Consider the following 57,671-nt stretch of genomic DNA (forward strand, 5'->3'; position numbering starts at 1 on the left):
TCCTCCTGTCCATACCATTTCAACGAAGGATGCACCGGTATTCCGTCGTACTCTACAAGTTTCTTGCGAATAAGCTTTTTCATATTGCGGCCAAAAGCTGTGGAATCGTTAATTTCCTCAAATACCCATCTGGGCTGAAAGGCAATTGTAAAATGCGGAGTGTGCCGGCTGCGCCGCTGCTGATGGGCAGGGGTGCCGCAGAAGGCAAAGTACGGGTGTCCGTCAAAGCAAAATTCCCATGAGGGATGGGACGGATCTGTCGAAATATGCTCTGGCCAGGGGACCTTATCCACCTCGCTGACACGGTTCATTATCGACCAGAACAGCTGCTCATAATCTTCAATCGATGAAGAAGCAAGCTCCGCCGGAGTTTCGCACATAATGACCAGGGAGGCGTACTTTCCCGTATCGCGTGAGCATTCGCCATATTGCTGCAGCAACGAAGCAACATCTGTGATGGCTTGTTCGCTTCTGGGGTCGGCAGCAAAGCCAAAACGCAGCTGATTGGATAAGAAACCCTGTCTTCCGGGAATGCAGGGATAGGTTCCACCGGGGTCGGCAATCATGCCGGAGAATTGTGCAAAGGCATCCTGCTGCCACTGCGGCAGCTCGGCCAAATGCTCGTCAAGCCATGCTTTCGTCAACAACTGGGCCATTTCATTGAATCCCCCTTGCTAGTATAAGAACATCTTATGCCGCAAGGGAAAATGGGTGAAAGCCGTGGAAACAGGAGCGGAAGGCAATTGGAGCCGAAGCGTCATTCAGGGCTTAAGCCTTGTGGTTACTTCTTGAGTCTTCAGCCGAATAGCTGAATATATGCCTTATACCCGAAGTATGCGCCAAAACCAAGCAGGCAAACGGCAGCCGAAGCAGATATAAAGCGTAATGTCTTAGGGCCTGCAAAGCGGTGAAAGGAGCTGGCCAGGGTAGCCATCACCACATCCCATAGGAGGATGCCGGCGAAAATGCCAAGACTGTGGAGCAATATCGACAGCATCCCGGAGCTCTGCATGCTGCTGGCCAGGATAGAGCCGTAAATGCCCAGCCAAAACAGGATGTTGAGCGGATTCATAAGGGCCATCATAAAGCCGGAGCGGAATGAGTTGGCGCCAGACAGCGGCTGCCCGGATGGTGTTTCCGGCGGTACCTTCAAATTGTTCAAGGTCTCGATACCTGTGTAGATGAGAACAAAGCAGCCAAATGTCCAAAGAAAGGTTTTGACAAAGGGCGTGTCCAGAAAATGCGCCAGTCCGAAATAAATAAGCAGCATATAGACAACATCGGCACACATGGCGCCCAGTCCGACCAGCCACGCATGCATGAAGCCAAAACGCGCGCCGCGGTCAAGCTGGGCCGCATTGATCGGGCCGATTGGCGCAGATAGCGAGATGCCAAGCACCACGTAGGTCATGAAGGTATTCATCGACATCGCTCCTTGAATGAAGAATGAAGGTGTACAAGTCACTGTCATTGTATTCAAGGGGAATGCCTGTTAGAAGCCGTTACAGGATATCAACCGCTATTGGCGTACAATTATAGCCGTTGCAGGCACTCTCGGCACAAGGGCAGGCGGAGACGGCCACGATCAAATCCATTTCGGCACGAAGCTCAATATAATCGCCCGCTCTGGACAGCGGACGCTCGACACGGACAGCGCCGTCAGAATCAACAATTGTATTCATGAACAAATTAAACGGAATATGCTGAGCTGCAGCCGGAATGCCGAATTGGGCCAAAGCCTGATTCAGATTATGAAAGCAGCTCACGTGGTCTTTCTTGTTGTATAACACTTCATACATTTCGGGGCGGCAAGCAGGCAGCAGCAGATCATGTCTGCCTACCACATCACTCAGGATTGTAAAAAGAGGGCGGTATCGTGTGGAGTAAATGATATCGCCCGGCTTCAAATTTTTGCTGCGCACCGTATCCAGGGTTACACCGGGATCAAGCCGCTCTTTGGCGTCGTGAGCATTGAAGGCTACAAAGTCTGCCACCTGTTCACCTTCCACATCGGTAATGCGTACCGTCTGCCCTTTCATCAGCTTGAAGCTTAGCCCTTCAGTAGCCGGGATGTGCCAATGTTGACTGTTCATAAGGGTCCTCCTTACCAATCTAATCGTATAAATTAGTATGGTACAACATCGACAAGGCATACGCTGCCGGATATAAAGCAAACAGGGAAGGTTACGCCATCGCCTTTTGCTTCCATGCGCCCCGGGACGGAGGAAAATATCGACCGGGACTGATTCAGGAAGAGGGATCATGAACAGAAAAACAATGAATAACCCGGCAGCGGCAGATAAACCCTGCCCGGCTCTTTGAAGTGGAAAAATCAGGTTTGGGGAATCGGGGCAGAGCTGTCCTGGGCCACAGCGTATTTCAATGCTAATGAATGAGTTCCTGCGGCGCTTTTTGTTATCCGGATAGTGGCTATGCGAATATTTTACAATGGAAGAAAAAAGCATTATAGTTAAGCTGTTATTCACTGCCCGCATTATAACCCAAAATCCTGGAGGTGCTGCTTTTGTTACAGCCTATTGCCTCGCACCCGTATGTCAAGATTGAAAGGGGAATCAGTTCACATAGTCAGGATACGATAGTCCATGAGCGGGTTATTGATTTGTACGAGACCAAAATCACAACCTGCCACCGTGAATTCCCCATTGGCGAAGTCTACGATATGTCATTCCGCAGGTTAGGGAAGGAAGGCGGATTTTTGTACCTGCACACTAATCAGGGTGTGTTTCCCTATACGGTCAAAGATAATCCCGTCGCACTTATTCAGGCTTTCAAGCAGCTTATAGATAACATAAATTTCTGAGCAATAATGTGTGGCCGCCTTTCCGCATCATGTCCTCTTCGTTTCCACGGACGACACTCCATTCATCAATTTTCTTCTCCAGCCGTTATCAGGATAAACCGGCAAGTCTCAACCCATAATAATGGGCATACATTCGACGTGCCTGGAGAGAAGCTGCATGGAAACCTTTCTCATTATTTTCTGCTTATTGGCCCTTATCGGCTTGTCTAACATTCTGAACCGTATTATGCCCGCCATACCCGTACCGCTGTTTCAGGTTGCGCTGGGTGCCTTGTTCGCGGCTTTCCCGACAGGCATTTACCTGGATCTGGAGCCGGAACTGTTCTTTATCCTGTTCATTGCGCCTCTGCTCTATAATGACGGGATGAGAACTCCACGAGAGGAACTCTGGAAACTTAGAGGTTCAATACTAGCTCTGGCAGTCGGACTCGTCTTTGCAACGGTATTGCTCGGCGGTTATGGCATTCATGCGATGGCGCCCGCAATTCCGTTATCCGCGGCATTTGCCTTGGCAGCGATTCTCTCGCCTACCGATGCAGTAGCGGTCGGTGCACTCTCCGGCCGGATCAAGCTGCCGAAGGGGATTCTCCGTCTGTTGGAGGGGGAAGCGCTCATGAATGACGCTTCCGGGCTTGTTGCATTCAAGTTTGCTGTAGCTGCTACCCTTACCGGTGTATTCTCGCTGCCCAAAGCTGCGCTCAGCTTCATCGTAATTGCTGTCGGGGGGCTGTTGTGTGGAGTCGTTCTGTCTGTCTTGCGCATGATTCTGGTGAAGTCTGTGCTGCGCCGTCTGGGGATTGAAGATGTGACGATGCGGATGCTGATTCAGATTTTGACACCTTTTGCTCTTTATCTTGTTGCGGAGGAAATCGGCGTGTCCGGTATTCTTGCCGTAGTGGGCGGAGGCTTGTTTCATGCCTTCGCCCGGGACAGGATGGAACCGGCCATGACAAAGTTCCGGGTCGTATCGAGCAGTACATGGACAGTCCTATTATTTATACTGAACGGGCTGGTCTTTCTTATTATGGGATTGCAAATCCCGGGTGTTACCATGGCGGTGCTGAATGATCCGAAGCTGGACAACTTTCAGGCGATCGGCTATGTCGCAGTGATTACAATTGGACTGTATGGGCTGCGCTTTGTCTGGGTGCATCTGTTCAATACCTTTGTGCTGAAAATTAAACCCGGCCAATCCTCCTGGGAGACGTCCTTGCTGACCTCGCTGTCCGGGGTGCGCGGAGCAGTCACCTTGGCCGGTGCATTATCTATACCGCTCGTTTTACAGGATGGGACGCCGTTTCCCCAGCGTGATCTGATGATTTTCCTGTCGGCATGGGTCATACTGGCAACACTGCTAATCGCCAGCACTGCGCTTCCACTCTTTGTCCGAAGAGAGCGGAGTCATGGCGAGGAAGATATGCGATTGACAGAACGGACGGGACAGATCCGCCTGCTGGAGATGACCATTCAGGCACTCAAGGAAGAAATCAATGCCGAGAACCGGAAAGCCGTCCTGTCGGTCATTGCGGACTACCAGGGGAAGCTGCTTCAATTCCAGTCACAGCCTGAGGCAGCCGGGCGCTGTGTGTGGCAGGACTCCTATAAGCGTGTCCAACTGCTTGCACTGGAGACTGAAAGGCAGGAAATGGAGAGGCTGCTGAATGCCGGGGAGATTGAGCCTGAGGTAGCCCGTGCATTTGAGAAAGTACAAGCCCACACAGAGGTGCTCATTCTCGGCGGTCGCTTCCAATGGGTGGTCAAAACGCTGCAATTGGCGCTGAGGAAGCTATGGCGAAGACTGCTGGGCGCGAGTCCGAAGGAATGGGGAGAGCGCACGGCACATGCCTTGAAGAAATTAAAGGTCAAAACCTCCAAAGCAGCGATTATGAAGCTGAAGCCGCTCATCAACGAAGAGGAGCCTTGCGTTGTGCTGTCGGTAATTACGTTCTACCATAAGGCAATGGACCGTATCGAATGCAGCCTGACATCTTCCGAGCAGCAGGAGGAATTTGAGGACCGGAAACGGGATATGGAGTTCAAGGCGATCCAGATGCAGCGGGATGGGCTGCAAAAGCTCTATGCTGAGGGGGATGTGTCGCTGACAACGCTCAATAATCTTCGATATTTTGTGAATACGATGGAGGCTGCAATTACCGAGGAAGAGGAGCTTGAATAGCGGCAGAAGGCTGCAATTTTCACTTGCCTTAATAGAGTCCGAATTTTCCGAGAAGCTGTTTATACGTTTCCGTATCCACTGGCTCCTTGGTCATTTCACCATTCTTCCATACTGTGAAGCTGGATTCTGTCAATGTCATGCTGCCGTCCTTCGTGAGTTGTGTGACTAACGGTTTTTGGTTGAATTTGGAACCGGGATGCTCCGCAATAATTTGCTGAACCTTGTTCACTTCCCGAAGGTCGGGCAGGACCGACTTGGAATCAAAGGCGTAGCCCAGCTTCCAATCCGTATCCTTATGCTTCAGCTTCAATTCCAAAATATGATCCCCATGCTCCGTCCCGGCTTTCCGGACCCGGAACTCTCCATTATAAGAAAATACGGGTGTGCCCGAGAATGGAATTGGACGCAGTGCCAGATTGCCGCCAAAGCCTGTATCGACGAGATAGCAATCATCGTTGCGGGTAAGTATAATTGTCACATGGGTTCTGCCGGATAACGCAAAATGCTGTGAAGCATGGTCATATACGCTGCCCCGTGTAAGTTGCACATCAAAACCATTTTCCAGGAGAACAAAGTATAAGAGCGTATTGAGCTCATAGCATAGCCCGCCCTCCCGGCGAGCAATAATTTTGTTCATCAGGCTGGCCAGGGTTATTTCCCTGGTGCCGTGTGCAAGCAGACTGATATTTTCAAAAGGAATAGCCCATGCAGCAGCTTCGAGAACGTCGCTTAATTCGTCAAACGTTATGCTGCTGCCGGACCGGCCGATTCTGTGCAAAAATTGTGAAGTAAGGGCGTCCATTCGCATAACCTCCTATTGACATGACTTATCAAAATCATATTAAAAATGGGCAGTCCGCATGCTTCATTCAAGCACCCGAACTGCCCTTATTGTATGGAACGGTGAACCAATAAGCAATAGCCCCTTACAATTCTCCTTCAATTAATGAGAAGTGCTCAATTCAACCAGTAACGAATACCGGAAATGATCCGCAGTTACGATGCCCGGATGAATCGGATACTGAGGAGCCACATTCCGCCGCTGATAACGAGGAAATAGATCGGCATCGTCAAGAGCGAACCGTTATGCAGCACGCTCATGCCCCAGGTCGCCAGGCTGACCAGAATATAATAGCCCAGGCTGAATATCGCGCCTGCAGTACCGATCACATCCTGGAAGCCTGCAAGGGCAAGGCTTAGGCAGTTGGGCAGTGCCATGCCCGCTCCCATCAGCATGATGAAAACGGAAGCAAGGATGGTCAAGATACGGATCAGATCCGCTCCGGTTACCATACTGCTTGCGGCAGCTAACAACACAGCCCCTGAAGTCATGACAAGACAACCTGTATGGATGATTTTCTCCGGTGCATATACCGTTAATAGCCGCTTTGATGTCATAGCGCCAATAATCGAGGCCAATGCTACGATTATGCCAAGAAAACCGTAAATCCCCGGCGTAATCTGAAAGTATTCCATAAATATAAAAGGCGCTTCGGCATAATAGCTGAACAAAATACCGTTGATTCCGCCGATCAGCACTCCAAATACGAGTACGCGCGGCATTGAAGCCATTCTTTGAATGACAGGCCCAATAGCCGTCTTTTTTCGTGAAGAGACAGTTGTAGTTTCCGGCAGTCTCAAAAAAGCATACAAAAACAGCAAAATACCCATGACGACCAGTGTAAAGAACACGGCACGGAAGCCCAGTGCCTGATCCACCCAACCGCCAATGAGCGGCCCTACGGCAGGTGTAAATGCAATGACCGCGGAGATCTGGGCGAACATGGCATGACGCTTACTGCCGGTTACACTTTCCCGGAGTATAGTCTGGGTAATTACGGAACCGGTCGCCGCGCCGAAGGCTTGGATGAAGCGGCTGGCAAGCAGCAGCAGGATCGATTCGGAATAGAAGCACATCAAGCTTCCGATTCCATAGACGACAAGACCACATAGCATGGCAGGCCTGCGCCCGGTAAGATCAGACAGCCAACCCCAGCAGAATACACCCAGGGCGAATCCAACGAAATAAATGCTTAACGTTAATTGTACGGAGCTGTTTGAAGCCCCGAGCGCATGTGCGATATCAGGCAAGGACGGTGTGTAGATCGTCTCGCTGATTTGTGGAAATGCGACCAGAACGATCATCAACAACAAAGATGGTACTGCAAGTTTTTTCATATATAGTAGCCCTCCTACAAGCTATATCCTTGGTTTGTCACAACAAGAATAAGAGCCTAGCTAGGGAAACGGGGGCATCATGATAGCAATACGACCATAAATCATCATGTTACGGTTACCTTTCGAGATTTCATAATAAGTAGGAGGGATTACATCCGATACCAGCAGCATGCTGTCAATATTACGATGAAAGCAGTGCTCTCGGCAGGCGAACATATCCGGCTAAGACTACCATGTCCGGGTCATTATAGTCAAGAATCTCCGGGACAAAGAATAAAAATTCGGAAACGAAGCCATATTCCTATGATGAGGATACATACTGAATAGAAGATCGGAGACTCTATCGTGAATGACATCGAACTGCACGGAAATCTGCTGTATGAACCGGAGAGTCATCGCTGGTCGGGGACCGGTACCGGCTGGTGGCTGGAGCGAACGAAGGGCAATTCGGCCCAAATTACGTTTGAGGAGCCGGTCGCTTTTGACCCGAAAGGCCTCTTGAAGGGCTACAGTTTGTCCATTAGCACCATTAACGGAAACGGGGAATTCAAAGCTTCAGATGTGAACGACTCCGGGTTTCTGGTTCATTGGACAGGCGATCTCTCAGCATCTTGCATGGCATCCTTTATGGTAAAGGGCAGCAAGCAGTCCTTTGTGCCGAATGACCGTGCATTGAGCAATGAAGAAAGCATAGCAGATATTTATGCGGCAGGACTGCTATTTGATTATGAGGCCAAATATGGAGTGGTCACCGTTATGGGATCAGCCAGCATTTCCTCAACAGAACGCATCAGTATGAGCAAGGACGTTGTGCATCAGCATGCCCACAACTGCAAGTCGCAGCTTGACGAAGTATCGGGATCCCTTCAAAAAGAGCTGTTGAATGATCAGTTGGTAAAAATCGGGCATCGGCTTTCCCGCCATGACAGGATCGAAGAGCGAAGCACAAAATATTGGAATTCTGCCAAGAAATTCGGCGAGCTTTGGGGACAGTATTCTGTAAGCGAACAAGAGCGGGCTTTGGGAGGATGCTATGTTCCGATTTGTACCGGGGGAGGGCCGGGACTGATGCGTGCCGTGGCCGAAGGGGCGAGGGCGCAAAATGCCCATGTTATCGGGATCGACTGCCAATTCGGACTGGACAAGTTCTTCGATATGTCCGACAGCTACGCCATCTTTTCAAACCAGAGACTCAGGATGAACAACTTCTCGATCCGGGAAGGTGTGCTGATCAACTATTCCCACGTTATTCTTTTTTGGCCAGGCGGCTTCGGAACAACGTGGGAAGTATTTGAAACCTTGTCCAAGCTGTCCACAGGCCATTTGCGGCGACGCCGAACCAAAGCGATTTTTGTCCACTCCGAGTTTTGGAAGCCCATCTTAAAAGCCATCGATCATATGCGTGAATATGGCACAATTAACAGCTATGGGGACCGGATAAAAATTCCCGGCATAGATGATCAATATCCCGATGACGCCTATATTGCGGAAGTCGTGGATACACCGGAGGAAGCGTTTCAGAAGACCCGGGCCTTCGTGGAGGAGCTGTATCGCAAAAATCAGCTAACGCTGCGGGGCTAGACAGATTACCGCGGTACGAATACAGGCGAGCTGCACAAGGCTCAGGCCTTGGCATGGCCATTGCAGACTGGATACGAAAGCAGCAAGCGATATCACCTGTTGACATCGCTTGTTGTCGTCTCAGAAGCTGGTTTGCTGCATATTACGCAAGCAGGATGCTCATATTAATAAAAATGACCCAGCCAAAAAAAGGAATGAAACCGATATGGCGCCCAACCAACAACCGGATAATGTTGCCGGTATGCTCAATGAGAATTTGAATGAGAATCTAAAGCAATTTCAAGCTGTTTTTAAAAATTGTGCAGACATTCATTACCGTCAATTCGAGCTGAAAACCGGACAGCAAGGAGTGCTGATCTACTTAAGCGGAATGGTGGATACCGATGCCATCGATCTGGATATGACGAGGCAGCTCATCGAGTCCTGTATGACAGAAAATTCCACGAGTGCAGAAGATTCCGCAAGGCTGACGGAAAATCTGCAACATACAATTCAGTCAAAGCTGGGATTTACTTCACAAGTGAACTGGAACGATGATTTTTACTCTTCGGTTGAACAAATATTATCCGGTGACTATGCCTTGCTGCTGGATGGTATGGCGCAAGTTCTGACTATCAATGCGAAAGGCCTGGAAACAAGGGCTATTGAAGAACCGGCTACCGAGGCTGTAATCCGCGGACCGAGGGACGGCTTTCAAGAAAGCATAAGTACAAATATGAGTCTCATTCGCCGAAGATTAATGACCGCCCAGCTTAAAATGGAAATGGTGACAATCGGGCGTTTAACCAAAACTGAAATTGCAATTACTTATCTGGAGGGTAATGCAGGCGAGGATTTAATTGCCGAAGTGAAAAAAAGAATCGGACGTATCCAGATTGATGCGATTCTGGAAAGCTGCAATATCGAAGAATTAATCGAGGACAATTCTTTGTCTCCATTTCCACAAGTGATGGTGACTGAACGACCGGACAAGGTGGTCGGCAATTTGCTGGAGGGCAGGGTTGGGATCATTATCGACAACACCCCGTTTGTCATTGTGGTGCCTGGTACTTTCTTTCAAATGCTGCAATCTCCGGAAGACTATTATCAAAGGTATATAATTGCTTCGGCGATCCGTCTTTTGCGCTTGTTGTCGGTTGTTTCTTCGCTGCTCCTGCCTTCATTATATATTGCTTTAACGACTTATCATCATGAAATGATACCTACAATGCTGCTTATCAGTATTGCTTCATCCCGGGAAACCGTTCCTTTCCCCGCAGTTGTGGAAGCACTGGTCATGGAAGTCGCATTCGAAGGTTTGCGGGAAGCGGGGGTGCGTTTGCCCCGTCCGGTCGGACAAGCGGTGAGCATCGTAGGGGCATTGGTAATTGGTCAGGCTGCTGTAGCGGCAGGCATTGTGTCTTCCCCTCTTGTCATCGTGATTTCAATGACGGGGATTGCATCTTTCTTATTTCCAAGCTTCCAGCTAGGGCTGGCATTTCGTCTGCTAAGGTTCCCGATGATGATCGCAGCGGCTACGTTTGGCTTGTATGGCATCTTGATGCTGCTGTTGTTTATGCTGCTTCATATGCTGAGTCTCCAGTCATTTGGTACGCCTTATATGACACCGTTGGCGCCCTTCAGCCGGGGAGCGATTAAAGATGTGATTACGCGCGCCAACCGGAGGCTTATGCTGAAGCAAGGGCCGCATCCAAGCAAGGATCGTTCGTAATAAACGCTTCATAACGTCCTTTTTCGTCAGAGACAACCAAAAACTACAAGCACATAAGAGGTCTTGATGAGAAAACCACTAATCCTGTTACTCGCGCTGATCATATCCTTATTTCTAACCGGCTGCTGGAGCAGAGTCGAGTTAAATGATGTGGCTATTGTTACCGCGACGGCCTTGGACCGGGCCGAAAATAATAAGCTGCAAGTAAGTCTGCAGATTTTGAAGGTGAAAATGACCAAGGGCATAAGCGAAAAAGGAGGCGGAGGTGAAAATGCAACCCTTATTGTCTCTGAAAAAGGGGAAACGATTATGGAGGCTTATCAAGTCATCCAGAAAAAAATTCCCCGTATGGTGATCTTTTCGCATAATCGTGTCATTGTTGTGGGCGATCAGTTAGCCCGGGCAGGACTCTCACCGGTGCTTGATTTTTTTTCCCGGCATCGGGAAGCACGGGGGAACAGCTATTTGCTGGTGACTAAAGGGGAAGGGAAAGAAATTCTGAAGGCCCCCCCTAACTTTGAAATTTTTACGGCAGAGGAAATCAGGGAAGAAGAGAAGGCCCGGTACTTGGATAGTGTCACCTTCAGGGACTTCGTATTCCGGCTGCTGGAGAAAGGAATCGAACCCATATGCACACAGCTTCAAATCGTCCCTTTGTCCGGACAAAAAAATGATGCATCCGACAAGAAGGAGACAGGACTTGCTGTTGTTGGGGCAGGGATTTTCCACCACGACAAATTAATCGGATGGATGAAGCGGCAAGATTCCGAAGTATTGTTATGGCTAAAAAATCGAATGAAGAGATCGTCCATGACAGTTTCTATGCAGAACAAAGACGGCTCGACCGGCAAAGTTAGTGTTCAGCTCTCTAAAGCCAAGACCAGCATCAGACCCCGCATCCAAGGGGAGAAGATACAGTTTGATATTACGATGCATATGACGGGTGAATTATTTGAGAATACGACCAAGCTGAGTATCAAAGAGATTCAGAACCTGAATAAAATTCAGCAAGTTTTAGAGCAAGAGGTTAAGAAGAGGGTTACCTCGACCGTTAACAAGTTGAAGAAGCAATTTAAATCAGATGCTGTCGGTTTTGGCACAATTTTGCATCGGAAGTACAAAAAAGAATGGAATGAGACATACTCCAAGCGCTGGGATCAGGAGTTTCCAAAGATCGAAGTGACTACGGACGTTCAATTCAAGATTAACGGGACGGGACGAGTGAATGACTCTACGCTCTGGGAAGAGGAACAATTGGAAAAATAAAGCTGCAAAATTCATATAAGGAATAGGGATATACGATATGGATATCATTTCTAGGCACCAGCTGCTGGCCATTTCGATTATTTATCAAATTGGGACCACGATTATATTTGGTTTCGCCGCTGGCGCTGGCAAGGATTCCTGGCTGGCTGTTTTGATATCCACGATTCTGGGTACTACAGTTGTATCAATCTATGTCAGTATAACCGAGCTAAATCCGGGCCTGACCTACATCGAGTGCTATCCGAAGCAATTTGGCAAGTGGCTGGGTACGCCGCTGGCCTGGCTTCATCCTCTCTTGTTTATCTATATTGCCGGGAGGATTGTCGCAGATATCCATAGCCTCGTGCCCTCGACTATTTTGCCGGGTACGCCTCCATGGGCCATACTCATTGTATTCATGGTTGTGATCACATATGGATTGTTCCTGGGACTCCGGACAATGGGGAGGCTTGCAGAACTCATGCTGCCGATACTGGGCATCATATTTGCAGTCGAGGTTATATTAATTATCAGCTCCGGTGTTCTGGATGTTGATAATTTAAAGCCGATGCTTGATAAAGGATGGGACCGGATTTGGAAGGTCGTTTGGCCGCTTGGGATTATCCAGTCCTATGGGGAGTCTCTGGCACTGGCGTTAGTCTGGACTTCTGTGAAGCCGAAGGGAAAAGTTCCCAGAACGATGCTGCTCTCGACTGTGATGGCGGGCATTTTTATCGCATTTACCGATGCGATGGCAGTTTCAGCTTTTGGCGAAGAGATTTTCAAGCGGGCAACCTATCCGATGTATGCCTTGGTACAAGCCATATCGGTAGCGGATTTTATTACACAGCTTGATGCTACCGGGGTTCTCTATTTTTGCTTCATGGCTTTTTTGAAGACCTTTATCTATCTGTTTGCCACAGTCCGAAGCCTTCAAAAGCTGACGTACACGAAAAACTATCGCATATATATTTTGCCTGTTGTCATCATCGCTTTTGTGCTGGGTCTGACTATGGCACCGAATGTGATTGAGCATATTGCCGTCGTGGAGAAAGTAGTTCCGTACAGTCCGATTTATTTATCCTTGATGCTCTTTATCCCGATTATTCTAATGCTTGTATCCTGGATTCGCAAAAAAAATGCCAGCTAGCGAGGAGAGGGATTTCATGGCTAATTTTATATCTTTTTGGAAATCTCAGACAATGCTACAATATCCTTGGGCACAACCTGTAATTTTTATCGCCGCTGCACTTGCATTCTCGTTCATTAGCTGGTTCAGGAAGCCCCGTCCCGGGCAGCGGGAGGATTCAGAGGAATAGAGAAGTACACCAGAACATACATAATCATTATAAAAGGGAGGTTGTCTATGAAAAATGTGCTTAATTTTTTAGTGACCCTGCTTGTATTCTGGGCGGGAAATGAGTATTTTTCGCAGTATGTATCTGTGGCGGATACAAAAACTCTACTTATTGCTTCTGTTCTTATGTTTATCATCAGCTTCTTGTACGGCTTGGCACTGGTATTTTCCGTAATTCTCATTCCTTTGGGGATTGGCTGTTTGACGCTGCCTGCGCTCATGCTGGCGGCACTTGTGCTGACTCCGCTCAAGCTGTGGCTGCTTAACCAGTATTTGCCCGGGTTTGAAATCCACGGCTTCTGGACTTATGTGATTCTTACAATTGTATTGAGCATATTTACGGTGGAAGTGAAAAAGGACCGGCACTCACATGCATAGGGGAATCCTTAAACAGTGTAATGCTGCAGAGGGAGGGCTTCAGTATATCATCGAGTATGCCCCCAGATCAAAATCATTTGATCTGGGGGTTCGTTCTTTTATAAATTCTTTTGACGTCGCCGGTTATCTCCAAAATGTAATTTTATCAGTGCCTAAACGTACTGACTCATGTCCTGCTTCTTTGGCTTTTCCTAATGAAACAATCATTACTGGAGCATACCGCTCTTCATCCATGTCAAATGCTTTGGCTACCTGGTCAACTTCAAAGCCTGCCATCGGATTCGTATCATAACCGTGCGCACGGGCTACTAACATGAGCTGCATGGCAAAGAGACTGCTGTCAATTTTAGCAACTTCAACTTTTAATTCTTTTGATAGCGTAGGGAACATGGATAAAATTGCTCCGAGTTGACGATCCCTTACTTCAGCGGGCATTTTCCCTTGTTCAACAGCTGTATTATAAATTTCTTCAGCATATAAATAGCTCTCGGTATCACCAAAAATCAATAACATGGCTGATGATGTATCATTTTGCAATGTATTGAAGCGCACGAGAGGTCTCAGCTTTTCTTTTCCTTCCGGGGTATCCACCACAACTACACGCCAAGGCTGCATATTTGCAGAAGACGGAGCCAAGCTGGCTTCCGAAATCATCTGGCTTATTTCCTCTCTGGATATTTTAAAATTCTCATCATAGTTGCGGACAGAACGCCGTCCCTTGACGATATCGGCGAAATCATTATTTTGAGTATTGTTAAACATAAAACGGCTCCTTTTGATAACGTTAGATTTTTTTGACATTGTGCACGCCATTCGTTATCATAATCGTATTATGAACTATAAACTCAGGTTTATAGCAAGAGATAAAGAGGGCGTATTATGAAAATAAATGATGTTTCAAAATTAACTGGTTTGCCAATATCAACACTGAGATTCTATGAGCGTAAAAATCTGATTCCGGAAAATTTTGTTAAAAGGGATGAAAATAATTATCGTATTTATGCGGAAGAGATTGTGGATTTTCTAAATGATGTAAAAACGCTTTTATCTGTAAATTTTTCTATAGAAGAGCTAAGTTTGCTGGTCAGCCAACAACAATCATATGAGTTAAAGAAGAAAATTTTTGAATTGAAAATTAAAGAAATTGATGACATCCAGAATCAATTAAGTAAGTCGAAGAAATTCTTGAATGCAATCCTGGAAGGAAAAGCGAGTTTTCAAACGAAGTGCTAATTGGGTAGACAAAAGATGCGAAGAGAAAGTAAAAAAGTAAATTACAAAAGAACTATTTCCTTTTGTAATTTACTTTTGCACAAAACCCGTATTTTGTACATATGTCTATGACAAGCATTAATCCCTTATTGTCTATTGATTTGTATGGATTGTGTCTAACACCTTAGATTCAGAATAGAAAGTGTTCCATAAAGCGTTTGCCACACGTGGAATTGTAATCTTTCCCATAGCAACTATAATTTTGATTGATCTCTTTGAGCCAGCATTACCTAGAATCCTCTCAGACAGTATTGCAATCACCTCACGATCAGTATCACCTTCGCACACGATTAACAAATCTGCGGTAGTCGCATCGATAGCTTGAGTGGCCAATACCCCTATTGCACCTTCTTCGGCTGCCTTAAACCATCAGAATTCCGAAAAGAAGTGTTAGACTCACCTAAGTAATAGAAAACAGCGGCAGCTTGGACGAAAAAATAAAGTCCTAGACTGCCGCTGCTATGTTGAACGGTAACGTTACCCGTTAATTCAATTATTGATTATTCTATTGCCTTCATAACATCATTAGAATCACATACATACACACCAATATTACTCATTTCTTGGATACCCTTTTCGTACACTTGTGACATCGAATCTGCCACCATAACAACACGAAAATCACGTTCGCTTGCTTCATACATTGATGTTCGTGGGCAATTAGGAAAGTTACAGCCTGTAAATACAATAGTATCGATGTTACGCTCTATGAGGAAAGCTTCTAATTCAGTCTTATAAAAAGCACCCCAACGAGACTTATACATAACCCACTCGTTTTCTCCAACTGGCTGAAACTCCCCATTCATAAGCATTTCGGCATCCATAGGACTATAATTTAAAGAGCGGATTTCACTAACCAATTCAGCACCCTTCGAATACGGAGCAACAATCCCGGCGCCTTTCTCAACAAGTTCTTTTCTGCAAATATCGACGTTGGAGCCATCTTCTTTATATAAACGAATTACATGCACAATCGGGAGACCTTTATCACGATACTTCCCTAACAAGGACTTCATTTTCGGTAGCACTTCAAAAGTACCCTCGATTCGGGCAGGGGCGTTTGGCAAGGTAAAGTCATTTTGCGTATCTATGGTGACCAATACGGATGTGTTCCAATTTGGATTCGTATAACTCATGCTCAATCTCACCTCTCATAAATGGTAACACTCCACCAAATAAAGATAAAGATTTTTCCGAGAAAATTAACGCGCTTTTCTCACAAGCCAATTTGTTGAGCAAATCTGCCAGTTAGCTTAATGCTTTCTCCAGTCTAATACTTTATTTTTCAGTCTACAATTTTATTTTCACTTAACACTCCTAACGGTCTGTAACCTGTGCGCGGTTCGAGTTGTTCGAGGTTAAATAGCCTATTCAATAAGCGCTCGAAATCAAATCCCCGGCGCCTTCTATCGGCCCCATCAGAATTGGCATCTAAGTTAATGAGTTTTTCATACTCTTCTTTTATATAAACCAAATCTTTCTCCATTTTCTCCCCCTAAACCTGTCATAACCAAATCAATACATATAATATTAGTTTTCAGAATGAACGTCAGATGACGCCTCAATAAAGACATTTCTGCTTGAAGGGCCCCAATTTGCCCCCATATAACCTGTCATTCCTTCAAGATTAACAAAACAAGGAAGTACGGTATACAATACACCTGACACTGCATTAACCCTAAACGTGATATGAAATCTCATGTTTGAGTTATCGACTGGCGTGATCTGGGCCATATCCGGACGTATGGAGTTGGAAGACATAAGTGGTATGTAGAAAAATTATTATACATAACCACGTATGTGAAAACCCCAAATCATATGTTTGGGGTTTTCACATACGTGGTTAATTCGTTGAAACAATTAGTATCTTGCCTGCCAAATAGTGATACGATTTCCATCTGGGTCATATAACTCAAAATGCCAACCACATTCGCCTTCCTCAATAATTTCCTCAGTACGAACCCCCTGTTCGCTTAAATACATGTGATACCCTGTAATATCATCCGAAAAATAAGCAGTTCTAGGAAGTGCTTTACCGATCACCATGTTTTGAACTACGGGAGCGTCCGTCCTGAGCGATTGAAGGTCAGGTTGCAATATGGCATGCGTGTCAAACACAAGTTCTGTTTTAAAACCAAGCACTTCTTCATATTCATTTTTTAACCAGGTTTGATTTGGTGAGAAATTTCGTGTAGAGATAGGAAAACTCCCCTTCAAGTAGCGGTTTATTTATTAAACCTGTCTACTTGAAAGGAAGCATATCAAAATCGGTAGCCTGTTCCGTAATTTATAACAGCGGAGTTGCGAACTTTACCTCCGGAAAGCGTCTATCTGGTCCTCTTACTTATGTTCTATATTGGCGAGCACTCGCGCTACTGCGGCTAATGTCGCATGTACATCGGCTTCCGACGTGCGCCAGTTGACAACGCTGATTCGCATTGCACGCCGTCCTCTCCAAACTGTGCCGCTGAAAAATGCCGTTCCTTCCGTGTTGATAGCGGCAATCACAGATGTGGTCCGGGCGTCATGATCTGCTTCTGATGCATTGGGCTCTGGAGAAAGAAATCTAACCAGTGCTTGGTTCAGCGTGGGTGCGAAAATCAGTTCGGCTCCCTGTAACGCTGCGATACCGTTTGCAAGCGCGGCGGCATGGGCGCAACTCCGCTCAATGAGATCCGCCACGCCAGCTTTGCCAAGCTCACGCAATGCTGCATAAACTGCAAAGCCTCGTGCGCGTCGGGTCCAATCAGGCGTCCAGTTGATTTGATCGCGCGTTTCCTCGTCATGGGTCAGATAATTTGCGCTAATTCCCATTGCCGCGCGATGTGCATCGGAATCTGTTATTAAGGCAATTCCTATGTCCTTCGGTGTATTCAGCCACTTATGCGCATCTGTCGCCCATGAATGCGCAAGTTCGACTCCTGCCAGTTTGCTTTGATGTTGTCCACTTGCTCGCGCCCAAAGTCCAAACGCACCATCGATATGCACCCATGCCCCCGCTGCTCGTGCGATGGGGATGAGTTCGCTGAACGGATCGATTGCTGCTACGTTAAGATCCGCTGCGTCAAGAATAACAATCGTTGGGCTGTCAGAAGCTTTAAGCGCTGTGGACAACACATCTGCTGTGACACGAGCGTCTGCGTCGGTTGCGAGAGGCACCAAGGCAGCTGTTCCGATGCCGAGGAAGCGCAGTGCCCGTTCGATACTTCCATGGCGCTGTTCCGAGGCCAAAATACGTATTGCGGGAGCTCCAGTCAACCCGTTTAGCTCTACATTCCATCCCCTGTCCCGAAGGAGCGCATGCCGTGCTGCTGCGAGGCAGGTGAAGTGCGCCATCTGGCAGCCGGTGGTAAATGCAAATGATGCTGTGCTTGGCAGATCAAGCACCTCCTTAACCCATGCCCCGGCAACCTCTTCCACTACAGAAGAGGCTGGTCCGCAAGCATATAGAGCAGCGTTATTGTCCCAGGTGGAAGTGAGCCAATCAGCCGCAAGTGCAGAAGGCAGTGCGCCACCAATTACCCAAGCAAAAAAACGCCCCCCTGCGGAGCCCAAATGCCCTCCTTCGGTTGCAGCTACCAACTCGTCTATCACGCGTTCGGCGGGAATGCCATCATTGCTCAGGGGCAGGCCCAATCGACGCCGCAACGTAAATATGTCTGTAGTTGCGCTAACAGACTGCGTGTCCAGTCTGCTGAGAAAATCAACAGCGTGAATCTGGGTACGCTCAAGCAGAGAGCGGACATCCGACATTGCGGTTTCATTTTGAACACGAAAAGAACGTCCAGCAGCCGCATAATAGCCTCCCAACTCCGCAGTAACATCGATATTTATTATATCGTCCGGTTGAATGATCCGATCATCCGAAATTCCGGGGACAATTTCATTGTTAATACTAATACATGTGTTGCTAAAGAAATTATTAGTTTTCTTAGGTGAGGGTACCGCTCCATGCCCTTTCAGAAACTGTCCCCCAATATCATCCAGCTCTTTTATCGTAATTCCTACACGTGCGTGATGAATCATTTCATCAATCGTCAATGCAACGATTTTGCCAATTTTCTTCAGGCCATCAATATCGTTTTGATTTTTTTTTATCAAAAAAAAGCCTCCATTTCACGTATGATTTTTAGACAAATTTTATTTTAACACTACTATTCTTTTAAAATCTTGCTCATCAATTCGCATAACTCATCCTTACTTGTATTTCTTCAATAAATGTACATGGGCGAGAAAGGATTCGATCATCGTCATGCATAATGAGAGCCAACTATTATGTTACCGAAGTTCACTAATTCAAATTCGTATTTCTCCCATTATCCACTGAGTTTATCTATTTATTGGTCTTATTGATCGAACTAAATCATCGCTTTCCAAAGTTTTAAGTGTTCGTATTCTGTTACATAGAGTGATCTGTTTGTAATTTTGTTATCTTGCTGTTCAATTTCGAAATCCACACAGATGTACATCCATAGGGGTATACTAAAAACAGGAGGTGAGTCCACTTGTCCGATAATCAAGAAACAAATTTGGATCGCTGTTTGCAAGATGCAAGCCTTGAAAGTTCCATTCTCCCCCTCCCGGTCTCCGACGAACAATGGCAGGCGGTTTCGACTAACGATGCATCCTATGACGGAACCTTTTTTTATGCGGTGAGAACAACAGGTATTTTTTGTCGCCCTTCTTGCAAGTCAAGGCTGCCCAAAAGAGAAAACATTGGTTGCTTTGAACATGCCAATCAAGCAGTGGCCGCCCATTATCGTCCCTGCAAACGCTGCAATCCGACAGGACAGCGCTTGCCCGATGAGGAATGGATTGCACTGGTAACGGAATACGTTGACAACCACTATGGCGAGTCATTGACTTTGGAAACTCTTGCATACTTGAGTCATGGAACACCCTACCACTTGCATCGAACCTTTAAGAAGGTCACCGGATCGACACCGGTCGATTATATCCAGCACATTCGCATCGAACAAGCCAAACGGCTGTTGTCGACCTCCGATGACCCGGTATCACAGATCGGTGAATCGGTCGGATTGGCGAATACGCCCTACTTTATTACCTTGTTCAAAAAAAGGACGGGCCAAACCCCTGAAGTTTATCGTCGGCAGCAACAACATCAATAAGGAGGTCTCTTCCACATGACAACGAAAAACAGCAGCCCTATCTATTGGTCCCTGCTTATTTGCGAGGATTGGCACATTCATATCGCGGCAACGGATGACGGATTATGTTTTGTCGGTTCGCAAAATCATTCCTTTGAAGAATTGTTTACATGGGCGGCCAGTCGCCTGCCCGGGCGTGAGTTGGTACAGCATGATCAAAAACTTCAGCCTTATGCAGATGAACTCGCTGCCTATCTTCAAGGGCAACTTAATCAGTTCACGCTACCGATGACTTACAGCGGAACGCCTTTTCAGGAAGCGGTCTGGGAAGCATTGCGCGAAATTCCGTATGGACAGACCCGCTCGTATTCCGAGATTGCCGAGCACATTCAGAATCCGGCTGCGGTTCGGGCTGTTGGTTCTGCGATTGGAGCCAATCCCGTCCTCATTACAGTTCCCTGCCATCGGGTAATTAGCAAAAACGGTGCTTTGGCCGGCTATCGTGGCGGAGCGGAAATGAAAACCAGATTACTTGAACTGGAGCAACATGCATAAATGAGCAGAAAGGAGCAGTGCGACGTTGAACCTGCTGGAAACGGCTTTAACCGGTTTGAACTGGTCTGAGTTGCACCGGACACTTGATAAACAGGGCTTCGCCAAGCTCCCTCGCCTGCTGAGCGCGGATACTTGCCGCAAGCTTGTGCAAGAGTACGACAATGAGGATATTTATAGAAAGACCATTGATATGGCGCGTTATCGCTTTGGAATTGGAGAATATAAATATTATCAGGCTCCTCTTCCCGATGTTTTACAAGAGCTGCGCGAGGGGCTGTACCCGGAACTCGCCAAGGCGTGGGTACCGTTCATTCGGGAACCCGATACAGCATGGGCATTATCTTTCATGACGCCAAGTAGCGCTCGTACGATTGCGAGGGAGTGGTGATAGTGAAGATTGAATATACCAGCAAGATACCCAAATCCTTGCTGAATAAAGGCACCGGCTTTCTGTCCGGCTACAGCCATTCGTTAAATCCTTACACAGGTTGCAGCTTCGCCTGCTCCTATTGCTACGTGCGGCAAATGCCGGTGTCCACATTTCGCGGTGCCGAGTGGGGAACCTGGGTGGACGTCAAACAGGAAGCGGCAGCCCTTCTGAAAAAAGAATTGCTTCGCGCCAAAGCCAAGGGCCCAGTTACAATCTTCATGTCATCCAGCACAGATCCTTATCAACCCGTTGAATATAAGGAGCAAATAACCCGCTCCCTGCTGCAAGTGATGGTAGAGCATCCTCCCGATTTCCTGCTGGTTCAGACTCGAAGCCCGCTGGTCCGCCGGGATATCGATCTGCTGCAGGCTCTGGGGGACAAAGTACGGGTCAGCATGACCGTGGAAACCGATCGTGAGGACGTCCGTAAGCAGTTTGCTCCCCATTCGCCTCCTATTCCAGCAAGGCTCCAAACGTTGCGTTTGCTGGCTGAGGCCGGTATTCCTTCACAAGCTGCTATTGCTCCTATTTTGCCGAGCAGCCATCAATTTCCCGAGACGCTGCGCCCGCTGGTCAACCGCGTGTGCATCGATGATTATTTCATGGGAGATGGCAGTAACGGCAAACGGACGAAACGTCTGGGCTTACAGTCCCTTTACCAAATGGTCGGTCAGGAAGAATGGTACCATCCTGCCGCTTATCTCCGGGTATACGACAACATGAAACGGCTTTTTTCAGAAGATGAACTATTCATCAGTCAAAAAGGGTTCGAACCATGAGTCTGTCAAAGTACCATGCTCCCCATATAATGTGTCCGGAATAGCCAAAAGGCTGGGGCGATTGTTTCCCAGCCTTTTGGCTATTTCTGTTTCATTCCATGAATCCTGCGTTTGGTCTCAGGATAGTTCACTATGTTTACAATATTGCCTGGAGGGTCTATACCAGGGAAGCATATCAAAATCGGTAGCCTGTTCCGTAATTTATTACAGCGGAGTTACGAACTTCACCTCCGGAAAGCGACGATCTGGTCCTTTCATTAAGGTTCCGCCTTGATTTTTCAGATACATATCGAAGAAATCCAGCATATAGGCGTTGATAACGGAGTTCGCTCTTTCGGGAGCAATCTTTCCTGTAATCCCCAGCATTTTAAAAATCGGAGAAATGAACTGGACGTCGGCAAAATTCAAATGCTCCGTATTTTTGATATAGAGGAATTGCCCCCCTTCATCGACCGTTTCGCGCATCCGTTCAAGCTCCAACTTTTTATCTTCCGTTCCTTGATCCATCCACTCTCTTGTTGAGCCTATACGGTTAAGCTCTGCATCCGTGTAGACCCGGTTATCCATCACCATTTTTAATTTTTCGAATTCACTTTCCGATTTGATGAACAAAAACGGCTTTCGCAGCCCCTCTCTGTCACGCAGCCGGTAAAGCCCTCCATCAAGGTCTATTCCAACTGCGATTCGCGGATCGTAAGAAGCGTCATAGGCCGTCGCTCCGCCTATGGAATGACCGAACACCCCGACATGCCCGAGATCAATCCTCCCTTTTAGATGACTTGGAATCTGCCCCGATTGGAGGAGCTCGAATTGGTCCAGCGCTAACGCCACATCACCGGTTAAAACGTTTCCCAGCTTGTCGCGATTACCGCGTTCCGTCCGGTAATCATGGTCGGGCGAGAATAAGTCGTTGGTTGTGCTGGTCGTGATTCGGCCGTCCGGGAACACAGTTGCAAATGTATTGTAGGTGTGGTCGATCACTGCCACGATATATCCGTGACTCGCGAGATTTTCGGCTTGCGACGTGTGGAGGAACCTCGAAGAGCCGAAGCCGGGATTCGCCAGGATCAGCGGGTATGAAGTTTGTGCCGAAGAGACTTCGGCCCCCGAATAAGCATGACTGGATACGTACTTCAAGTGCCCAAAAGTAAACCCGGGAAGGCCATAGTTCGCGGCCATATAACGTAAAACCGGGGTATCGGGAATAAAGCGAGCGTATTTGCCGGTGCCAGCTTGAGCCGGATACCATACCTGAACCATCAATTCTCTCTTGCCCTCTCTGGCTTCGTCGAAAATCTCTTCCCTACTTGGATCCACGAAATGAAAAGTTTGCGTTCCTACCTTAAATTCGCCTGTCGGTTCAGGTAGTTTAAATACAGGAAAAGTATACATGAGACCCCCTGTTACAACCAGCATTATCGCTATAGCGGTATAAATTGAACCCAACATGAATCGTGGGATCTTTATTTGGCCGATTTTTTTAAAATAGCTATAACTTGAATTGGCTAAAAAAATGATCGTTATGCAATATGGGAAAAATAGCTGAATTCTGTATCCTTCCACCGTCCAATGAATGACCAGTAAAAGTGTGGAAATCCCGCTTGCGATGAATACTGGACTTCTACGCCGTCCTTTTTTTAATAGGACTGTTAATGCAAACAACCCGATGTTTGACAAAAAAAGCAACAGTTCAAACAGCCTCATCTCGATTCTCCTTATAAAAAATTTCTATTCTCGTTTGTTCAAATCTTATCCTGCCAGTCTGTCCTAAGCCATCGATTTTCCTTACATCTACCTTACAATTTTGTCATTCAATCTTGCGGTATTGGAGGACTCGTAAAACGGTTTCTTTTCAGCTTGAAAGAGTGCCGCTTAATTTCCTTCCATAAGTTCTGACTCAAATACAAAAAAGCCTGACACATCAGACTTTTGTCAAAAATATATGCAGGTAACTTTGTGTCATTAGACATCCGTTAGCTGAGCGGATTTCCAGCAATGCAAAACAAGCGATGGATCGTCCACCGCCGTGCTATCGTCTTCACCTCAGATCGTTAGATCATTTTCTGATTTTATATGAATAGCTTCTTGTAAAAGTCTTTGGAGAACAGCGGCAAAAACGGCGATCACCATAGAGGCGAAAATAATGGCCAATCCGATTGGCATGAAACTTGGAGGATCAATTCTCTTAGCCATGAGATAGTAAAGTGGCATACCTAGCAGGTACAAGGTACTGATTGTGATGGCACAGTATTTTATATTCTTTAAACCCTTTACGGATAATTCCGAGAACGCTTGATTCTTATCAATATAACTTAAAAGTTTAAAAGCTTGATACAAAGCAAAATAAAAAGGTATCGCTGCCGTGTACATATCGATTAAAACGAGAGATTTCATATAAGCAATATCTGGATACAATTCTCCAGCAAAATCCCCTATCTTAGGCACCAAAAATATGCACAATGCAAGAACTGGGATTCCAATAAGAATATCAGCTATCTTCAAAAAGAGTGTTGTTCCCCGTTTCATAAAGAGCACCTCGATAATTTAATTATAAAATGACTATAACACGTTATTTATTGTTTTACAATAAATTAGTATCATTATTCATTATATTATTGTTGTTAGTAGAATTTCCTTTTTATTTTAAGAAATAGCTTTGAAGAGAAATGAAAGTGAAGTAGCTAATCGATAATGACCGGGCTACTGCACTTTTCTTGTTGAGCTAAGCAGCTATTTTTGTAAGCTCCATGAATCGACCCTAAGCTTATGCTTGTGATACTTTTCTAATTGCATCTTATCGAACATCTACTCTACTCCGCGATTAGCTCACCCAGCCAGCCGAACATGAGCCCGAGCAAATCGTTCGGACCCGGCGTATCCGGGTAAAGAACCAGTCCGATGGACAACCCCGCGGTCAAGACGGTCAGGACGGCAAAGGCTTTCTTCTCCTTCCCCGTAGTGGCCCGAATACCTAACTCATAACAGCTTAGCAGAACGGCGGCTACGATGATTGAGGCGATGGCAGCCAGCCTCATTTCCCCTTCACTCCTTCCTTGGGGATTCCAATCGGAGCGTTGGACATCCCCGATCTGCGAATCGTGCAATCGGCAGACACCTGAATGGTAATCGTCGGGAGCACTTCTTGCCATTGGTTCTGCAGCTTTCTCCATTCTGCCGGCTGCTTCCGCCTCAGCAGATCGTGAAAGTCGAACAGATCGGTCTTGCAATTCCGAAGCACGGCCTTCATTGTCTGCTTCACCTGCTGCTCGATGCTTTTGTTGAGCTCCTCCTCTACCCTCTCCAGTACATCCGTATTCATCAGATTAAGCACCGTCCCGTTCTGAATCACATTGGTCTGCGCCTTGATCCGGAACTCGATGATGCGCTCCTGCCCCTGGAACCGCGGCTGCATCACCGTGTGCACCTTCAATAGATAGAACGAAATCCAGCCTCCCGTTTTACGGATCGGTACGGTGATCATCCTGGAATCCTCGATATTTCGGATCCACGGCACGGGGTAGACCTGTTGGGCGGACAAATCCCCCGACTGCTTATATCCACGTACCACCACAGCGCCATTAACGGATATCCCTTGAGTCTGCCCTTCCTTGTCCGGCTGCGCCTTCGTCACCTCGATCCGGGGAATCTGAATGCCGCCCAAGCCCTGGCTGGAAGCGATGATAATGTGTTTCAGCGTGACTCCTCTTACCTCCCGATGTTGTACCGCCATCTCTCTCAGAATTTCCGCGGAGCTGCGTTCATTGGGCGCGGTGAGTCCCAAGACCAGCTTGGGGTCCCCTTTTGTGGCAAATACATAAGTACGCAGTCTCGTGCCCGGATGACTGGTGAAGAAATCCACCTCCTCGCGGAAGCCCTGCTTAACGATCCGCTCCCCGAGAATCAATACACGGTTGTGCGCCAAAAAAAGCTGGTTGGACAGTTTCAGCTGCAGTTTGGAGAGCGCATCGGCCATATTGATGCCGATGGCTGACTGAACCAGATTTTTTCCCGGATTGGCCTCTCCTGGCTGACCGCCTCCCGTCTGCATCGGGAGCGGAATCTGCACGGAGAGTTCCACTTGCCCAGACTCCGTCCGCTCGATGCCGATGCCTGAGATAAAACTCATCTCATTAATCTCCCTCTTCCCCCAGCAGCCGGTAAGACAGGTTTGAAGGCTGATGAGCAGAAGAACCGCTCCAACCGTTTTCTTACTTGCCATCAGACGGCTCATCCCTGCTTCCTCCAATTCTTTCTGGCTTTGACGACTATGAGCATGACGAGAGGCAGCAAGGTCTGAAAAGTGACTAGGTAAAAAGGGTCCAGCTTTTGGAGATAGTACACAAGCATCGACGCGTTCTTGATTGACCAGTAGTTAAAGACAATATGGAGACCTGCCAGCGGCAGCACAATCGGCCGGTAATCCTTCAGCTTAAAGGTCTGGGCGGTTCCTAGCACCACGCCATAAAAGAAGACGGAAATTTTCACAAAAGCCCCGACCACCCAGATCATCATTACGAAGGCTTCCAGATGCTCCAGGAAGTTTGAAATGCTGATATATTCAATAAAGGTCATGACCGGATAGCCAAAGCTGCCCGAGACCGGGCCGAACAAGGATATTACGAAGATGTTCACGATGACCATGCTAAGCATAACAGCGCCCAAACTGATCGCAGACCACTTACCGGCCTTGCCATCTCTCACGAATGGAAGCAGAAACGTTAACAAGAAAAACTCCGAAAACCACGTGGCCGGCGGGATAGCCCCTTTCAACGAAGGCAAGAGTCCATCCTCAAACACAGGCAGCATAAAGGTCAGATTCATCTCCGGAATGACAAAGAAAAGCAGCAGAAACAGGAGCGAGAGAATAACCGGCAGCACGATCTGCGAGATCCTCCCGAGTACTTCGATGCCGCCCCTGACGGCAAAAGCACACAGCAGCATCATGCCCGCTACGATCACCATCTCTGGAGTGTTGTAGAGAAACTTGCTAACCACCAACTCCACAAATTCGCGCAAAATGATGCTGTTCACATGCAAGTAAAACAACACATACACGCCCGCTATAACCCTCCCGAGCACCGGTCCGCAGACGGTTATACAAATTTGCACATAAGTCTGGCCCGGATATTCCCGGGATAGCCGGAAAACCAGAAGCAGGGTGAAGGCGCCGATGAAGGAGGCCCAGATCGGGGAAATCCACATATCCTGCTGGGCAAAGGTATACATCAAGGCAGGCGGTCCCAGGATCGCGGTGGCCATGATGGCAAAATACAGCATCGCGGCCATCTGTACAGAAGATATGGTCCCCTTTTTCGGCATAGACGTCCTACTCTCCGATCAGTCGTGTGATGTGGCGAATCGTATCCGCTAGCGGGATTTTCGATTCCTTACCCACCAAGGTGCCCGCAAGACAGTATCTTGGAGCTGCTTGCCGCTTGCGGGTGACAACGGGGCCAGATAAGGAGTTCCGAAAGATTGCAAGCCGCATAAGTGGATCAATACAGCCAGCAGGCCGTAGATCACGCCCAATAATCCAATGGTACCGGCTAGGACGATCAACGGGATACGAATCAGCCGCGTCGAGATGGACAACGGATATCGGGGAATCATGAAGGACGCAACCCCGGTTAGGGCTACGATAATAACCATGGGCGCTGAAACCAGTCCGGCCTGCACCGCCGCTTGTCCGATGACCAGTGCCCCGACGATACTCACGGCGGAGCCGATTTGCTTGGGCAGGCGTAGCCCTGCCTCCCTCAGCGCTTCGAACATCAGCTCCATCATGAGCGCTTCCACGATGACCGGGAACGGAATCTCCTCCCGCAGCGTCGCAATTTTCAACAAGAGGATCGTAGGGATCATCTCTTGATGAAACGACAGCAAAGCTACATACACCGCAGGCAAAAAAATCGAAAGCGCGAAAAACAGATATCGGATGATCCGTATAAACGTTCCGAGCATGTACCCCTGATAATAATCGTCGGGGGCTTGTAACAAAGACACGAGCGTAATGGGTGCAATTAGTACGAAGGGCGTTCCTTCAGTCATGATCGCCACCCTCCCCTCCAACAGGTAGGAGGCCGTTACATCTGCGCGCTCTGTGCTTAGAAGCTGCGGAAAGGGGGAATAGCGATGATCGGCAATCAACTCTTCGATATAACTGGATTCCAACACGCTATCAAGCTGAATGCGCTGCAGCCGGGTCTGCGCCTCCCGAATCAGCAACTCGTCGGCCTTCCCTTGCATATAAACCAGCACGACAGGCGTTCGCGTCTGTTCGCCGAGTTGCAGCTGGTGCATGTGCAAGCGGGGATTTTTTATTTTCCGGCGCAGCAGCGAGGAGTTGACCTCCAGCGACTCCGTGAACCCTTCCCTGGAGCCCCGGATCACAGACTCGGCTACAGGCTCCTCGATCCCCCGCTTCTCCCCTTTGGCCAATCCAAAGGACCACGCCTCGCCGCATCCGTCTACCAGCAAGACAGGGTTGCCCGTTAGCACTTGCTCCGTACAGTCCTCCATTCTAGCCAGAGCTTCAGCCTCAGCCACCGGAATTTTCGAGAGTCTGGCCCGGACCGATTCCGGACCGCTATCCTCAAATAGGAGCAAGGGCTTCAGCACATGCAGCTGGACCGCATTCAGATCAGTCAATCCTTTTATATAGATTAGAACAGCCGATGTCCGGCCGCCGATAGGAAAAGGATGAAATACGATATCGAAGCTCTCCCCCAGCCTCTCCTGCAAAGCCGTTACATTGTGAGCAAGCTCCACTGATAACTCCGTACCAGACATGCTCACCCCTCACTTTCACTGCGTTAGTTGGGTATATTTTACACCGGGGTGGAGCCGTTTATACGCTAGCTGACTAAACGCAGTATATACACGTCAATATATATAAAACTTGAGTTAACTTTCATTTTTAGACCTCATTAGACCAACATTAAACAAAAAACCAGACCTCACTAGGCCTGGTTTTTCCATGGTGGTACGGAGGCATTCTTAAAACTATCGTCTCCGTGAGTTTAGCCAGCTATAAACGAAGGAGTTCTTACACTTTCTTTATTTGTAATCCATTGTGATAATGCATTTCTCGAGGGTGCTCCAAGTATAAAATTGGCATCATTATCGGGATGCAATTTATAATCAATGATTTCACTCAGTGGAATCCAAGCAATGCCTACCTGGTGTACGTCAGGAGTGTCTCCGACCTTTGCTTCATTTATTGAAATAATATTGCATAAAAATGTAAAGTCAATCTGATGAACATCAGGCTCTAAATCAGGGAAAAGAGAATCTCTTTTAGCGATGAATTCATTAATAAAGAGAAGTTCATCCATTTCAACCACCAAACTTACTTCTTCAAACACTTCTCTGACCAACGTTTCTTGAATGCTTTCGCCATGTTCTTGGCCGCCACCAGGCAGAACATAAAATTCCCCTTGAACTCCAATTCTTCGTAGTACAAGCAATTTTTCATCCTTGATAATCATAGCTCTTGCTGCGGTTCGTATTCTCAACTTTCTCCCTCCCCTTTCACCCCTAGCCTATCGCTTTTACTTTCATGTAAGCCATGAAGAACTAATAATGCAACCTTCTTGGCAATATCCTCTTTATCTAAACCTGTATTCCCAGAGGCCCATTGAGATGCACTTTCATGAATCATCTGTGCAATGATAGCTGAGTAAAGAGCTATTTCATCTTCTGAAAAACGGGAGTGTAAGGCTTTCAACAAATAAGCTTTTAATTCCGAAATCGCTTTGTCTTTCAATTGCGGTACAACTAAGGTTATATAGCTTCTGCGGCAATCGAAATCCGGCTGTTGATAGAAATCGCATATCGCCAAGACAAGTTGAGTAATGCCCTCTTGATCGAATTTCACCTCTCCTTCCGTTCGATTTACGATAGCAGTTGAGGCAGTATCTCCCACGAGATAGTCCAATAATTCATATTTATCATTAAAGTGCGCATAGAAAGTAGCCCGATTCACTTGAGCCCCTTCTGTTAGATCAGCAATTGTTATTTTTTCAAAGTCCTTTTCATTTACTAGATTAATAAAAGCATCAACCAAAGACTTTTTTGTTCGAGTCATCCTCAAATTCCGGACTTTTGTCCCCACTTCATTCACCTCTTAATTAGTGTATTCAACCCAACCAGACAATTTTTCATTAATGTTGCTATAGCAACATTCCGATCCCTATTGTTGGTTGTTCGACTCCTACATTAGTTGTATATTCATTAAAGCAACATGCGTTTATTTAATATATCACATTTGAGGAGTTCATAAAGAATGAATATTGCTTTATAGATCACCCACTGCAACGTTACAACAAAATAGACCGGGAGGTACAAATAATGAAAACAATACTGATTACAGGCGGAACAGATGGAATCGGGAAAGGGATAGCTTCTAACTACTTAAAAATGGGCTACCGAGTAATGGTTGTAGGCAGTTCAATTGCTAAAGGCAAGCTATTCTTAAATGAGGCGAAACAAATAGGAGCAGAAGATAGAACCCTATTTCTTCAAGCTGATTTGAGTTTAGTTAAAGAGAACATGCGTATAATTGAGGAAGTAAAGAAAAGGGCTGAATTCCTGGATATGCTCGTTTTCTCTGCAACCAGTCACACGATTAAAAAAGAATATACGGAAACGCGAGAAGGATTTGAATTTAACTTCGGATTGTCTTATCTAAGCAGATTTATTCTTAGTTTCGGATTCAAAGAACTATTAGAAAAAGCTGAAATGCCCGTTATTGTTAACGTTTGTGCACCAGGCATGAATGGTACAGTTGATTTAAATGATATCCAAAACAAGAAAAATTATAACGGCTCTAAAGTCCGATATCATGGCAGCCGGTTAAATGATTTGCTCGGTGTTGCTTTTACCAACAGAGATACCATTAAAAAGATCAAGTACGTTCTCTTCAATCCTTGGGCTGTAGAGACTACAGGTATGATGGAGTCCATTAAAAATCCAGTCAATAGGTTTTTCGCGAAGGTTATTTTCAAAATAATCGGTAAACCGGTCGATAAAGCCATCATTCCTATCATTGAATTGTTCGATAAGCCACCAAAGAATAATTTGACAGCTTATATCCAGCGAAAAGAAGTAAGTCTGACGAAGAAAACATTTGACAGAGAAAATGCTATACAACTTTATAAGAATACTGTTAAATTACTGGAGGGAAAAATGAATGAATGAAACAATTGCAGTTATTGGTGCGGGACCAGTACAATCCGGCATCCCTCTTTTATGAACGTATTAAAAAATGCACCCGCCAAATATAACACTAACTACGGCATTTAATACGAATTTCGACCCAATTGAAATAGGCAGCTGGACGATTCTGGCATCGAATGCGGCTCTTTGATAGAATGAATCTACATCATTCAATTCGACTGGAGCTGGCGTATGTATAAAGTGATTATTATCGATGACGAACCCCATATCATCCACGGATTGATTTCCCAGATTGATTGGGAAGCCTACAGTATGGACGTCATTGCGACAGCTGCAGACGGTCAGGAAAGCCTGATTCGCGTTTTTGCGCAAGATTGTCTTTCCACTGCTCCCGCGGCAAGCTTGGGTTATGATTTATAAACCGTACATAAAAAAGGCCGAAGAAGAATATTTTTCTTCTGGCCTTTAGCATATATAGTGTTAATGCAGCAACCGGGACTTTTCGCAGCCAGCCTCCAACAGTCTGGCATTTACAAATTCATAGGCCTTTTCTAATGTTCCGCCGACCGGGAATTGTCTTCGTATTAGAATCCAGCGAACCGCTGCCAGCAGTTCAAAAAAAGCATATTCCTGCGAGTCCATAGTGATCTCTCTGACTCTTTGATAACTCTCTAAAAAAACTGTTCTGGAGTGTTCATTTCTATAAATCCATAACAAGAAGCCGGACCAAGCAAGATCGTACCTGTAATCACCAATCCGCGAGGTTGTCCAATCAATAACTGCTAGACGGTCATCCTTCAATAATAGGTTGCCCAAATTGTAATCACCGTGGATAAGCGAGAAGTGTTCAGCGGGTATGTTTTTTCTTAAATATTTCATAATTCGTAGTATGTCGTGTTGACTGTCAAGTCCAGGAAACTGGTTTTCTAACAGTTCCTCCAAAAAAACCTGATTATTCTTGGGTGCTTGAAGTTGAATACTTTGTATGGGTGCTTTATGAATTTTTGCAAGTGCAAACGCAAAGACTGCTAATTCTTGATCTGAAGGGCTATTTACAGGCTGACCACCGTAATCCGTGGCAAGGATGCTTCGACCTGAATGATCCGTTCCCCATCCGACTGGACGAGTTACGGGTAAATGAAGAGATAAAGCTTCGTTTAAGAAATTAAATTGTTCATGAGGCGGCTTGTGGGTAAAATCTCTTTTCCATCGTTTAATGACATAACACGGCCCTTCTTCGGACCCCACAGAAAATAGCTTCCACCCCGGGGGAGAGCGGCGTTACGGTTGATTCTATATTCTCGTCTAACCACTTCCGAAAATCCTCCGTCAGACACTTCCATTCGATCTCAAGCTCTCTAATTAACATATTGCCTCAACCCTATCGTCTACCGAATAAAATCGGTCAATTTGCATACCTCTAATTCCTGATGAATGTGATGTGCCAATCTCATATTAACAGAATATCGAATATACGTTCTTATGTAAAGTGATTATAGACGTTTGTCATTTTCGGCTAAGTCGAGATCACATCAATTCAATTCGATTTACTTCTCGATCTTTCAGTTTCACTAAAAGTCACATTTATCTATGTGAAATGCAAAAAATTACGGGGTTAATACTTTTATAAGCAAACATTATTCCATATTCACAATAACTAAGTCTATTCATATTAATGAATCAACAATATAAAAAAATAACATTTGACTAAAAGTCCACTTTAAGTAGTAACATTGCATTGAAAGGCTGTTTTCAATTAGGTTAAAAGGGGATGAGGAAAAATGAATCTAAATGATAAGATTGTCATTATAGGAGTAACAGGTTACATAGGAGCGTGGATTGCCAAACAGTTAACAGATATGGGCTATACCCGGATTACCGGAACGTACCGCAATGAAGAAAAAGCGCAGCAGCTTCAAACGATGCTGCCACATGTGAACTTTTGCAAAGCGCATCTTGGGGAAAAAGGCAATTGGCAAGAAGTGTTAAGTGAGGCAAAGTGGATTTTTAATCAGGGAAGCGCATTTAATCCAAATGACAAAACGTTTAAAGACAAGGGACGAACGAAAGAACAAGGAATCCGCATGCTCTTACAGTTGGCTGTTGAATCGGGCAGTGTTAAGAAAATCGTACACACCAGTGCAGAGTCAACGATTGCTTACGCCAATGAAGATCTGTCAAAAATGACGTTTACAGAGGATGATTGGACAAATGAAAACAGAGAAGGCCTGTTTGACCTTCATATGGTTTCAAAAACGATGGAGGAAAAAGCGGCCTGGTCGTTTATCCGCTCCGATGAAAATACAACAAACATGAGCATGACAACGATCCACCCTACGCACGTCGTGGGGCCCAGCTTTGCCCCTTGGCATCATGATATGATTTATGCGATGCTTCACGGCGATAGAGCTATGGCAGATGCGCAACTGTATGGGGTTGATGTCCGTGACGCAGCCGCAATGAATATTGCGTTAATGAAATCGGCTGAAGCGGATGGGAAGCGCCATTTCGCATCTGCATTTAAAACAACATACTCTGCCGTCTTGGACTTTATAAAAAAACAATTTACACCTGAGCAGATTGAGACCGTATTGGGTGATGTTGTTCATATCATTCCCGGGGATGTCGTGGCGGATTTATTGAGCCCGCTTCAGTCAACATCATATTATCAGGATATGGTGCCCCGTATGTTAAACCGCGTCGTGTACGAGACTAACTACCCTGAAGCTTACGCGTATAAGTATACTGAACCGAACCTTACAGTCTTACAAGCAATAGAAAAAATGCTGAAAGATAAGACCAATGGGTAACATCTAAACATCGGTCAACGTGTAGTTAGATCCGACGTATAGGACTTAACTCCAGTGTAAGGTCTGTCCTTCAAGTGCAAAAAAATTTAACCCCTTCGAATATACACTTGAATAACTTTTAGTGCCTATTCGAAGGGGTGCGCATCCATTTACAGGTGGAATAGATTGTATCTATATTGCAAAATCATATCGATTCTGCCTCTTCTTTAAGGCCACTTCGTGTCAGAACTTTCAAGAACAACTTCTCCTTTTGGCATACCTGCTCCACCGTAAATCGTCACTATATAAGTGCCTGAAGGAACAAGCGGATATCTATCATTATTTACAATTTCAACTGATTCACCTGCTGCAACGGTTTCATTAAAAATTACTCTTTTCTTCGTGCTGTGCATGACTTCGACTCTAAAAGACGGCGATCCCGTTTTCTTTGTATTTTTTGCATACAGTTTAATATTGGGATTTCCAATTGTTACAGAATAAGTGCTTGTAGGGTCCACTACATTGCCATCTAACTCCCAAGTTAGTGTATCCTTGATTGTAACAGGACTCATTTCGTTGCCTTCATTTCCTTCTTTCAATTTGAGATCGCTATTGGCCGAAACAGCATTAAAAGCTCCAGTAATAAGTGAAATAGACAATGCAGTTGCAGCCATAATCTTCTTAACTTTGTTTGTCATTCATTAACCTTCTTCTCCATGTAATTTGCGAACATTGCTAATATCATAACATCAAAATACATTATTTACCACTCTTCCGGAATTCTGATGTTACTATTACCACCCAATCGCGGCCGCCGCGCCAATGCCGGTAAACTGCGACATCTATATTATTCCTTTCATAAACTCTCCGAGTACGCCAACTTTTCGGTATTCTAATTTATTAAGCATCATTATTGCAAATTTAATACAAGATTCATTAGAATCTCTTGGTTTAGCGATTCCTGGAACAGCTTACTTTGACCCGCAACTTAACGATCTCCATCACTATAATAATTTTAAACATGCAAACTACTGGATAGCAGAAATGGAAAAAGAAGTTGTTGGTGGTATTGGCATAGCACCGTTTAGCGAACATGAAAATGTTTGTGAATTGCAAAAGCTTTACTTAACTCCAAAAGCACAAGGTTTAGGACTTGCAAGAAAACTCATGGAAACAGCTTTGTTATTCGCCTCAAAACATTATACAAAGTGCTATTTAGAAACCCAGCATGAATTAAAAGCTGCTTGCAAATTATATGAAAAATTTGGATTTGTAGTTTTACCAGAACCACTGTAAGATTCTGGGCATTCTGCTATGAATGCGTGGTATATAAAAGCTTTGAAATAATCTATGGAAAGCAGGTAATGTTGTAATGAAGACCCTACTATTTGTAACAGACTTAGCTTTTGCTGAACGTTTCATTGATTGGAATAATCTTGACTGGGGGATTCAACGGGTTGATGCCTGTCGAACCACACAAGGGGAGCTTTTATTAGTCGAATTAGAAGACTTAAATCCTTATCTTTCCTTATTAGAATTATCTGAAGATACACGTCAATGTTTTATTGAATCAATGAAAAGCTCATTGCAAAAAGCTCTTCTGGATTAATTTTTTTCTGTGAATCAGAAGTATGGGTATTATAAAGGATGCCATATAGGTATCGAACTAGAGTTAGACCTGAAAATTTTTCAAGTTCGCCCCTCGCCCCTCCGCCAAAACGGCAGGGGCTTATTGCTTGTGGAACGCAGTCACGATGATATTTTCCTAAGTGTGACCGATTCCCGCCTCCCCACAACTCCATTTTATTTTACAGGTTACTACAGGATTCGTTCCATGGGCACAGTACCGGGATAGTAGCGAATATCCACGTCTTAAGTACCAAAAATTTCAAATTAAACTACAAAATAGTTAATTGGTATTATTTATATTTTATTGTCACTAATGGTAATATTAAGGTGCTTGGGACATTAATTTACTCAATGGACTCAGGTATCAAAAAATTGAAAGGATGTGTGATAACGAATGAAGAAAATGTTTGCATCTGTACTTACAACCGCTCTCTTACTTACTGCTGCTATTCCAGCTTATGCCCAAGACAGCGCTCCAGCTGCTGCCCCAGCAGTCGCTAGTGTTGTCAATCCTGCGTCGGTTTCTGTTCAGAATTATTTCTTTGCTAATGTTTCTTGGAGAACTGTTCCTGGCGCATCTTACTATGAGTTTTTTGTGTATAAAAATGGCAGCCTAGTTGAGTGGGGGACTCAGGGTGTGTCAGTGGGTACTCAATACAGAAATGTCGGAATGGAGCAGTTTAGCGCCTACAAAATAGAAATTAGAGCAATTGGTTCAAACGGCAATCAACTTGCTTGGGGCACAACTAATACCTTTGTTGCTAACCCCAACTTCCCTTCAATTACCGTACCTCTGTAATCTTATTTCAGGCTTCTGCAGAGACAAGCCGTGAAAATAATGTTACCTCAACTCAACAAGCAGGCTGCCAATACGGCAGCCTGCTTGAGTTACTACATATATATTGATTTATCAGCTGATTTCTTCACTGCCCTACTCGCGCGATTGCCAGTTCCACAGTTGCACTTCACCAACTCTTAAATCTCTGATCCACGGCTCCTTGCGCAATTTTAGCAGCTCTTTAACCGGGCCGGTAATAACAGCTCCATATAGCCTTACACCATTTTGTTCTACATAATCGATTGTGTGGTCTAACTGGAGAAAAGGAGCTACTTTGGTTGAAATGCTTTTATTTTTCTGCAGCATGTATAAGGTTTTCTTGAAGTACCCGTTTCTCTTTTCCCCATCCCCATAGGATTCGAGTGATGGATAAGATCCGCCGCTGGACTCTACTTTGCCAAACCACCCCGTCTTTTGTTCCGAGTAGAAGTCCACAGTCAAATCATCTGATTGCCAGATCGGCCAGTATGGGAAACCCACCGGGTGTGTGATGACTCTGTCGCTATCATCATCCTTCGGATCAAGACCAGTATCCACCGCGAACCAGACTGGCTCCATGTTCTTATGCTCGAATTGCTTTAATAATTCATCTGTCGAGAATAACCGGTCCAATGATAGATAGGCTTCTGCCACCGTTCCTTCCGGGAGCTTCTCGAGTTTTACCCACTCATTATGGTCAAGCCGATCCTCTTCCCTGCGGTTAGTCTCCTGCTGTTCGCTTTGATCTGTCGGCTTATAATCGGGATGATAGAAAAAACTATTGCCCCCCATTGTGTTGCCTTGCCAAGTAATATTCGGCGCGGATGCCAGATTCATCAGAAACCGCATCGAAAAATCTCCCACAGCAATCTCTTCGTCACCGACTCTTTTATTCAGCTTGCCTGTAAAGTCCATCGTAAAAAAAACATTACCGGATCCATTCATATTAACCTTCACATTGGGGTAGGAAACAGCGACTGCCGACTCCACAACATCCCGGTAAGCCTTCATCCGGTCCGGCGTGCCGCTCCCGTAGAATACGCCAGTAATAATCGTGCTAATCACGGTCAGCACTAGCAGGACTGTTAGTACCGTAAAGACATTCATTATCCGTGCCTTCCATTTTCCACGCCGGATAATAACGGCTTCTTTTAATGAAGATGCTGGCATGTGATTATGAGTCGTCTGCCTCTCTCCCCCTTCATCGGCAAGCTCCTGGTCTGAATGTGTGATTACTTCCTCCAAATAAGCTTGATAGACCTCCATCTTCTCCATTTCACGCTCTACTTCTTCACGCTCTTCATCAGTGAGCTTGCCTTCAGCGTAATCCTGTAACTTCCGTTTGAAATCCTCACCCATTCTGATCCTCCCCTCGCCCCTGCCCCCGTACCGCTTGCCTTGCTCGAAACAGCAAAATCTTCACATGTGATAATCGGATATCCATAATGTCTGCAGCCTCCTGATACGTAAGCTGATTAAAATCGATGAGCAGCATCGCCTGCCGCTGATTTTCCGGCAACCCGGATAAAACTCGTCCGATCTCGTTCCAACGCTCCTGACGCAGCAGCTCATCCTCCGGGGTATGAAGATCTGCAAGACGCTGAAAATAATCAGGGGCCTGCAGTGTAGTACGGCTCTCCTTGCGCTTGTAATCCACATAAGCGTTATAGGCAACCCGGAATAGCCATGGCTTAACCTTCTCGTCCTGACAATTTTCCAAATAAAAATATGCCCGGTAAAAGGTCTCCTGCATCAAATCTTCTGCCGTATGATGGTCGTAGCAGAGGGAGCGCAAATAGCGATAGACATCCTGCACATAATGCTGGTAAATACCATCCAGATGGTTTCCCTTCATTTTCTCCCCCCTGCCCTAATCACGGATCAGACGAACTAAAGTTACAGTTTTCCATAAAAAAATTTAAATTGCTCAGAACAATGTGAGCAGCCCTGTTTCAATTTCGAAGGGAAATGAAAAACAAGCAAGAGCTGTCAACTTATACTCTTGTTTGTTTGATATGCTTGACTTATTTCGTTACTTCTCGTTATTCGAACCATTCTCTCATGCTTTACTCAGCTGTATCAAGTATTATTTGCCGATTTCATTCTGCGTTCCGCTTGCGGATCTGCGATGCATGGAAAAAGAATAAATAGCCGGTATTATTCCAATTGCGACAACTATTCCACCCAGCCAACCGGCTGCTGTAAGAGAAATCTTTTCTACAGTGATGCCCCCGATTACAGCCCCTACTGCCATGCCCAACTGCACGATAGAATTGTTCAAACTCAATATGATTCCTGAAGCCTGAGGAGCCATTCCGATTAAATACACTTGTTGAACCGGACCCGTCGACCAAGCGAAAAAGGACCAAAGCATGAGCAAAGGTAACACGAACATGGCAGAATGGGAGAACGCCGCCAGTAAAAATAATATTCCGGAGTGAAAGAGCAAGCCTCCAATCATTGTGCGGGGGATCCCCCATTTATCTGCACCGTATCCGCCAACTTGGGAGCCTACAAGACTAGCCAGCCCAAATGCAAACAATCCGATGCTTACCATCCGCTCGCTCATTCCCGTAATGCTCAGAAGAAACGGCGTTATATAGGTGTACAGAATCGTATATCCCAATATCCAGAAAAAACTGATCGATAGTGCGACAGAGATTTGGGGATTCTTTAACAAAGCGAGCTGTTCCCGAATAGGAACGGGAGCCTCTCCTTCCGATTTCGGAATTGCCAGCAAAAGGACCAGCATCGCGATCAAGGTGAGTGCTCCGATCCCCGTAAAAATGATTTTCCAATCATACGAGCCTGCAATAATCCTCCCAAGCGGGACCCCGAGAATGAGGGAGAGGTTAAAGCCCAAAAGAACTTTAGCGATAGAGCTGCCTTGTCTTTCAGGACGAGATGTCTTGGCCGCAACGGTCAGAGCGACGACCATAAATACCCCCGTACTTATCGCCAAAATAATTCTTGCTCCAATCAGCATGCCATAGCCTGTGGTGGTGACCGTAATCAAGTTCCCTATGAAAAATAATCCCAAAGCAGACAGCATAAGCTTTCTTCGATCCATTCTTGCCGTGAATGCAATTAGAAACGGAGTGCCAATGGCATAAGCAAGCGAGTAGACTGTAATCAGCTGGCCGGCCGCTGCTAACGACACACCAACATCACTTGCAAGCATATCCAAAATGCCGGCAATTACGAATTCCGAAGTTCCGACTAAAAAGCTGATAATGGCCAAAATATAAATTTTCCATGAATTTCTCATTATCTGGTTCTCTCCTATTCAATTCTACAGTTCTAAATCTGTAGAAATTATGACTAAAAAAAATTAGCTGATACCATTCCCGGTCCAATCAGGCCTCTTGTTTTCAAGCGTTTGTCCTCTGCTTTAAATGCTACGGCCAGACGCTTGACGTGCAAGCTCCTTCCGGACAATAGGAGCTACTTTGGTGCCAAGAAGCTCAATCGTCCGCAGCAAATCGCGATGCGGCAATGAACTGAAATCGACGTACAACAGGAATCGTGTCAAGCCCAGGTTCTTGTGCAATAGTACGATCTTCTCTGCAACATATTCGGGGTCTCCAACATAAAGAGCGCCGTTAAGGCTGCGGGCTGAATCGTACGAGGCACGTGTATAAGGAGACCAGCCTCGCTCCCGTCCAATCTGGTTCATTTGGGCTGCCATGACAGGGTAATACCGTTCTGTTGCGTCTTGTATCGTATCCGAAATAAATCCATGCGAATGGGTAGCAATTTGCAGCTTATTCGGATCGTGACCTGCTCTTGCTGCGGCTTCCTTATAAATCTCCACCAAGTGTGCGAATCTCTGCGGCATCCCGCCCAGGATTGAGAAGACAATCGGAAGCCCCAGCAATCCGGCCCGAATGGCCGATTCCGGACTGCCGCCCGTGCCAACCCAGACAGGCAAAGGTTCCTGTTGTGCACGAGGATAGATACCCATGTTGTCAATCGCCGGGCGATGACCCCCGCGCCAGGTCACCTTTTCGGAAGCGCGAATCTTCAGCAGCAGTTCCAGCTTCTCTTCGAACAACTCCTCATAATCTTCCAGGCCATAACCGAATAATGGAAACGATTCGATGAACGAACCCCGTCCTGCCATGATCTCTGCTCGTCCGTTCGACAGACCGTCCAGCGTTGCGAAGTCCTGATATACCCGCACCGGATCATTTGAAGATAGCACCGTCACGGCACTTGAGAGCCGGATCCGGCTTGTTGTAGCGGCAGCGGATGCCAAAATGACGGCTGGTGATGAGCTTGTGTAGTCGATTCGATGATGCTCGCCGATGGCGTAGACGTCAAGGCCGACTTGATCTGCCAATTGAATCTCTTCTATTGCTTGGCGCAGCCTCTGGGCGTGCGAGACACCGCCATTTCCGGGTTTTGCATGGAGGAACGTGCTAATTCCAATCTCCATTGTATTCTTTTGGTCGCTCATCGATATTCTCTCCTTTATAATTTAGAATATGGATAATTAGAAAAACTGTTGAATAATCATTACAAATCGACTCGTTCGTTAAATTTGATTTAGAAGCAAGTTTTAATCTATTCTACAGTTCTAAATCTATAGAACTGATTTTCAAAAAAATTACGCCAGCAAATAGGGCGCAAATTTTTCCGCTATTTCTCGATTGACGTTATAGTGAATATACGATCCATTCTTGCGAGAATCAATCAAGCCGGAGTCCGTCAATTGCTTCAGATGATGCGATAGCGTCGATCCTGCAACCGATTCAAGCTTTTCACCGATTGCGGTAAAGCATAAATTACTCTCTTTAGCGAGCAGTAAAGCGATTTTCAGTCGGGTAGGTTCCCCCAAAGCTTTATACAATTTAACCGCCTGCCCCATATCTTCTTGATTTTCTCCCATTCGTATCACCTCCCTGAACCATTTCTGCAGTTCTATAACTATCGAAATCAATAGTACCACCACGCCGTTTAAAAGTAAAGGGGGGTTCTTTGACGCTACACGTGTAATTGCAGGACTTTCAATAAATTTCCTGCGTCTATTTATTTCTAAAGGAAAAAGATCAGCCTATTTTGGCTGACCTAGCTACTCCGGAGCATTATGAAGCCCTGCATATCAAGAAAATAATGCCAAATACATATTCTGTTGTAAACGCTTAACAATAAAGAATGGAAGATTTACATTAATCTTCAGTAATTAGAGGTTTGCTTTCATCCAGTTGATCTTTATTGAAAACCAGCTCCCCGCGTGTCCAGAACCCTTTTTGCACGAATCCGTCCCGATGAACTTTGGTTCCATATCCATGTTCCAGATTATCTTGCCAGCTGCCTTCAAAAATGGTGCCGTCGTTCCACTTATACGTTCCGTTCCCGTGAAACAGCCCGTCTTTCCATTCTCCCAGGTAGCTGTCACCATTAGCGTATTCTTTAAGACCATATCCGTATTCGCAATCATTAAACCATTGCCCCTCATACTTCGATCCATCTGACCAACGATAAACACCACTTCCACTTTTCAATCCATTTTTGATTTCTCCCTGGTAGGTTTCGCCAATTTCATATTCAATAAAGTTCTTCTTTTCATTTTCCCAAATCCCTTCAACTGTTTTGTTGTCAATATGAATTACAGATTTTATTACTGAAGGCTGTGTATCATGTCCGGTTGGAGTAATCAATGCAGCAATTTGGGGCTTAAGCAATAACGGGGGCGGAGTAAATTGATCGTTTATGAAAGTCCTGTAATACCAGGCTGTCATATCATAAATCTCCAACATTAATTTTTTCACTTGATCAAGGCCAATGAAAATGGAACTCTCTCTAGTATCCAGGTACTCCAACTGTTTCAATGCAGCTGCCATTTGGCCAGGCAGGATATCAATTCTTATAATTGCTGCTAAATTAATAAATGGGTCCGTATCATCAATTTCCACATTTTCATTCGCAAGAATCTTTTTAACGAGTAACCGCCCTATTTCTTTTAAATGATTTAAAGCAAGAACGTGATCAAAATCCAGACTTTGTTCAGCATGATTAGCCAAAATATAAATATCCGGCAGCTCATTTTCAAAAGCTTTAAAGCTCATTTCCTGCCCCCTTCAATCCAGCTTTATCCAATAAATTCTACATAATCATTAAAATATCCTGCTGCCCCTAAATTGAAGCGCGGTTACTTATTTACATGCGTACCCTTATACAAAATGGGTATTGCCGCTGAGATAAGGATCATGCCCATAAAAGCAGGTGCGGCATGACCAAGTGATATATAAATTTGACCTCCAATGAGCGGCCCGATTATTCTTGCTAATGCCTGAATAGAATGGCTGCCTCCTTGAATCCTTCCTTGTTCACTGGAATCGCCAGACTTGGATAGCATCCCGTTGAATGAAGGTCCGAAGATGGAATCACCAAAACCAAATATAAACATTCCGGCGATAATAAGCGGATAGAATGAGAACAAAGCTGATAGCGCAATCAACGTGTAGCCTATAATCTCCGAAACCATTCCAACAATCGCTATCTGTGTATCATTAAGTTTTTTCAACAGCTTTGGCATAATGAAGCCTTGGGAAATGATGTCCTGGACGCCCATAATTGAAAGGATAAGTCCGATGAGTGCAGGTGCCCAATTGAAAGTATCAATTGTAAATTGTGAAAAAACGGCCTGTAAAGATCCGTTGGGCAACCAAATTAAGAACGCGGAGACAAGCAGCCTTTTTAAGTTTTTCATGGAAAGCACGTTTACAAGCTGTGTGAATGGATTCAGTCTTACAACGGTAATCTTTTTCAGTCTCATATTCTTGTCAAGACTCTCAGAAATAAAAAAGAAGCCATAAACAACATTTAACAAAGTTATGATTGCACCAAAATACATAGGTGCAGAATAACCAAATTTGGCAATCAACCCGCCTAGAGCCGGGCCAATAGCCGAGCCTGCGCCTGCAACAGCACTCACCCACCCAAAGTATTTGGTGCGCTGTTCTTTAGGCGTGATGTCTGCAAAATATGCAAAGAGAGTGCTTATGCTCCCGCCTGCTATACCTTCTATTATGCGCCCGGCAAACAGTACCCATAGAGCTCCCCCATGCCAAAAATAAAGTACCCGATTGCCGAACCAGACAGACATATTAAGAGTAATGGACGGCGGCCATACCTGTCGCTCAAAGCGCCTAGCCCGGGAGCTGCAAAAAACACGCAGACTGCATAAACAGAGGTTAACAGCGCAACAACTATCGCTTGATCTCCCGGATTGTTTATATAAGGCTCCACTAAGAATGGGACGACAGGCATGATGATACTGAAGCTTATTCCGCAAAGAAACACAGACATAAGACCGAATAGTAAAGCCTTTTTATCTACAGTTTGTTCTTTAAAGAACACTTAAAGTCCCTCCTTAAATTTTTCTTCCTCGGAAACAAAAAGTGAAGATAAAAAGGCAACCGGCTCAATAGAGCCTGGCTGCCTGTGGTTTGATATTCATGATTTAAATTTATTCCGACTTCATATCGATACCCTGTTTCTTTATTTCTGCATCCAAATGTCTGCTGTACTTCTCCATGAAGCGAAGCATACTGTCATATTGCTCCTCGGTTACCTGCTCAAATACAGCCTTATCCCGCTCTTGAAACTCTTGGTGCAGTTCTTCATGGATGTTATAAATGTCTCTCCCCTGATCCGTAAGCCTGAAATAGATTTCTTTCTTGTTGTCCGGCTTCTGGTAGCTTTCAATAAGGCCCTTTTGCATGAGCTTTTTCGTTAGTTTACTTATGGCGCCGCTGGTCATATAAAAGGACTCCGCAAGTTTTGTGACATTGGAATCTTCATTTTTTTCAATATATTCGATGCAATGGACTTCAGAAGGCTTATACCCCTTAAGACTGTCTTCCATCTTGGACTTGTTAAGCCACACCATCTTGTTGAATAAGTCCCTGAAACCCGTCATGACCTGTTCTTTTTTATTCATGGCCTGTCCTCCCCGCTGTAGGCAATGGTCTCAAGCCTTCTCTCAGCATAGGCTCAATAATGCGTGTCACTGACTTCTTTTTGCTTAAGATCATATCATCTGTCTATCCCGGAAACAAGCATTTTGGGGACAAAAAGAACATCCCCTCCAAGTAAACTCTGTTGTGCTCTGCGGGCACGGTCTACTTAAGGGGATGTTGTCAGAAAGCTTTCTTCTGCATTTCTAATTTGAAACTACCTTTGCAACTCGGGATATTGCCAAATGCCGGAAGTTCTGAGCAGGTCACGGTAGATAACCAGCTTTTCATCCTTTGACACTTGTTGGGCTTCTTCAAGAGACTTGTAATCCAAATACACAGCATTTGTGAAATTTCGTTTACCGGCTTTGCCGTTCATTTTGCTATAAAAATGATCTGCTTCTTTAAAGACAGCGAGTGCTCTGCGAATGTGGCTTGCGCTTGTTACGACCGTTACATCCTTTAGGCCTTCTTTTTCCAGAATTGCAGTGGAGAACAGACCATTTTCAACGGTATCCGTAGATTTATTTTCAAGAATAATGCGATCCTTATTAATGCCTTGAGAAATCAGCCACTTGCTCATGGCATCAGCTTCTGTGATTCCTTGCTTTGGTACTCCACCTGTTACAATAATTTTAGAATTCGGATATTTATTAGCTACTGCAAGACCTGTTTTCAAGCGCTCAATTAACGGCTCCTTCATCGTTCCGTCATCAGCAAGCGCGTAACCCAGAATAACAATCGCATGATTCTTGGACTGTACATTTGCCGGTGCAGTTGTGATCAGTTTTTCATTGAATATCTTTTCTGTTTGCTCCAGCTTTTGCAGATACATATTTGTTTTCTGGACATCGATCTGCTTCAGCTTTGCAACAGAAGCTTTGTAGGCAGCATCGTCTCCACTTGCCTTCGAATACACGCCATAAAGCAAGTTTGCATTAAAATTATTAGGATCCAAATTCAAAATCTGCTTATAGGTTTGTAAAGCTTCCGGAACTTTTTTCTGAATGATTTGTGTGGAAGCAAGTGAGAATTTCAAATTCAAATCCAACGGGTCAAGGAGCGTTGCTTCTTTAAAGGCATTTTCCACAACGTCGTATTTTCCTTTAAGCGTAATTCCTTTGAAAATATCCTTCTCTGACTGTTGAATATCACCGCCATGCCAGTAATAATACATTGCCAATTCCTTATATTGATTGATTCTTTGGTATGTCGGTTCATCATTTCTGATCGGATTTACATGGATATTCTCTACTGCTGCAGCTCTGACTGGAGCTGTTGCTGCTCCATACGCCGTTGCAAATGTAACGGTAGTCATCGTAACAACTAAAGCTATGCCCAATTTCTTCCTGATGTCCTTCATGTTGTCCTCCACGTCCTCATCCGCATTATAATGGGATTTGATTACTAGCCTATTAAAGTTAACATTGATTTGTTAGAGTGGCATGAAGACTAGGTAAACCTATTGTAAACAGCAAATTCTGTTTATAATATAGAGATGTGAAAGACATCATGTTCATTTTTCAGATCATAACCTTCAGAAGGGACAAGATCGTACTGGGTGATGCAAGAAACGGGAAGCCGGATGAAGTATAGCGAAGTGCTCCCAAAAATAAACACAGCAAAGGAAGGTTGGTTTTACATGATCGGAACAGAGAGTAAGAAAGAAGAAATTTTAAAAGCTTTCCAATTCAGATATGCATGCAAGGCATTTGACACCAGCAAAAAGATTTCGGATAAAGATTTTCATTTTATTTTGGAAACAGGAAGATTGTCTCCAAGTTCATTTGGCCTCGAGCCTTGGAGGTTTGTCGTCATCCAGAATACAGCTCTTCGAGAAAAATTAAAATCTGTATCCCGTGGCGCCCAAGGGCAACTGCCTACTGCCAGCCACTTTGTCATTATATTGGCCAGGCAAGGCTTAAGGCATGATTCGGCTCATGTGATTAAAATGATGACAGGCATTCAGCATCTGTCTGATGAAGTTTTAGAACGTGTTTCCGGTGTCTATAAATCCTTCGTCGACACAAGGCTTGAAAACAATGATCGTCTCATTTCGGAATGGGCAAGCAAACAAACCTACATCGCATTAGGAAACATGATGACAGCTGCGGCACAAATTGGCATTGATTCCTGTCCGATTGAAGGTTTTGATAAAAACCAGGTCACCTCTATTTTACAAAATGAGGGTATCATGAAAGCCGGCGATTTCGAGGTATCCTGTATGGTCGCTTTCGGATATCGGCAAGACGGTCCCAATCGTTCAAAAGCAAGACAAAATCTGGATGAGGTTGTGGAGTGGCGGTAACTAAAGCTGGCACTACTCCATACCTTTGCAAATAGGGATCGTCATCAAACATGCAATAATATTAATGCTTGGACGTGTTAAATATAATAGGTATAATGAAAGGCTGTCGAGATTTTCCCGGCAGCCGGAGAACATACGCACTGTATGTTCTTTTTTAGAATTAACTATTAAATGTTTTGCTATTCGATCTTAAAACATTATAATATTTCGATAAATCCTTCTGTCCCATGAACGCGAATTTGCTGTCCGTCTTTAATCAGCTTAGTGGCATTTTCTACTCCAACGACTGCAGGCAAGCCGTATTCACGTGCGATAACTGCTCCATGGGTCATCAGTCCGCCCACTTCGGTCACCAATCCTTTAATGGATACAAACAAAGGTGTCCAGCTCGGATCGGTAAAGGCGGTCACTAATATATCCCCATTTTCTAATTCAGCATCCTCCATGTTTAGGATGACACGTGCCCGTCCCTCTATGACTCCGGACGAAACAGGCAGGCCTGCAATAGCTCCAGCGGGGAGATTATCCCGTTTGTACGCCCCTGTAATAATTTCGCCATCAGACGTGATGAGACGTGGCGGTGTCAGCTTTTCATATAATTTGTACTCGTCTTTTCGTTTGCTGATGATCTGGTAATCCACTTGGTTTTTGCGTACGACTTCTTGAAACTCTTCAAAAGTGAGATAGTAGATATCTTCTTTTTCATGAATAACCTCCGCTTGCACGAGCTGCTCAGCTTCTTTCAGCAAAGCCTGCTTATAAACGAAATAGCGACTAATCATGCCGTATTTGGGATATTCCCGGTAACCGCTGAAATTTCGGATCCGATCGATCATTCGCTTTGTTTCTTTGGCTTTTTGCTCGCCATCCGGCAATTGTTTTAATCGGTCCAATAACTCTTGTTCTTTATTTAAAGCTTCCTGCCGCCCCTGCTCAAATTTCCGGCTGCTGGCATTTGGCTCAAAGTTTCTGATGTTGCTGAGGATCATGGGGATAAGTGAAGTTGGCTTTTCGCTCCAACGCGTTCTCGTAATATCGATTTCCCCGGCACATCGCATGCCATATTTGATCAGATAATGAGAGATAGTGTCCCGGACTTCCTGTCCGCCATCAAATTTAATGAGCTCATCCCAAAAGTCATCCTCTTTTGCATGTTGTAAATATGCGATGACTTCCGGATAAGGGCGAATAACATCTGCGATATCGAGCAACTCCAGACCCATCTTTGAAGTTATATTATAGTCTACAGATTGAGACAGCGTGTCCGCTGCACCTTTTTCACCCAACCACGCCTCCATTTTTTCATTGATCCATTTGGAAGCATCCATCGCAGCGATAATCACACCCAAGCTTTGCGGGGAAAATAAATGCTTCTTTAATTGGGGAATATCCCCCCGAATAAAATCAAATAAATCTGATCCTGACTTCGTTTGAATATTTTGTTTTAATTCTTCCATTGATGTTTGGCTGCTCTGGATCAAATCCAAAATGAATGACGGGTTGTATTCGGATTGCGCCTGTGTATTTGTATGACTGCTGCCTTGGAGCGGTGCTTGATTTTCATTTGGTACGGATATTATAAAATCTCGCTCTATTATCGTCATAAGCGCGTCTTTGATGAGCGGTTCAGATTGTCCCAGGGTATTAATTAAAGCTTCTCTGCCTGCAGATGAAGCTAGACGATGTGTAATATCAACAAACAGCCTTCCGCCAGCTTGGCGCATAGGTGCAGAAGTCGTTAACAGGAAAAAAGATAATCCCAGCGGCTTCATGGCATCCGTCATCATTTGTTGATGGCCGACTGAAACGTAAACGTGATTTTCCTGGTCATTCGCTTCAGGAATCGGGAATAAAGTCGTGATTGGCCGGCTCTGGACCATATAAAATGTATCATGGGCCAAACACCATTCGATATCTTGCGGGCAACCAAAATGATCTTCGATCTGCCTGCCGATGCGTTCCAGCTGTAAAATTTGTTGTTCCGTAAGTGTTTGAGTCTGTTGCTGAACGGGATCGATTTGACGGGTCTCTGTTCCGCCTTCTTTTCGTCCATAGACAGCCAATTTTTTGGTTGCTATCCGCTTATCGACGATTTCCCCACCCTGCACTTTATAACAATCGGCAGATACCAGGCCGGAGACCAGTGCCTCTCCAAGTCCAAAACTGGCATCGATCGATAGCAGCCTCCGGTTATTCGTAATCGGATCAGCAGTAAATAAAATCCCTGAAGCCTCCGGAAAAACCATCTTTTGCACGATAACGGATAAATATACTTGCCTGTGGTCAAATCCATGCTGCATCCGGTAGATGACCGCGCGGTCCGTAAACAGAGAAGCCCAGCATTTGCTGATATGCTGCAAAATGGCTTCTTTGCCGATAATATTTAAATAGGTGTCTTGTTGACCGGCAAAAGAGGCATGCGGCAAATCTTCAGCGGTCGCACTAGAACGAACTGCGTAAGCATGTTTTTCACCAAACCGGGAGAGATAGTGAGTAACTGATTTCGCAACATCGGAAGGAATTTCTGCTTCTATAATAATTTGCCGAAGCTTCCTGCTGATTTCAGCAATTTGAACCTGGTCTTCTACGGTTAGCGTGGCTAGTCGGTCCAATAAAGCAAGATACGTTTCGTCTTGCCCGATGGCTTGCTGATAGGCCACTGTTGTAACAGAAAACCCTTCAGGTACTTGTATGCCTTCCATTTTCGATAATTGCCCCAAATTCAACCCTTTTCCGCCAACCAATGAAAGCTGCTTCTTATCCATTTCTTGAAAACCGAGGATCAAAGAACTCATTAACATCTCTCCTAACCATGAAATTGAGAAAAACATTTGACAAGAGATTTGTCCGCATGGTAAAATAAAATTGTAAGATAAGATAATTATGACTACTTTTGATACATTTGTATTCCGATTATATCACCGTGTCTGTTTATATGCAATAAAAAGAACCTGATCACGCTGTTCAGGTTCTTTTTTGATTTCCTGTTATCAGAGCCGTTACGAGATCAGCCCCCAATAGGCTCTTGTGTACACCTTATACTGGCGGTTCTTCGATTAGTCTTTCTTTATGATAGCAAACATGAAGTGGCATACTATTGTAAATAACAGTTGTTATTCCAATAGATGCTTCATATTCTTCAGTAAAGATACCCGTTTCCATAACATAAAAGTAGTACTTGGTTATGAAACGCGGGTCATTATCAAAGTAAGTGTAAAATAAGTTAATTTCGTTGTCTTCTATGTACGCAGAAAACGGATTGATTATTTGATGTTCCATTGTAACGGTCTGACCCACTAGTGGTTGGAGCTTAATTTGCTTTATTCCAGTTTCTATGGTAATACAACTCCTTCTGTTTCATACTTTTTCATTAATCTCTCCAGATTGGTTCATTTCATTCCAATATAATAGATTTTTCATTGGCAACTTAGCGCGCTTTGTAAACGTCCGACAAATGACGAAAGCAACGTATATAAACAAAAAGAAACCCGGTTTATCGAGCTTCTTTAAGTAAATGAAAATTCAACTAAGCAATTTGCCATTGAACAGGAAGTTCAGCGTTAAAATAAATAAAACGATCAGAACGATGCTAAGCAATGCCAAAATAAAAGCGGCAATGGCGATTAACAGCCAGGATTGCACGAACATCGCATACTTCAAAGCAGCATTGCTCAGCGCAGCCAACGGAAAGCTTACCGCCCACCAGGAAGCACCCAACGGCACAGACGTTTTGAAAACTTTAAAGAACAGCACAATGAACAAAAACAAACCAAAGTAAAACAGGATCGATGCGAACTGATCAATTCGTTGTACAAAGTTCGTATAGCTAAGAAAGCCAACCTCAAGTAGTCACCACAGGAATAAGCCATGCAGGAACTGCATTTCCTGGTTCTTGATTCCCCTTAAGCAATCGTGAAAGAAACACATAACTAAGTACTAAAGTAGTTGCCGTGCCAATCATTCAAAGCGCTTGGCCTATTTTGGGGCTGTAAATACCCAGTACGGGAGAAAGCAATAGAATCGAAATCGAGATTGTACCGAAAAAATTTCCTGAGACAGGATGCATGAATTGGCCTGCCACTTTTTGAGGGTATTGAATCCATTTAGAAGTATAAGCTATGCTTAGCACGATAAACATAACAACCGCAACGACTCCTATCGCATCAGCGATGACAGTGGAAGTGCCGAATAGCTTGTTCGCCTGTCGCCAGGCCAAAGACAAACCTGCAATACCCATAACAGACGCGAATAAATTAACAGGCAAGAATTGCACGGAACCGATGCTTCTTTGTTTCTTGTCAATTGGTATCGTCTCCATAAAAACCCCACTACTTTCTCTTCATATTGTTCTCTCCCGGCCGGGGCTGCGATCATATTCAAGCTTGATTAGTTGTTAAGCTACTTTAGCATAAATATTCGCGTAAAAAAGAACCTTCAAATCCACTTTCTTAGTGGTTTGAAGGTTCTTTTGCACATAATATGGGATTTTCTCACTCAGGCTTCTCCTTTTCGGACAGCCCCATGTTCAGGTTTCTTGATAACCAATTTATTTTATTATTCAGCCAAAAAGACTACATATTTCGCACCTCATACTCGTAGGTTTGATTCTGATAAGTGATCTCTTCCAGCAGATTCCCGTTCCGGGAACTAATTACATTCAAGACACTTCAGCCCTCCGTCATGTGCCGGAACCACCTGGATTACATAGCTTTCCAACCCGGATACGATTGGAAGTAAATATGCATTACTGATTTTAACTGTTACGTTATAAATTATAATGTCCCCTTTAGCTGCTAACCACAGCTTCCTGTTTTATCTCTGCAACGATCTGGAAAAAATTGATTCCAAGATTTAGCGCTTTTGAGCGCACTAACACCAATGCAGCGGGTCTGGAATGCAAGCTGGCGGCTTTGGCGGTGCCGCTGCGGTCATCATCTGTTCCCATGTTACAGGTTGTGACGGTGACGGATTCAAATATTGGGACAACTTCTGTCCGTTTGGACACGTCGTCGTGCCGTCCATGACATCCTGCGTGGCTTGCGTTGTCGCAAGTGCCATCCGCACCTGCTCCAGCGTATTGTCATCCCCCGTACGGACGAACATCAGCACAGAGCCGTAAACATGCAATGATGCATCCTCAGTACTATTAATTACGTAAAATTCGCCATAACCCTCTTGCAATACGGTCGTATCCGAATTGATGTTCGTCATATGCCACTCGCTTCCCGGCACGATAACCTTATCAATCGCTGCTGAAGGCAGAAGCGCATAACCGTTGTCGCTGAAGGCGGTTTGAATGTCGGATGACAGATTTTGCCCGTCGAACTCTGTGCTCATGGATTGCGGCAGATCGAATAAATGAACGCCGATCGGCCCGCCGGATACAATTAGTGAACCGGAAATTTCAACAATATTATAGACCGGGTATACCGAATTGGAGCCGTTCACAATCGTCCAGTAACTGCCTTGAATATTGACGGTTACGGCAGCATTTGATTCCAGCTGATAGCCATGCTGGTCAAATTGCCCGCGCAAATCCTCGGAAATGGTGCCTTGATCCAGATTCGCCCCATAGGACTCCGAAAGGGTGAAGAACGGGCCTTGATCAAGCGATACGGCGGCATTTGTCAGCACCGCGCCTTGCAAGCGGGCCTCCACGAACGTAGCCCCTTGCATATTGGAGTAAGCAAGCGAGGATTGCTTCTTGTTAGCCGAAGCTGTCAAGTAAGCACCGTTGAAACTGGTGCCGATGAGGTTGGCAGAATCGAGATTGCAGCCGTACATGCGCGCCTGTGAAAAATCCATGCTGGCAAGGTTTGCGTTCGCAAGATCGGCCTCCTCCAGATTGGCGTTGTCCGCCTTAGCCGATTCGCCATACCAGTTCACTCCGGACATATTGACCGCGTACAGGTTTGCGCTGGTAAAGATAGCGTTAGGCATATACGCTCCGGCGAGCACGGCAGCATTGCTTGTGTCCGTACCCATCCAGACGTCCAAGACTGTACCGTCGTTCGTAATCGTATACACCGTATTGCCGTCGATAACGAGCCAGTTGTTGCCTGGAATGCGGACCGTTACTGTAGCACCGCCGGATAAAGGATGTCCGGCAGCCACAAACGCATTTTTAATGCTGTCATCGACGGCTCCTTTATCCAAATCCGAAGCAAGAGAAGTGCTTAGCGTGAACGAGATGGAAATAGCTCCGAGCTGCGCGCCCGTCAAATCTGCTGATGTTAAGGTAGCGTTCGACAAACTGGCACTGTACAGCTTAACGCCGTTTTTTAATGAAGCTTTCGTCAAGTTCGCATAGCTGAAATCCGCTCCGGTCAGGTCGCAGCCGTCAAGCACAGCGCCCGTCAAATCGGCGTGAGCGAAGGTGACCTCTTGCAGCATACAATTGCTGAGGAACACATTTTGCATGCTTGCCCCGGTAAAATCGGTATCCGCGTCGATCTCCGCTGTCGTCAGCGTCTGATTGTCCAGCTTGGCATAAGCGAGTGTTGTGCCGGGAATATGAAAATCGGTTACCATGGCGCTCGTCAGATCCGCCTTCGTCAAATTTGCCTTGTCGAATCGTGTCTCCGTCGCCGTTGCCCCGTACAATATGGCCCCGGTTAAATTTGCGTTCTGAAACCCGGCCCGGATGATCACAGCATCCGTCATGTCCGCCCCGGTCAAATTGCTGCCTTCCAGGTTGCTGTCGGATAGCTTGGTGGAGGTCATCACGGCATTGGTAAAATCGGCATTATCCGCCGCAATATCGTTTATCACCGCGTAAGACAGCGTTGTCCCCGCCAGTACTGCATGCGACAGCTTCAGATCGTTCCCTGTAAATAACGCCCCGTACAGGTTGCAGCCTGACAAATCGGCGTGTGACAAGTCCGCATCCTCGAAGCTGACTCTTTCCAAATCGGCCGAAGCCAAATATGCCCACGTCAAATCGACGTCCGCTGCAAACTCCGCTGTTTGAATATCGGCGAGGCCGGGTGCAAAGGTCACTTGAAGAAGCTGAGTCGTTGTTGGCGCATTGTCCGTTGACACCTGGCTTACGGTGCTGTTGCTCAAGTTGACATAAAAGGACTCTCCCGAAGCCTGCTCAATAAGCCGCACCGAGACGGATTCCGTCTTTAGTGTGAATACCGTCGGTGAACCCGTTCTGGATTCCGTAGCGGCATAGCCGCCGTTGCCGTTGTAAGCGACATAGTTTCCATTATTCGCTTGCAGCCAAAAACCGCTGCCTGCATCACCGTAGGCGTTAAACCGCTGGTCCGGACCGGGTGTTTGCACCGGAACGGCAACCAGCTGTCCGTCCGATTCATCAAGGCTCATAAAGATGTCGCCGTCCATACTGCTAAAAGCCCACTTTCCGATAAAAGTCATCATATCTGTACCCATTCGTTTCACCTTTCTTTCTTTTGATCCCTTCTTTCGCAGCTTGAGCGCGACAGTTCCTTGTTGCCGCTTAAACAACTGGAATATCATAAACCTCGAGCTTATCGCCGCTGCGGATCACATCGTACGTCTTTGCCCCATCGGTCACTTGCCAGTATCCACTTTCGCTGACCGTTACGATCTGTGCCTGGTCGGTAAGCGTAATCCCGTGTTCTGCAAAAATCGACTGCACAGCGGGAACATCATGATTATCGAAATCAGGCTCGACGTCCAAATCAAGATCAAAGAGCGGCGGCGTCGGAGTCCAGTGGCTGATCGTCGGCTCCGTCCGGTTGTTGGCCCCGACTATGGCCTCATAGTTTAGCGTATACACGTTGCGCCACACATCAATGACGAACTTGGCCGCGCTTATATACTGCGGGTCTGCCGGCTGCAATCGCACATCCGGGGTCCGTACAAGAAACGTACCGTCCGGTGCATAAATATCCAAAATATAATTGCTCGGCACATTGCCACTTCCGGTATAGGACAGCACGTAAACATACCCTTTTGCTTCAACGGCGACATCCAGATACGTGATATCGGTCAGATTGTCAGGGTTATACAGAGGCAGATAAGACAAGTACCGGTTCACGTTCAGCACCTGACTGTCTGCGGCATCCTGGGCGATATAATACGATTGTGCGCCGTTCCAATCTTCCACGACCCAAATGGTGCCTTGAGCGCGTACGCACACGCTAACATTCGTAAGGGTGTCGTACACGCTAAGCGATATTCCAGCTTGCCGGATATCGTAGACCGCGCTGCGCGTCGGATCGGTAATCGTCCAGTCCTCACCCTCAGTCATCACCGTGACATACGAACTGACCTCATGATCGTCCATCGCGCCGGGGTCGTACGCAAGATAAACGCCCTCATCAGCGAATGCGCTAATCAATGAATCTGTCAGCACGCCCGAATTTAAATCGGAGGCAAGTCCCCCTTCAAGATCGAAAATATGCGTAAGGCCGCTTGCCTGAAACTGCTGCTGCAGCGCAGGCGAGAAGACACCGTTATCCAAATCGGGGGCATAGTCGGCACTGCTGAGCGTAAACAGGAATTCGCCCAAAAAGCCCGCTACCGGATTTCCGCGTACGTCAAACGCCTGAATGCGTTTGTTCAATGTTTCCAAAATAAGGATACGTCCGTCCGGTGCGACTGCCAGCGCCCGGGGCCCTTGCAGCAAGCCTTGGCGGACGCCGATGCCCGATACCATCTGTGCGTCCTGCGCGTGAGCATCGTCCGCCGGTTCATCCGGTATCTGCAAAATTTCCATTTTGCTGTCCTTCCAACTCACCGCAATAACGGCTCCGGTCGGATGCACAACGACTGCGTCCAAATTCGGCAAATTAAATTTGCCCCAGCTTGGCAAATCCGGGTCGTCCAGACCGAAGCCCGGCTGGCCGTCCATGATATTCACTTGCCGCAAATGAAACGCATCATTGCGTGTGTCCACAATAAAGTTATACACGCTGATCTGCTGCTCCCCGCCGTCCTCCGGCTCCACGCCGAACTGGTCGTAGGCGATAGCGGGTTGTACAGCAAACGGTGTCTCAGACAGCTTGTAACGGGAGTCGGGATCCGCGAGCACCGATAAGCTTTGCGCGTAGTAGTTTTGGCTGGACGCATTCCATACATAACCGATGACATATGCCTGGCCGTTCAGCGTAATGCCGACAGGGTTGCAAATATAGTTGCCCCCGCTGCTGCAATCGAGGTTCGTCACCGTAGCTGTCGGCATATCCCCGGCATGCCAAGTATGTTTTTGGCTTGCGCTGTCAAAAATGATTTTTTCCTTGTAGGTGTACTGTGTATCCCGGGTAAGCGGTACGAGAATTTCTGTAATATTGCCGGTTTGCGTCATTGTGGTCGAACCAACGTCCGGGAAGGCAGGCAGCCAGTCGCCCTGGTATTTGCCGCATAACCAACCGCTCTCCGAGTAAATGCCGGCGATAATTTGTAATGTACCACCGACGGGAACATCCTCAAACGTTAGCTGCAGCGGTGTATTCGACGTCGTCTCCGGCATGCTGCCAGTGAGCACGAAGTTCGTCCCGCCCTGATACTGGACGGTGACCTGATAATGATGTGACACGGCCGGCCATACCGCCGTGTCGGGAGTTCCCGCTTCGCCGTGCGCCGGGTCCGGGTGCAGTGTAAACTGCAAATCCATCGCACGGGTAACGGTTACTTTGAGCGTGGCGGGCGACGAAATAATTTCCCCGGTCGTGGTGGCGATCTGTGCGATATCCACGGCCATGTTGGCCACCCGGAGCGCCCAGCCGGCAAAAGGAATATGATCCTCCATCTCCTGAACGGTAACTTCCTCGGTAATATGCAGAACCAGCTTCTCCAACCCTTTGGAGAACAAAATCCCGGCCACCGCATTGGCCAAATTGATCAGCAGCGCTCTTGTATTGCCAAGCGCCACCTCCGTTGCCGCATACCCTGTCACAATTCCGAAAGAAGCGGCCAGCACGGCTATTACATTGTCCGGGTCTTTGACAAAGTCGTTATACCACTTGCTGTTCTTGATTGCCGTCTTGGAAGCCAGAAAAATCAGCGGAATGGTGTATTGAAACAGACCGGTCATAATCGCGCCGGAAACGTCGACATCACCGTCCCAGTATGAGGTTCCGAGACCCCCGAACAGCAGGTCAACATGTGTCGCATCACTTGGAAACGCGAATGACAACGTCTCCGGGTCGGCCGGCATCGGAATGCCCATAATCGTATCGACTGCCGAAAGGGATGTAATATATTTTTTGTAATCGGTCTCGAACCAACCGTTTACCGGGTCCGGAAGCTGATCGGCCCATCCTTCGGGATTTTGAATTGGATCACCGTTCTCGTTGAAAAATTCGGCATACGCCGCAAGTGTCCGTAGATACGTATTGCTAGCCTGAATAGAAAACTGGTTGTCGCCATTAAACGCAAGCGTTCCGGCGTTCACAGACAACCCGTGGTTCGGGGTCTGATTGGTCACCGTCCATTTGTATGTCGGGTTCGTGCTCTCTGTGGACGTCTTCGGCCTCGCGGATGAGAACGATTGCCGCGCCGGCGGACCGCCAGAGGCAGCCTGTTTTTGAAAAGCCGTCTTCCCCTGGCTGACGGACCACGTCTGATTTTGCAGCCGGGCATCGTCGCTCGCCGACTGCATGGCGGAGCAGTTCGGCGCGGTGGCGTACTGGGTAGTTTCATCGGAGAGTTGATAAATCAAGATCCGGTCGCCTGCCTTGTGCGAGCCGAAGTCATATTCAAAATACATCGGATTGCCGTCTTTATCGGTGGAATCGGTAATTTTCGCCCAGCCGCCTGTCGAACTTGCTTGCCCTTGTGCGGAGATGGCTGTGGCCAGATCGTATACCCTTTGATATTGGGCCGGGTCGACGCTCTGAGGCGGAACGATATGATCATGGGTCACGATGGTCGCCGTATAGGGCTGGCTGGAGGCCATCTCCGGGTTGGAGAACAAAATCGCAATCGCGATGTCCCATGGTGTGTACGCCGCATCAGCATCGACGCTGGCCTGAATCAGTTCAGCGTCGCTCAGTCCGTCCGGCAGCTGCGTCACACCAAGAGTGCCAAGCTTCGGATGGTGATGGTGGATGCCGCTTCCGGCCAGTTTGCGTTCAAAATAAGCCCGCCGGTTCCGCTCTGGAATATGGATCGAAACATGGTGCAGCATAGGGAGATATATGGAAGGATTTTGATCAGGCGAAGTGACACGAATCCGGGTTAAGCGGTCGGCGGGAAAAATATCGTCCGGCACTTCCGCATAGTGCGTGAACTGCTTCAGGCTCTCTTCCGGCAGCAGGGCGAGCGCCCGGTTGCTTGCCGCCGCCTGACGAAGCGTATGCTTCACATGCGCGCTCAGCGGGAAGCGACTTGTTCCCACATGTAAAGTGAGCTGCTCAACGGAACAGTTTGCCGCAAGCTGGAAATGCAATCTTTTGGCCATCGTT

52 protein-coding genes and 2 pseudogenes (1 of these 54 only partly in view) are annotated in these 57,671 nt (G+C 46.1%); 19 read left to right on the plus strand and 35 right to left on the minus strand.

Annotation, left to right across the window (positions count from 1 at the left end; genetic code table 11):
* From H583_RS0128185 to H583_RS0128195, 3 genes are all read right to left on the minus strand, one after another.
* Positions 1-656, minus strand: the 5' portion of a protein-coding gene (locus H583_RS0128185) for a YqcI/YcgG family protein (RefSeq protein WP_028563403.1). The gene continues 115 nt to the left of window position 1, outside the view; the window shows 656 of its 771 coding nt (coding positions 1-656); the start codon lies at positions 654-656; the stop codon falls past the left edge of the window.
* A gap of 140 nt (positions 657-796) precedes the next feature.
* Positions 797-1,423 carry a LysE family translocator gene (locus tag H583_RS0128190; protein WP_028563404.1) on the minus strand — a complete coding sequence of 209 codons (627 nt, stop codon included), beginning with the start codon at positions 1,421-1,423 and terminating at the stop codon, positions 797-799.
* Between the two features lie 79 nt (positions 1,424-1,502).
* Positions 1,503-2,093, minus strand: coding sequence for a DUF1989 domain-containing protein (locus tag H583_RS0128195; protein WP_028563405.1), 591 nt, complete (start codon positions 2,091-2,093; stop codon positions 1,503-1,505).
* 431 nt (positions 2,094-2,524) lie between these two features.
* On the opposite strand from H583_RS0128195, the gene H583_RS0128200 reads away from it, so the two are divergent.
* Both H583_RS0128200 and H583_RS0128205 read left to right on the plus strand, forming a co-directional pair.
* Positions 2,525-2,821 (plus strand): hypothetical protein, encoded by a 297-nt coding sequence (locus H583_RS0128200; protein WP_154666023.1) that lies wholly within the window; start codon positions 2,525-2,527, stop codon positions 2,819-2,821.
* Positions 2,822-2,978: 157 nt separating this feature from the next.
* Positions 2,979-4,997 (plus strand): Na+/H+ antiporter, encoded by a 2,019-nt coding sequence (locus tag H583_RS0128205; RefSeq protein WP_028563407.1) that lies wholly within the window; start codon positions 2,979-2,981, stop codon positions 4,995-4,997.
* A gap of 28 nt (positions 4,998-5,025) precedes the next feature.
* On the opposite strand, the gene H583_RS0128210 is transcribed toward H583_RS0128205, so the two are convergent.
* Together H583_RS0128210 and H583_RS0128215 are read right to left on the minus strand one after the other, a co-directional pair.
* Complete coding sequence (locus H583_RS0128210) at positions 5,026-5,799, minus strand: arylamine N-acetyltransferase family protein (protein ID WP_028563408.1); 774 nt, start codon at positions 5,797-5,799, stop codon at positions 5,026-5,028.
* 194 nt (positions 5,800-5,993) lie between these two features.
* Positions 5,994-7,175 (minus strand): multidrug effflux MFS transporter, encoded by a 1,182-nt coding sequence (locus H583_RS0128215; RefSeq protein ID WP_028563409.1) that lies wholly within the window; start codon positions 7,173-7,175, stop codon positions 5,994-5,996.
* A gap of 345 nt (positions 7,176-7,520) precedes the next feature.
* On the opposite strand from H583_RS0128215, the gene H583_RS0128220 reads away from it, so the two are divergent.
* The 5 genes from H583_RS0128220 to H583_RS0128245 all read left to right on the plus strand — a co-directional run bounded on the left by H583_RS0128220 (position 7,521) and on the right by H583_RS0128245 (position 13,447).
* Entirely contained in the window at positions 7,521-8,756 is a 1,236-nt protein-coding gene (locus H583_RS0128220; protein ID WP_028563410.1) for an LOG family protein, read from the plus strand.
* A 205-nt stretch (positions 8,757-8,961) separates the two neighbouring features.
* Positions 8,962-10,467 carry a spore germination protein gene (locus H583_RS34595; protein WP_051237161.1) on the plus strand — a complete coding sequence of 502 codons (1,506 nt, stop codon included), beginning with the start codon at positions 8,962-8,964 and terminating at the stop codon, positions 10,465-10,467.
* A 66-nt stretch (positions 10,468-10,533) separates the two neighbouring features.
* On the plus strand, positions 10,534-11,733 hold the full coding sequence (locus tag H583_RS0128230; RefSeq protein WP_028563411.1) for a Ger(x)C family spore germination protein: 1,200 nt from the start codon (positions 10,534-10,536) through the stop codon (positions 11,731-11,733).
* 37 nt (positions 11,734-11,770) lie between these two features.
* A complete protein-coding gene (locus H583_RS0128235) occupies positions 11,771-12,862 on the plus strand; it encodes a GerAB/ArcD/ProY family transporter (protein ID WP_028563412.1) in 1,092 nt (363 codons plus the stop codon).
* Between the two features lie 216 nt (positions 12,863-13,078).
* Entirely contained in the window at positions 13,079-13,447 is a 369-nt protein-coding gene (locus H583_RS0128245; protein WP_028563413.1) for a phage holin family protein, read from the plus strand.
* Positions 13,448-13,570: 123 nt separating this feature from the next.
* On the opposite strand, the gene H583_RS0128250 is transcribed toward H583_RS0128245, so the two are convergent.
* A complete protein-coding gene (locus H583_RS0128250; RefSeq protein ID WP_028563414.1) occupies positions 13,571-14,209 on the minus strand; it encodes a nitroreductase family protein in 639 nt (212 codons plus the stop codon).
* Positions 14,210-14,326: 117 nt separating this feature from the next.
* Between H583_RS0128250 and H583_RS0128255 the strand changes: the two genes are divergently transcribed.
* The gene (locus tag H583_RS0128255; protein ID WP_028563415.1) at positions 14,327-14,680 is read left to right on the plus strand and encodes a helix-turn-helix domain-containing protein; all 354 of its coding nucleotides are present in this window, start codon (positions 14,327-14,329) and stop codon (positions 14,678-14,680) included.
* 132 nt (positions 14,681-14,812) lie between these two features.
* On the opposite strand, the gene H583_RS38215 is transcribed toward H583_RS0128255, so the two are convergent.
* From H583_RS38215 to H583_RS0128280, 5 genes are all read right to left on the minus strand, one after another.
* Entirely contained in the window at positions 14,813-15,052 is a 240-nt protein-coding gene (locus tag H583_RS38215) for a TOPRIM nucleotidyl transferase/hydrolase domain-containing protein (protein WP_028563416.1), read from the minus strand.
* 167 nt (positions 15,053-15,219) lie between these two features.
* Positions 15,220-15,855, minus strand: coding sequence for a cysteine hydrolase family protein (locus tag H583_RS0128265; protein ID WP_036711357.1), 636 nt, complete (start codon positions 15,853-15,855; stop codon positions 15,220-15,222).
* Between the two features lie 149 nt (positions 15,856-16,004).
* Entirely contained in the window at positions 16,005-16,205 is a 201-nt protein-coding gene (locus tag H583_RS0128270; RefSeq protein ID WP_028563418.1) for a hypothetical protein, read from the minus strand.
* A gap of 374 nt (positions 16,206-16,579) precedes the next feature.
* Positions 16,580-16,936, minus strand: a complete 357-nt coding sequence (locus H583_RS0128275) for a VOC family protein (protein ID WP_054706387.1) — start codon at positions 16,934-16,936, stop codon at positions 16,580-16,582.
* 123 nt (positions 16,937-17,059) lie between these two features.
* Entirely contained in the window at positions 17,060-18,820 is a 1,761-nt protein-coding gene (locus H583_RS0128280) for a pyridoxal-dependent decarboxylase (protein ID WP_081667638.1), read from the minus strand.
* 428 nt (positions 18,821-19,248) lie between these two features.
* Between H583_RS0128280 and H583_RS0128285 the strand changes: the two genes are divergently transcribed.
* The 4 genes and pseudogenes from H583_RS0128285 (at position 19,249) to H583_RS0128300 (ending at position 21,591) form a co-directional block, all read left to right on the plus strand.
* On the plus strand, positions 19,249-19,848 hold the full coding sequence (locus H583_RS0128285) for a bifunctional transcriptional activator/DNA repair enzyme AdaA (protein WP_281170152.1): 600 nt from the start codon (positions 19,249-19,251) through the stop codon (positions 19,846-19,848).
* 15 nt (positions 19,849-19,863) lie between these two features.
* Positions 19,864-20,382 (plus strand): methylated-DNA--[protein]-cysteine S-methyltransferase, encoded by a 519-nt coding sequence (locus tag H583_RS0128290; protein WP_028563422.1) that lies wholly within the window; start codon positions 19,864-19,866, stop codon positions 20,380-20,382.
* A gap of 31 nt (positions 20,383-20,413) precedes the next feature.
* A pseudogene (locus H583_RS0128295) lies at positions 20,414-20,680 on the plus strand (2OG-Fe(II) oxygenase); the annotation flags it as partial.
* A 92-nt stretch (positions 20,681-20,772) separates the two neighbouring features.
* A complete protein-coding gene (locus tag H583_RS0128300; protein WP_028563424.1) occupies positions 20,773-21,591 on the plus strand; it encodes an SPL family radical SAM protein in 819 nt (272 codons plus the stop codon).
* A 204-nt stretch (positions 21,592-21,795) separates the two neighbouring features.
* On the opposite strand, the gene H583_RS0128305 is transcribed toward H583_RS0128300, so the two are convergent.
* From H583_RS0128305 to H583_RS34610, 8 genes are all read right to left on the minus strand, one after another.
* On the minus strand, positions 21,796-23,295 hold the full coding sequence (locus H583_RS0128305) for an alpha/beta hydrolase family protein (RefSeq protein ID WP_028563425.1): 1,500 nt from the start codon (positions 23,293-23,295) through the stop codon (positions 21,796-21,798).
* Positions 23,296-23,634: 339 nt separating this feature from the next.
* Positions 23,635-24,117, minus strand: a complete 483-nt coding sequence (locus tag H583_RS0128310; RefSeq protein ID WP_028563426.1) for a DUF2975 domain-containing protein — start codon at positions 24,115-24,117, stop codon at positions 23,635-23,637.
* Positions 24,118-24,401: 284 nt separating this feature from the next.
* Positions 24,402-24,626 (minus strand): hypothetical protein, encoded by a 225-nt coding sequence (locus tag H583_RS0128315; protein ID WP_028563427.1) that lies wholly within the window; start codon positions 24,624-24,626, stop codon positions 24,402-24,404.
* On the minus strand, positions 24,623-25,822 hold the full coding sequence (locus H583_RS0128320; protein WP_028563428.1) for a Ger(x)C family spore germination protein: 1,200 nt from the start codon (positions 25,820-25,822) through the stop codon (positions 24,623-24,625). Before H583_RS0128320 ends, H583_RS0128315 begins: the two co-directional genes overlap by 4 nt.
* The gene (locus H583_RS0128325; RefSeq protein WP_028563429.1) at positions 25,819-26,910 is read right to left on the minus strand and encodes a GerAB/ArcD/ProY family transporter; all 1,092 of its coding nucleotides are present in this window, start codon (positions 26,908-26,910) and stop codon (positions 25,819-25,821) included. The genes H583_RS0128320 and H583_RS0128325 overlap by 4 nt, the downstream gene beginning before the upstream one ends.
* A 48-nt stretch (positions 26,911-26,958) precedes the next feature.
* Complete coding sequence (locus H583_RS34600) at positions 26,959-28,380, minus strand: spore germination protein (RefSeq protein ID WP_051237163.1); 1,422 nt, start codon at positions 28,378-28,380, stop codon at positions 26,959-26,961.
* A gap of 230 nt (positions 28,381-28,610) precedes the next feature.
* Entirely contained in the window at positions 28,611-29,105 is a 495-nt protein-coding gene (locus H583_RS34605) for an NUDIX domain-containing protein (RefSeq protein WP_154666024.1), read from the minus strand.
* Positions 29,102-29,704 (minus strand): TetR/AcrR family transcriptional regulator, encoded by a 603-nt coding sequence (locus tag H583_RS34610; protein WP_051237167.1) that lies wholly within the window; start codon positions 29,702-29,704, stop codon positions 29,102-29,104. The genes H583_RS34605 and H583_RS34610 overlap by 4 nt, the downstream gene beginning before the upstream one ends.
* A 236-nt stretch (positions 29,705-29,940) precedes the next feature.
* Here H583_RS34610 and H583_RS0128345 point away from each other — a divergent pair, with 236 nt between their 5' ends.
* Both H583_RS0128345 and H583_RS0128350 read left to right on the plus strand, forming a co-directional pair.
* Positions 29,941-30,789, plus strand: coding sequence for an SDR family NAD(P)-dependent oxidoreductase (locus tag H583_RS0128345; protein WP_028563430.1), 849 nt, complete (start codon positions 29,941-29,943; stop codon positions 30,787-30,789).
* Between the two features lie 210 nt (positions 30,790-30,999).
* Positions 31,000-31,188 carry a response regulator gene (locus H583_RS0128350; RefSeq protein WP_028563431.1) on the plus strand — a complete coding sequence of 63 codons (189 nt, stop codon included), beginning with the start codon at positions 31,000-31,002 and terminating at the stop codon, positions 31,186-31,188.
* A gap of 60 nt (positions 31,189-31,248) precedes the next feature.
* Here H583_RS0128350 and H583_RS0128355 read toward each other — a convergent pair whose 3' ends face one another.
* The gene (locus H583_RS0128355; protein WP_028563432.1) at positions 31,249-32,016 is read right to left on the minus strand and encodes a phosphotransferase family protein; all 768 of its coding nucleotides are present in this window, start codon (positions 32,014-32,016) and stop codon (positions 31,249-31,251) included.
* 533 nt (positions 32,017-32,549) lie between these two features.
* Between H583_RS0128355 and H583_RS0128360 the strand changes: the two genes are divergently transcribed.
* Positions 32,550-33,578 carry an NAD-dependent epimerase/dehydratase family protein gene (locus H583_RS0128360; protein ID WP_028563433.1) on the plus strand — a complete coding sequence of 343 codons (1,029 nt, stop codon included), beginning with the start codon at positions 32,550-32,552 and terminating at the stop codon, positions 33,576-33,578.
* 206 nt (positions 33,579-33,784) lie between these two features.
* Here H583_RS0128360 and H583_RS0128365 read toward each other — a convergent pair whose 3' ends face one another.
* On the minus strand, positions 33,785-34,255 hold the full coding sequence (locus H583_RS0128365; RefSeq protein ID WP_028563434.1) for a hypothetical protein: 471 nt from the start codon (positions 34,253-34,255) through the stop codon (positions 33,785-33,787).
* 124 nt (positions 34,256-34,379) lie between these two features.
* Between H583_RS0128365 and H583_RS34615 the strand changes: the two genes are divergently transcribed.
* The 3 genes from H583_RS34615 (at position 34,380) to H583_RS0128380 (ending at position 35,985) form a co-directional block, all read left to right on the plus strand.
* On the plus strand, positions 34,380-34,853 hold the full coding sequence (locus tag H583_RS34615; protein ID WP_081667639.1) for a GNAT family N-acetyltransferase: 474 nt from the start codon (positions 34,380-34,382) through the stop codon (positions 34,851-34,853).
* Positions 34,854-34,929: 76 nt separating this feature from the next.
* Positions 34,930-35,166: a hypothetical protein gene (locus H583_RS0128375; RefSeq protein WP_028563435.1), complete on the plus strand. Its 237-nt coding sequence runs from the start codon at positions 34,930-34,932 to the stop codon at positions 35,164-35,166.
* Between the two features lie 414 nt (positions 35,167-35,580).
* On the plus strand, positions 35,581-35,985 hold the full coding sequence (locus tag H583_RS0128380; RefSeq protein WP_028563436.1) for a hypothetical protein: 405 nt from the start codon (positions 35,581-35,583) through the stop codon (positions 35,983-35,985).
* Positions 35,986-36,117: 132 nt separating this feature from the next.
* Here the strand turns inward: H583_RS0128380 and H583_RS0128385 are convergent, their stop codons facing one another.
* From H583_RS0128385 to H583_RS0128425, 9 genes and pseudogenes are all read right to left on the minus strand, one after another.
* On the minus strand, positions 36,118-37,362 hold the full coding sequence (locus tag H583_RS0128385) for an anti-sigma factor (protein ID WP_028563437.1): 1,245 nt from the start codon (positions 37,360-37,362) through the stop codon (positions 36,118-36,120).
* On the minus strand, positions 37,355-37,858 hold the full coding sequence (locus H583_RS0128390) for a sigma-70 family RNA polymerase sigma factor (RefSeq protein WP_028563438.1): 504 nt from the start codon (positions 37,856-37,858) through the stop codon (positions 37,355-37,357). Before H583_RS0128390 ends, H583_RS0128385 begins: the two co-directional genes overlap by 8 nt.
* Positions 37,859-38,089: 231 nt before the next feature.
* Positions 38,090-39,271 carry an MFS transporter gene (locus tag H583_RS0128395; RefSeq protein WP_028563439.1) on the minus strand — a complete coding sequence of 394 codons (1,182 nt, stop codon included), beginning with the start codon at positions 39,269-39,271 and terminating at the stop codon, positions 38,090-38,092.
* A 123-nt stretch (positions 39,272-39,394) separates the two neighbouring features.
* On the minus strand, positions 39,395-40,462 hold the full coding sequence (locus H583_RS0128400) for an LLM class flavin-dependent oxidoreductase (protein WP_028563440.1): 1,068 nt from the start codon (positions 40,460-40,462) through the stop codon (positions 39,395-39,397).
* Between the two features lie 150 nt (positions 40,463-40,612).
* Positions 40,613-40,894, minus strand: a complete 282-nt coding sequence (locus tag H583_RS0128405; RefSeq protein WP_028563441.1) for an ArsR/SmtB family transcription factor — start codon at positions 40,892-40,894, stop codon at positions 40,613-40,615.
* A 280-nt stretch (positions 40,895-41,174) separates the two neighbouring features.
* Positions 41,175-42,074, minus strand: coding sequence for an MORN repeat-containing protein (locus H583_RS35750; RefSeq protein WP_051237169.1), 900 nt, complete (start codon positions 42,072-42,074; stop codon positions 41,175-41,177).
* Positions 42,075-42,157: 83 nt separating this feature from the next.
* Positions 42,158-43,368 (minus strand): annotated as a pseudogene (locus H583_RS34625) (MFS transporter).
* Positions 43,369-43,477: 109 nt separating this feature from the next.
* A complete protein-coding gene (locus H583_RS0128420) occupies positions 43,478-43,951 on the minus strand; it encodes a MarR family transcriptional regulator (protein WP_028563442.1) in 474 nt (157 codons plus the stop codon).
* Positions 43,952-44,184: 233 nt separating this feature from the next.
* Positions 44,185-45,330 carry a YdcF family protein gene (locus H583_RS0128425; RefSeq protein ID WP_028563443.1) on the minus strand — a complete coding sequence of 382 codons (1,146 nt, stop codon included), beginning with the start codon at positions 45,328-45,330 and terminating at the stop codon, positions 44,185-44,187.
* A gap of 279 nt (positions 45,331-45,609) precedes the next feature.
* Between H583_RS0128425 and H583_RS0128430 the strand changes: the two genes are divergently transcribed.
* Positions 45,610-46,275, plus strand: a complete 666-nt coding sequence (locus H583_RS0128430) for an NAD(P)H-dependent oxidoreductase (protein ID WP_028563444.1) — start codon at positions 45,610-45,612, stop codon at positions 46,273-46,275.
* Positions 46,276-46,472: 197 nt separating this feature from the next.
* Here H583_RS0128430 and ppsA read toward each other — a convergent pair whose 3' ends face one another.
* The 5 genes from ppsA to H583_RS0128455 all read right to left on the minus strand — a co-directional run bounded on the left by ppsA (position 46,473) and on the right by H583_RS0128455 (position 57,667).
* Positions 46,473-49,070, minus strand: coding sequence for a phosphoenolpyruvate synthase (gene ppsA, locus H583_RS0128435; RefSeq protein ID WP_028563445.1), 2,598 nt, complete (start codon positions 49,068-49,070; stop codon positions 46,473-46,475).
* A 727-nt stretch (positions 49,071-49,797) separates the two neighbouring features.
* Positions 49,798-49,959: a hypothetical protein gene (locus tag H583_RS37395; protein ID WP_425414547.1), complete on the minus strand. Its 162-nt coding sequence runs from the start codon at positions 49,957-49,959 to the stop codon at positions 49,798-49,800.
* A 277-nt stretch (positions 49,960-50,236) separates the two neighbouring features.
* Positions 50,237-50,593, minus strand: a complete 357-nt coding sequence (locus H583_RS37400) for an SLAC1 family transporter (protein ID WP_028563447.1) — start codon at positions 50,591-50,593, stop codon at positions 50,237-50,239.
* A gap of 551 nt (positions 50,594-51,144) precedes the next feature.
* A complete protein-coding gene (locus H583_RS0128450) occupies positions 51,145-53,670 on the minus strand; it encodes a pentapeptide repeat-containing protein (RefSeq protein WP_028563448.1) in 2,526 nt (841 codons plus the stop codon).
* A 67-nt stretch (positions 53,671-53,737) separates the two neighbouring features.
* The gene (locus tag H583_RS0128455; protein WP_028563449.1) at positions 53,738-57,667 is read right to left on the minus strand and encodes an NHL repeat-containing protein; all 3,930 of its coding nucleotides are present in this window, start codon (positions 57,665-57,667) and stop codon (positions 53,738-53,740) included.
* Positions 57,668-57,671 lie beyond the last annotated feature (4 nt).

The sequence above is a fragment of the Paenibacillus pinihumi DSM 23905 = JCM 16419 genome (genome assembly GCF_000422505.1).
Lineage (GTDB): Bacteria > Bacillota > Bacilli > Paenibacillales > Paenibacillaceae > Paenibacillus_D > Paenibacillus_D pinihumi.

What these genes read in the sequence shown, in the direction of transcription:
- H583_RS0128190 (WP_028563404.1), bottom strand. Translation starts at nt 1,423, where the DNA reads ATGAATACCTTCATGACCTACGTGGTGCTTGGCATCTCGCTATCTGCG.
- H583_RS0128195 (WP_028563405.1), bottom strand. Translation starts at nt 2,093, where the DNA reads ATGAACAGTCAACATTGGCACATCCCGGCTACTGAAGGGCTAAGCTTC.
- H583_RS0128205 (WP_028563407.1), top strand. Translation starts at nt 2,979, where the DNA reads ATGGAAACCTTTCTCATTATTTTCTGCTTATTGGCCCTTATCGGCTTG.
- H583_RS0128210 (WP_028563408.1), bottom strand. Translation starts at nt 5,799, where the DNA reads ATGGACGCCCTTACTTCACAATTTTTGCACAGAATCGGCCGGTCCGGC.
- H583_RS0128215 (WP_028563409.1), bottom strand. Translation starts at nt 7,175, where the DNA reads ATGAAAAAACTTGCAGTACCATCTTTGTTGTTGATGATCGTTCTGGTC.
- H583_RS34595 (WP_051237161.1), top strand. Translation starts at nt 8,962, where the DNA reads ATGGCGCCCAACCAACAACCGGATAATGTTGCCGGTATGCTCAATGAG.
- H583_RS0128230 (WP_028563411.1), top strand. Translation starts at nt 10,534, where the DNA reads ATGAGAAAACCACTAATCCTGTTACTCGCGCTGATCATATCCTTATTT.
- H583_RS0128235 (WP_028563412.1), top strand. Translation starts at nt 11,771, where the DNA reads ATGGATATCATTTCTAGGCACCAGCTGCTGGCCATTTCGATTATTTAT.
- H583_RS0128245 (WP_028563413.1), top strand. Translation starts at nt 13,079, where the DNA reads ATGAAAAATGTGCTTAATTTTTTAGTGACCCTGCTTGTATTCTGGGCG.
- H583_RS0128250 (WP_028563414.1), bottom strand. Translation starts at nt 14,209, where the DNA reads ATGTTTAACAATACTCAAAATAATGATTTCGCCGATATCGTCAAGGGA.
- H583_RS0128255 (WP_028563415.1), top strand. Translation starts at nt 14,327, where the DNA reads ATGAAAATAAATGATGTTTCAAAATTAACTGGTTTGCCAATATCAACA.
- H583_RS0128265 (WP_036711357.1), bottom strand. Translation starts at nt 15,855, where the DNA reads ATGAGTTATACGAATCCAAATTGGAACACATCCGTATTGGTCACCATA.
- H583_RS0128270 (WP_028563418.1), bottom strand. Translation starts at nt 16,205, where the DNA reads ATGGAGAAAGATTTGGTTTATATAAAAGAAGAGTATGAAAAACTCATT.
- H583_RS0128290 (WP_028563422.1), top strand. Translation starts at nt 19,864, where the DNA reads ATGACAACGAAAAACAGCAGCCCTATCTATTGGTCCCTGCTTATTTGC.
- H583_RS0128305 (WP_028563425.1), bottom strand. Translation starts at nt 23,295, where the DNA reads ATGAGGCTGTTTGAACTGTTGCTTTTTTTGTCAAACATCGGGTTGTTT.
- H583_RS0128310 (WP_028563426.1), bottom strand. Translation starts at nt 24,117, where the DNA reads ATGAAACGGGGAACAACACTCTTTTTGAAGATAGCTGATATTCTTATT.
- H583_RS0128315 (WP_028563427.1), bottom strand. Translation starts at nt 24,626, where the DNA reads ATGAGGCTGGCTGCCATCGCCTCAATCATCGTAGCCGCCGTTCTGCTA.
- H583_RS0128320 (WP_028563428.1), bottom strand. Translation starts at nt 25,822, where the DNA reads ATGAGCCGTCTGATGGCAAGTAAGAAAACGGTTGGAGCGGTTCTTCTG.
- H583_RS0128325 (WP_028563429.1), bottom strand. Translation starts at nt 26,910, where the DNA reads ATGCCGAAAAAGGGGACCATATCTTCTGTACAGATGGCCGCGATGCTG.
- H583_RS34600 (WP_051237163.1), bottom strand. Translation starts at nt 28,380, where the DNA reads ATGTCTGGTACGGAGTTATCAGTGGAGCTTGCTCACAATGTAACGGCT.
- H583_RS0128345 (WP_028563430.1), top strand. Translation starts at nt 29,941, where the DNA reads ATGAAAACAATACTGATTACAGGCGGAACAGATGGAATCGGGAAAGGG.
- H583_RS0128350 (WP_028563431.1), top strand. Translation starts at nt 31,000, where the DNA reads ATGTATAAAGTGATTATTATCGATGACGAACCCCATATCATCCACGGA.
- H583_RS0128360 (WP_028563433.1), top strand. Translation starts at nt 32,550, where the DNA reads ATGAATCTAAATGATAAGATTGTCATTATAGGAGTAACAGGTTACATA.
- H583_RS0128365 (WP_028563434.1), bottom strand. Translation starts at nt 34,255, where the DNA reads ATGACAAACAAAGTTAAGAAGATTATGGCTGCAACTGCATTGTCTATT.
- H583_RS34615 (WP_081667639.1), top strand. Translation starts at nt 34,380, where the DNA reads ATGCCGGTAAACTGCGACATCTATATTATTCCTTTCATAAACTCTCCG.
- H583_RS0128375 (WP_028563435.1), top strand. Translation starts at nt 34,930, where the DNA reads ATGAAGACCCTACTATTTGTAACAGACTTAGCTTTTGCTGAACGTTTC.
- H583_RS0128380 (WP_028563436.1), top strand. Translation starts at nt 35,581, where the DNA reads ATGAAGAAAATGTTTGCATCTGTACTTACAACCGCTCTCTTACTTACT.
- H583_RS0128385 (WP_028563437.1), bottom strand. Translation starts at nt 37,362, where the DNA reads ATGGGTGAGGATTTCAAACGGAAGTTACAGGATTACGCTGAAGGCAAG.
- H583_RS0128390 (WP_028563438.1), bottom strand. Translation starts at nt 37,858, where the DNA reads ATGAAGGGAAACCATCTGGATGGTATTTACCAGCATTATGTGCAGGAT.
- H583_RS0128395 (WP_028563439.1), bottom strand. Translation starts at nt 39,271, where the DNA reads ATGAGAAATTCATGGAAAATTTATATTTTGGCCATTATCAGCTTTTTA.
- H583_RS0128400 (WP_028563440.1), bottom strand. Translation starts at nt 40,462, where the DNA reads ATGAGCGACCAAAAGAATACAATGGAGATTGGAATTAGCACGTTCCTC.
- H583_RS0128405 (WP_028563441.1), bottom strand. Translation starts at nt 40,894, where the DNA reads ATGGGAGAAAATCAAGAAGATATGGGGCAGGCGGTTAAATTGTATAAA.
- H583_RS35750 (WP_051237169.1), bottom strand. Translation starts at nt 42,074, where the DNA reads ATGAGCTTTAAAGCTTTTGAAAATGAGCTGCCGGATATTTATATTTTG.
- H583_RS0128420 (WP_028563442.1), bottom strand. Translation starts at nt 43,951, where the DNA reads ATGAATAAAAAAGAACAGGTCATGACGGGTTTCAGGGACTTATTCAAC.
- H583_RS0128425 (WP_028563443.1), bottom strand. Translation starts at nt 45,330, where the DNA reads ATGAAGGACATCAGGAAGAAATTGGGCATAGCTTTAGTTGTTACGATG.
- H583_RS0128430 (WP_028563444.1), top strand. Translation starts at nt 45,610, where the DNA reads ATGATCGGAACAGAGAGTAAGAAAGAAGAAATTTTAAAAGCTTTCCAA.
- ppsA (WP_028563445.1), bottom strand. Translation starts at nt 49,070, where the DNA reads ATGAGTTCTTTGATCCTCGGTTTTCAAGAAATGGATAAGAAGCAGCTT.
- H583_RS37400 (WP_028563447.1), bottom strand. Translation starts at nt 50,593, where the DNA reads ATGGAGACGATACCAATTGACAAGAAACAAAGAAGCATCGGTTCCGTG.
- H583_RS0128450 (WP_028563448.1), bottom strand. Translation starts at nt 53,670, where the DNA reads ATGGGTACAGATATGATGACTTTTATCGGAAAGTGGGCTTTTAGCAGT.
- H583_RS0128455 (WP_028563449.1), bottom strand. Translation starts at nt 57,667, where the DNA reads ATGGCCAAAAGATTGCATTTCCAGCTTGCGGCAAACTGTTCCGTTGAG.